This window comes from Amycolatopsis suaedae (assembly GCF_004214935.1).
Lineage (GTDB): Bacteria > Actinomycetota > Actinomycetes > Mycobacteriales > Pseudonocardiaceae > Amycolatopsis > Amycolatopsis suaedae.
Genome location: NZ_SFCC01000001.1, coordinates 227270 through 284197, shown reverse-complemented (window position 1 = coordinate 284197; position 56928 = coordinate 227270). Strand labels below are relative to the sequence as shown.

General features: G+C 71.1%; 55 protein-coding genes and 1 riboswitch (2 of these 56 only partly in view). Of the genes, 26 read left to right on the top strand and 29 right to left on the bottom strand.

Going from position 1 to position 56928, the window contains the following annotated elements; translation table 11 throughout:
* The 3 genes from EWH70_RS01355 to EWH70_RS01345 all read left to right on the top strand — a co-directional run.
* Positions 1-222 carry the 3' portion of a PGPGW domain-containing protein gene (locus tag EWH70_RS01355; protein ID WP_240686727.1) on the top strand. It extends 198 nt beyond the left edge of the window, so only the last 222 of its 420 coding nucleotides appear in the window; its start codon lies off the left edge, out of view; it ends in the stop codon at positions 220-222.
* A 34-nt stretch (positions 223-256) separates the two neighbouring features.
* Positions 257-877: a hypothetical protein gene (locus EWH70_RS01350; protein WP_130473329.1), complete on the top strand. Its 621-nt coding sequence runs from the start codon at positions 257-259 to the stop codon at positions 875-877.
* Between the two features lie 197 nt (positions 878-1074).
* Positions 1075-1617, top strand: a complete 543-nt coding sequence (locus tag EWH70_RS01345; protein WP_240686726.1) for a hypothetical protein — start codon at positions 1075-1077, stop codon at positions 1615-1617.
* A 50-nt stretch (positions 1618-1667) separates the two neighbouring features.
* On the opposite strand, the gene EWH70_RS01340 is transcribed toward EWH70_RS01345, so the two are convergent.
* A complete protein-coding gene (locus EWH70_RS01340; RefSeq protein ID WP_130473328.1) occupies positions 1668-2771 on the bottom strand; it encodes a calcium:cation antiporter in 1104 nt (367 codons plus the stop codon).
* Positions 2772-2891: 120 nt separating this feature from the next.
* Between EWH70_RS01340 and EWH70_RS01335 the strand changes: the two genes are divergently transcribed.
* Positions 2892-4040: a sensor histidine kinase gene (locus tag EWH70_RS01335; RefSeq protein WP_130473327.1), complete on the top strand. Its 1149-nt coding sequence runs from the start codon at positions 2892-2894 to the stop codon at positions 4038-4040.
* 3 nt (positions 4041-4043) lie between these two features.
* Here EWH70_RS01335 and EWH70_RS01330 read toward each other — a convergent pair whose 3' ends face one another.
* Positions 4044-4676, bottom strand: a complete 633-nt coding sequence (locus EWH70_RS01330) for a winged helix-turn-helix transcriptional regulator (RefSeq protein WP_130473326.1) — start codon at positions 4674-4676, stop codon at positions 4044-4046.
* A gap of 52 nt (positions 4677-4728) precedes the next feature.
* On the opposite strand from EWH70_RS01330, the gene EWH70_RS01325 reads away from it, so the two are divergent.
* Positions 4729-5148, top strand: a complete 420-nt coding sequence (locus EWH70_RS01325) for a DUF1761 domain-containing protein (RefSeq protein WP_130473325.1) — start codon at positions 4729-4731, stop codon at positions 5146-5148.
* Here the strand turns inward: EWH70_RS01325 and EWH70_RS01320 are convergent.
* Positions 5145-5789 carry a FadR/GntR family transcriptional regulator gene (locus EWH70_RS01320; protein WP_205668998.1) on the bottom strand — a complete coding sequence of 215 codons (645 nt, stop codon included), beginning with the start codon at positions 5787-5789 and terminating at the stop codon, positions 5145-5147. The two genes, EWH70_RS01325 and EWH70_RS01320, sit on opposite strands and share 4 nt — an antisense overlap.
* Positions 5790-5910: 121 nt before the next feature.
* On the opposite strand from EWH70_RS01320, the gene EWH70_RS01315 reads away from it, so the two are divergent.
* Positions 5911-7464 (top strand): FAD-binding oxidoreductase, encoded by a 1554-nt coding sequence (locus EWH70_RS01315; protein ID WP_130473323.1) that lies wholly within the window; start codon positions 5911-5913, stop codon positions 7462-7464.
* A gap of 74 nt (positions 7465-7538) precedes the next feature.
* Positions 7539-10169, top strand: coding sequence for a glycoside hydrolase family 2 protein (locus EWH70_RS01310; protein ID WP_130473322.1), 2631 nt, complete (start codon positions 7539-7541; stop codon positions 10167-10169).
* A 174-nt stretch (positions 10170-10343) separates the two neighbouring features.
* Here the strand turns inward: EWH70_RS01310 and EWH70_RS01305 are convergent, their stop codons facing one another.
* From EWH70_RS01305 to EWH70_RS01290, 4 genes are read right to left on the bottom strand one after another with little or no spacing between them, the layout of a single operon-like run.
* The gene (locus EWH70_RS01305; protein WP_130473321.1) at positions 10344-10736 is read right to left on the bottom strand and encodes a VOC family protein; all 393 of its coding nucleotides are present in this window, start codon (positions 10734-10736) and stop codon (positions 10344-10346) included.
* Between the two features lie 7 nt (positions 10737-10743).
* Positions 10744-11283, bottom strand: coding sequence for a Uma2 family endonuclease (locus EWH70_RS01300; protein WP_130473320.1), 540 nt, complete (start codon positions 11281-11283; stop codon positions 10744-10746).
* Positions 11284-11286: 3 nt separating this feature from the next.
* Positions 11287-12084: an amidohydrolase family protein gene (locus tag EWH70_RS01295; protein ID WP_165436105.1), complete on the bottom strand. Its 798-nt coding sequence runs from the start codon at positions 12082-12084 to the stop codon at positions 11287-11289.
* Positions 12081-12617 (bottom strand): TetR/AcrR family transcriptional regulator, encoded by a 537-nt coding sequence (locus EWH70_RS01290; protein WP_130473318.1) that lies wholly within the window; start codon positions 12615-12617, stop codon positions 12081-12083. Before EWH70_RS01290 ends, EWH70_RS01295 begins: the two co-directional genes overlap by 4 nt.
* A gap of 74 nt (positions 12618-12691) precedes the next feature.
* Here EWH70_RS01290 and EWH70_RS01285 point away from each other — a divergent pair, with 74 nt between their 5' ends.
* The 8 genes from EWH70_RS01285 (at position 12692) to EWH70_RS01250 (ending at position 20539) form a co-directional block, all read left to right on the top strand.
* Positions 12692-13900: an FAD-dependent monooxygenase gene (locus EWH70_RS01285; protein ID WP_130473317.1), complete on the top strand. Its 1209-nt coding sequence runs from the start codon at positions 12692-12694 to the stop codon at positions 13898-13900.
* 74 nt (positions 13901-13974) lie between these two features.
* Complete coding sequence (locus tag EWH70_RS01280; protein WP_130473316.1) at positions 13975-14679, top strand: DUF998 domain-containing protein; 705 nt, start codon at positions 13975-13977, stop codon at positions 14677-14679.
* Positions 14680-14750: 71 nt separating this feature from the next.
* The gene (fabG, locus tag EWH70_RS01275) at positions 14751-15506 is read left to right on the top strand and encodes a 3-oxoacyl-ACP reductase FabG (RefSeq protein ID WP_130473315.1); all 756 of its coding nucleotides are present in this window, start codon (positions 14751-14753) and stop codon (positions 15504-15506) included.
* A gap of 10 nt (positions 15507-15516) precedes the next feature.
* A complete protein-coding gene (locus EWH70_RS01270; RefSeq protein WP_130473314.1) occupies positions 15517-15969 on the top strand; it encodes a MaoC family dehydratase in 453 nt (150 codons plus the stop codon).
* Positions 15970-16057: 88 nt separating this feature from the next.
* Entirely contained in the window at positions 16058-17080 is a 1023-nt protein-coding gene (locus EWH70_RS01265) for a phosphotransferase family protein (protein ID WP_130473681.1), read from the top strand.
* Positions 17080-18291, top strand: coding sequence for an acyl-CoA dehydrogenase family protein (locus EWH70_RS01260; protein WP_130473313.1), 1212 nt, complete (start codon positions 17080-17082; stop codon positions 18289-18291). The genes EWH70_RS01265 and EWH70_RS01260 overlap by 1 nt, the downstream gene beginning before the upstream one ends.
* Positions 18288-19469 (top strand): acyl-CoA dehydrogenase family protein, encoded by a 1182-nt coding sequence (locus EWH70_RS01255; protein WP_130473312.1) that lies wholly within the window; start codon positions 18288-18290, stop codon positions 19467-19469. The genes EWH70_RS01260 and EWH70_RS01255 overlap by 4 nt, the downstream gene beginning before the upstream one ends.
* Positions 19466-20539, top strand: coding sequence for an acyl-CoA dehydrogenase family protein (locus EWH70_RS01250; RefSeq protein WP_130473680.1), 1074 nt, complete (start codon positions 19466-19468; stop codon positions 20537-20539). The genes EWH70_RS01255 and EWH70_RS01250 overlap by 4 nt, the downstream gene beginning before the upstream one ends.
* A gap of 354 nt (positions 20540-20893) precedes the next feature.
* Here the strand turns inward: EWH70_RS01250 and EWH70_RS01245 are convergent, their stop codons facing one another.
* From EWH70_RS01245 to EWH70_RS01230, 4 genes are read right to left on the bottom strand one after another with little or no spacing between them, the layout of a single operon-like run.
* Positions 20894-21517, bottom strand: a complete 624-nt coding sequence (locus EWH70_RS01245) for a TetR/AcrR family transcriptional regulator (protein ID WP_130473311.1) — start codon at positions 21515-21517, stop codon at positions 20894-20896.
* Positions 21518-21526: 9 nt separating this feature from the next.
* Positions 21527-22411: a class I SAM-dependent methyltransferase gene (locus EWH70_RS01240; protein WP_130473310.1), complete on the bottom strand. Its 885-nt coding sequence runs from the start codon at positions 22409-22411 to the stop codon at positions 21527-21529.
* 42 nt (positions 22412-22453) lie between these two features.
* Positions 22454-23251, bottom strand: coding sequence for an SDR family oxidoreductase (locus EWH70_RS01235; RefSeq protein WP_240686725.1), 798 nt, complete (start codon positions 23249-23251; stop codon positions 22454-22456).
* On the bottom strand, positions 23248-24000 hold the full coding sequence (locus EWH70_RS01230; RefSeq protein ID WP_130473309.1) for an SDR family oxidoreductase: 753 nt from the start codon (positions 23998-24000) through the stop codon (positions 23248-23250). Before EWH70_RS01230 ends, EWH70_RS01235 begins: the two co-directional genes overlap by 4 nt.
* Positions 24001-24051: 51 nt before the next feature.
* Here EWH70_RS01230 and EWH70_RS01225 point away from each other — a divergent pair, with 51 nt between their 5' ends.
* Both EWH70_RS01225 and EWH70_RS01220 read left to right on the top strand, forming a co-directional pair.
* The gene (locus EWH70_RS01225) at positions 24052-24666 is read left to right on the top strand and encodes a TetR/AcrR family transcriptional regulator (protein WP_130473308.1); all 615 of its coding nucleotides are present in this window, start codon (positions 24052-24054) and stop codon (positions 24664-24666) included.
* Positions 24667-24804: 138 nt separating this feature from the next.
* Positions 24805-26118, top strand: a complete 1314-nt coding sequence (locus EWH70_RS01220; RefSeq protein ID WP_130473307.1) for an MFS transporter — start codon at positions 24805-24807, stop codon at positions 26116-26118.
* On the opposite strand, the gene EWH70_RS01215 is transcribed toward EWH70_RS01220, so the two are convergent.
* The 5 genes from EWH70_RS01215 to EWH70_RS01195 form a co-directional block, all read right to left on the bottom strand.
* The gene (locus EWH70_RS01215) at positions 26119-26313 is read right to left on the bottom strand and encodes a ferredoxin (protein WP_130473306.1); all 195 of its coding nucleotides are present in this window, start codon (positions 26311-26313) and stop codon (positions 26119-26121) included.
* Between the two features lie 8 nt (positions 26314-26321).
* Positions 26322-27524 carry a cytochrome P450 gene (locus tag EWH70_RS01210; RefSeq protein WP_420809023.1) on the bottom strand — a complete coding sequence of 401 codons (1203 nt, stop codon included), beginning with the start codon at positions 27522-27524 and terminating at the stop codon, positions 26322-26324.
* 402 nt (positions 27525-27926) lie between these two features.
* Positions 27927-28943, bottom strand: coding sequence for a hypothetical protein (locus tag EWH70_RS01205; RefSeq protein ID WP_130473305.1), 1017 nt, complete (start codon positions 28941-28943; stop codon positions 27927-27929).
* Positions 28944-28947: 4 nt separating this feature from the next.
* Positions 28948-29271, bottom strand: a complete 324-nt coding sequence (locus EWH70_RS01200) for a hypothetical protein (protein ID WP_130473304.1) — start codon at positions 29269-29271, stop codon at positions 28948-28950.
* A 95-nt stretch (positions 29272-29366) separates the two neighbouring features.
* On the bottom strand, positions 29367-29714 hold the full coding sequence (locus tag EWH70_RS01195) for a hypothetical protein (RefSeq protein WP_130473303.1): 348 nt from the start codon (positions 29712-29714) through the stop codon (positions 29367-29369).
* 58 nt (positions 29715-29772) lie between these two features.
* Between EWH70_RS01195 and EWH70_RS01190 the strand changes: the two genes are divergently transcribed.
* Entirely contained in the window at positions 29773-30240 is a 468-nt protein-coding gene (locus EWH70_RS01190; protein ID WP_130473302.1) for a nucleoside deaminase, read from the top strand.
* A 4-nt stretch (positions 30241-30244) separates the two neighbouring features.
* Here the strand turns inward: EWH70_RS01190 and EWH70_RS36050 are convergent, their stop codons facing one another.
* Positions 30245-30994, bottom strand: a complete 750-nt coding sequence (locus EWH70_RS36050; RefSeq protein WP_240686724.1) for a GGDEF domain-containing protein — start codon at positions 30992-30994, stop codon at positions 30245-30247.
* Here EWH70_RS36050 and EWH70_RS36045 point away from each other — a divergent pair.
* Entirely contained in the window at positions 30962-31453 is a 492-nt protein-coding gene (locus EWH70_RS36045) for a hypothetical protein (protein ID WP_240686723.1), read from the top strand. The two genes, EWH70_RS36050 and EWH70_RS36045, sit on opposite strands and share 33 nt — an antisense overlap.
* Positions 31454-31758: 305 nt before the next feature.
* Here the strand turns inward: EWH70_RS36045 and EWH70_RS01180 are convergent, their stop codons facing one another.
* From EWH70_RS01180 to EWH70_RS01135, 10 genes are all read right to left on the bottom strand, one after another.
* Positions 31759-32973, bottom strand: coding sequence for an MFS transporter (locus EWH70_RS01180; RefSeq protein WP_130473301.1), 1215 nt, complete (start codon positions 32971-32973; stop codon positions 31759-31761).
* 655 nt (positions 32974-33628) lie between these two features.
* A complete protein-coding gene (locus tag EWH70_RS01175; RefSeq protein WP_420809022.1) occupies positions 33629-33895 on the bottom strand; it encodes a hypothetical protein in 267 nt (88 codons plus the stop codon).
* Positions 33896-33959: 64 nt separating this feature from the next.
* Positions 33960-34595 carry a TetR/AcrR family transcriptional regulator gene (locus EWH70_RS01170; RefSeq protein ID WP_420809021.1) on the bottom strand — a complete coding sequence of 212 codons (636 nt, stop codon included), beginning with the start codon at positions 34593-34595 and terminating at the stop codon, positions 33960-33962.
* Positions 34595-35428 carry an SDR family oxidoreductase gene (locus EWH70_RS01165; RefSeq protein WP_276320522.1) on the bottom strand — a complete coding sequence of 278 codons (834 nt, stop codon included), beginning with the start codon at positions 35426-35428 and terminating at the stop codon, positions 34595-34597. Before EWH70_RS01165 ends, EWH70_RS01170 begins: the two co-directional genes overlap by 1 nt.
* 11 nt (positions 35429-35439) lie before the next feature.
* Entirely contained in the window at positions 35440-36600 is a 1161-nt protein-coding gene (locus tag EWH70_RS01160) for an acyl-CoA dehydrogenase family protein (RefSeq protein WP_130473300.1), read from the bottom strand.
* Positions 36597-38552 carry an acetyl/propionyl/methylcrotonyl-CoA carboxylase subunit alpha gene (locus EWH70_RS01155; protein ID WP_130473299.1) on the bottom strand — a complete coding sequence of 652 codons (1956 nt, stop codon included), beginning with the start codon at positions 38550-38552 and terminating at the stop codon, positions 36597-36599. The genes EWH70_RS01160 and EWH70_RS01155 overlap by 4 nt, the downstream gene beginning before the upstream one ends.
* 5 nt (positions 38553-38557) lie before the next feature.
* A complete protein-coding gene (locus EWH70_RS01150; RefSeq protein WP_205668997.1) occupies positions 38558-40156 on the bottom strand; it encodes an acyl-CoA carboxylase subunit beta in 1599 nt (532 codons plus the stop codon).
* The gene (locus EWH70_RS01145) at positions 40153-41301 is read right to left on the bottom strand and encodes an acyl-CoA dehydrogenase family protein (protein ID WP_130473298.1); all 1149 of its coding nucleotides are present in this window, start codon (positions 41299-41301) and stop codon (positions 40153-40155) included. The genes EWH70_RS01150 and EWH70_RS01145 overlap by 4 nt, the downstream gene beginning before the upstream one ends.
* Positions 41298-42980, bottom strand: a complete 1683-nt coding sequence (locus EWH70_RS01140) for an acyclic terpene utilization AtuA family protein (RefSeq protein WP_130473297.1) — start codon at positions 42978-42980, stop codon at positions 41298-41300. The genes EWH70_RS01145 and EWH70_RS01140 overlap by 4 nt, the downstream gene beginning before the upstream one ends.
* On the bottom strand, positions 42977-43768 hold the full coding sequence (locus tag EWH70_RS01135; protein WP_130473296.1) for a TIGR03084 family metal-binding protein: 792 nt from the start codon (positions 43766-43768) through the stop codon (positions 42977-42979). The genes EWH70_RS01140 and EWH70_RS01135 overlap by 4 nt, the downstream gene beginning before the upstream one ends.
* A 158-nt stretch (positions 43769-43926) precedes the next feature.
* Here EWH70_RS01135 and EWH70_RS01130 point away from each other — a divergent pair, with 158 nt between their 5' ends.
* The 7 genes from EWH70_RS01130 (at position 43927) to EWH70_RS01100 (ending at position 55078) form a co-directional block, all read left to right on the top strand.
* Positions 43927-44766, top strand: a complete 840-nt coding sequence (locus tag EWH70_RS01130) for an enoyl-CoA hydratase-related protein (protein ID WP_130473295.1) — start codon at positions 43927-43929, stop codon at positions 44764-44766.
* On the top strand, positions 44763-45371 hold the full coding sequence (locus EWH70_RS01125; RefSeq protein ID WP_240686722.1) for an acetoacetate decarboxylase family protein: 609 nt from the start codon (positions 44763-44765) through the stop codon (positions 45369-45371). Before EWH70_RS01130 ends, EWH70_RS01125 begins: the two co-directional genes overlap by 4 nt.
* A 198-nt stretch (positions 45372-45569) precedes the next feature.
* Positions 45570-48467, top strand: a complete 2898-nt coding sequence (locus EWH70_RS01120; protein ID WP_130473294.1) for a ribonucleoside-diphosphate reductase subunit alpha — start codon at positions 45570-45572, stop codon at positions 48465-48467.
* A 13-nt stretch (positions 48468-48480) separates the two neighbouring features.
* The gene (locus EWH70_RS01115) at positions 48481-49560 is read left to right on the top strand and encodes a ribonucleotide-diphosphate reductase subunit beta (protein ID WP_130473293.1); all 1080 of its coding nucleotides are present in this window, start codon (positions 48481-48483) and stop codon (positions 49558-49560) included.
* Positions 49561-49831: 271 nt separating this feature from the next.
* Positions 49832-50084: riboswitch (cobalamin riboswitch) on the top strand.
* Between the two features lie 131 nt (positions 50085-50215).
* On the top strand, positions 50216-52513 hold the full coding sequence (gene metE, locus EWH70_RS01110; protein WP_130473292.1) for a 5-methyltetrahydropteroyltriglutamate--homocysteine S-methyltransferase: 2298 nt from the start codon (positions 50216-50218) through the stop codon (positions 52511-52513).
* Positions 52514-52871: 358 nt separating this feature from the next.
* The gene (locus EWH70_RS01105; protein ID WP_420809028.1) at positions 52872-54611 is read left to right on the top strand and encodes a putative bifunctional diguanylate cyclase/phosphodiesterase; all 1740 of its coding nucleotides are present in this window, start codon (positions 52872-52874) and stop codon (positions 54609-54611) included.
* 14 nt (positions 54612-54625) lie between these two features.
* On the top strand, positions 54626-55078 hold the full coding sequence (locus EWH70_RS01100) for a peroxiredoxin (protein WP_130473291.1): 453 nt from the start codon (positions 54626-54628) through the stop codon (positions 55076-55078).
* Between the two features lie 97 nt (positions 55079-55175).
* On the opposite strand, the gene EWH70_RS01095 is transcribed toward EWH70_RS01100, so the two are convergent.
* Together EWH70_RS01095 and EWH70_RS01090 are read right to left on the bottom strand one after the other, a co-directional pair.
* Entirely contained in the window at positions 55176-56345 is a 1170-nt protein-coding gene (locus EWH70_RS01095) for an LCP family protein (RefSeq protein ID WP_130473290.1), read from the bottom strand.
* A gap of 82 nt (positions 56346-56427) precedes the next feature.
* On the bottom strand, positions 56428-56928 hold the end of the coding sequence (locus EWH70_RS01090; protein WP_130473289.1) for an SAM-dependent methyltransferase. 756 nt of this gene lie beyond the right edge of the window; the window shows 501 of its 1257 coding nt (coding positions 757-1257); its start codon lies beyond the right edge, outside the window; the stop codon is at positions 56428-56430.

The following is a 56928-nucleotide window of genomic DNA, read 5'->3' as shown; positions in this document are numbered from 1 at the left end:
GAGGACAGCGTGTCCTCGCCGCTGCGCATCGCCGGCTCGGTCCTCGCCGGCCTCGCGCTCGTGGCGGCGGGCGTGGTGTGGGGTCTCGTGCCCGGGCTGCCGCTGGGCGGCTGGAGCGTCGGCTCCAGCCTCATCCTGTCCGGGATCGTGCTGTTCGTGCTGCTCGGCTACAGCCACCACCGGGTCCGGGAACGCCGCCGGGCCGCCGAGCGCAGCTCGTGACCGCGTGAGCGTACGACGGGCGGCGTAGGCGCGAGTGCCGCGCCGCGACGGACGCCGTGACGGCACCGCCGCGGCAACACTGATCGCCATGACTTCCACCGCCACGTTCCCCCGCATGTCCCCGCGGCTTCGCAAGGCCGTGCTGCTGGTGCACATCGTGTCGTCGGTCAGCTGGCTCGGCATCAACGTCGGCAACCTCGCGCTGGCACTGACCGGGCTGCTCGCCGACACCGCCGACGTGCAGCGCTCGGCGTTCGTGGCGATGGGCATCGTCGGCGACACCCTGCTGATCCCGGCGAGCCTGCTGTCGTTCGTCAGCGGACTGTGGCTCGGCCTCGGCACGCAATGGGGCCTGCTGAAATACCGCTGGGTTATCGCCAAATTCGTGCTCACCGTCATTCCGGTGATCCTGATTCCGCTGTCGCTGCTGCCCGGTATCCACGAAATGGTGGCCGTCGTGACGGCCGTGCCCGCCGGCACGCTCGCCGACATCGGGCCGTACGCGCCGAACCTCATCGTCGCCGGGTGCGTGTCGACGACCATGTACCTGACCAGTGTCGTCCTTTCGGTTTACAAGCCGTGGGGCCGCACCCGCCGCGGCCGCAAAGCGATTCCGCAGCGCCGCACCCGTACCACCGCGAACGCGGTGGGCTGACCGGCGCAGAAAAGACGGCTTTTCGCCCTACGACGAAAGTATGTTTCCGGAAGAAAATCCTTCTCCGCAAACTGTGGCATTTGGCCAATGATTGTTACGCTCCCAACCGGTTCGAAACCCCTGCGGCAGTTCTCGGCCATTTCTCCAGCCTGCACGGGCCGGTCGAGGCTGCCTCGAAACCGGTTTGGAGGAGTTACATGCGCAAGGTTCTGCTGCGCTCGGCGGCGGTGGGTGCGTTCGCCGCGCTGGGCCTACTGGCCTCCGGCGTGCCCGCGGGCGCGTCCGCGGAGAGCAAGGGCACCGACCCGGTCGGCGCGCCGGACGCCGGCACGCCGACCGTCCAGGTGACCAAGCTCAGCCACTCGCAGGCGACGTCGCGCCTGCGGTCGTCGGGCATCACCTGGTCGTCCAGCGGCGGCTGCAGCAACCGCAACAACCCGCGCTGCACGTCGTTCGAGCAGGTCAACCTGGCGACCATCCAGGGTGCCCAGACGCTCAAGTCCGCCTCCCGCTGCGCGCTGAACGTCACCGGGGGCACCGAGACGGGTCACGCCAGCGGGACGTACAGCCACTGGAACGGCTACAAGCTCGACTTCTCACTGAGCAACTGCCTCAACAGCTACATCCGCAACACGTTCACGTCGATCGGCGGGAACAAGTGGCGTTCCGGCTCGGGGAACATCTACTACCTCGAGTCGAACCACTGGGACGTCACCTACTACAACTGCGGCGGCTGCTGACCGCTCCGCACGTTCCCGCCACCCAGCGAGGGCGGGTGGCGGGAACCCGGTCACGGGTTGATGGCGAGGAAGAGGAACGCCGCCAGCAGCACCAGGTGGACACCGCCCTGCAGGCGGGTCGCCCGGCCGGGCACCACGGTCAGCACGCTGACCACGATCGTGAGCGCGAGCAGCACCATGTGCACCGGCCCCAGCCCCAGTTCCAGCGGTCCCTCCAGCCAGATGCTGGCGACCGCGATGGCCGGGATGGTGAGGCCGATGCTGGCCATCGCCGAGCCGTAGGCCAGGTTCAGGCTGATCTGCACCCGCTGCCGGGCGGCGGCCCGCACCGCGGCCAGGGTCTCCGGCAGCAGCACCAGCAACGCGATCACCACACCGACGAACGAGGGCGGGAACCCGGCGGCCTTCACCGCCGACTCGATGGCAGGCGACTCGACCTTCGCCAGGCCGACCACCGCCACCAGCGCCACCAGCAGCAGCCCGAGGCTCGCCGCGGCGGCCTTGTTGCTGGGCGGGTCGGCGTGGCCGTCGCCGTCGGCGTCCTTCGGCCCCTCGCCGTGTTCCACCGGAAGAAAGAAGTCGCGGTGGCGCACCGTCTGCGTCATCACGAACAGGCCGTAGAGCAGCAGTGAGGCGATCGCCGCGAACGCCAGCTGGGCGGCGGAGAAGCCCGGGCCCGGCGTGGTCGTGGTGAACGTCGGCACCACCAGGCACATGCCGGACAGGGTCGCCACCGTCGCCAGCGCGGCGCCGGTGCCCTCGGCGTTGAACAGGGCCAGCCCGTGCCGCAGCGAACCCACCATCAGCGCCAGCCCGACGATGCCGTTGGTGGTGATCATCACAGCCGCGAAGACCGTGTCCCGCGCCAGCGACGCCGACTCCGGGCCACCGGACACCATCAGGGTGACGATCAGCGCGACCTCGATGATCGTCACCGCGACCGCCAGCACCAGTGATCCGTACGGTTCCCCCACCCGGTGAGCGACCACCTCGGCGTGGTGCACCGCCGACAGCACGGCTCCTGCCAGCACGAACGCGACCAGGATCACCAGCACGGTCCCGAGTTCCCGGCCCCACGTCAGCGCCAGCGCCACCAGCGCCAGCAGCGGCACGACAACGGTCCAGGACAGCATGGAACTACGTACGGCGGCCATGGCTCCACCCTGACATGCCGCCCATGCGCCCGCGCGGGCGGGAGCGTGCGTCCCGCCCGACCGGGGTATGACGGCTCCAGGGCCGATCCGCCGGGCGGCATCGGGCGGTAGTTTCGGCCGGTGACCTCGACCGGCCGGTCAGCAGCCGTACCCCGCGCGCCGCATCTCTACCTGTTCGACGCGCTGCTGGCGGTGGCCGCGACCGCGGCGTACGTCAGCTTCTCCTACGCCCCGAGCACGCCTGCCCAGCCCGGGTTCACCGGCCCGGTGTGGCTGGGCTGGCTGGTGGCCGCGGCGGTCGGCGTCCCGCTCGCGGTCCGCAGGCGCTGGCCGTTGCCGGTGTTCGCCGTCGTGCTGAGCGGGACCGTCGCGGCCAGCCTGCTGCACATGGTGCTGGAGCCCCACCTCGCCCTCGGCTGCGCTGCCTACCTGGTCGGGCTGGCCGAGCGGTGGTGGCGTGCCGTGGTGACGCTGGCCGTCGCACTCGCCGCCGCCGCGACCGCGCTCGCCGTCAGCGAGCCGCTGCCCGGCGACACGGTCGGCACGACCGCGGCGGTGTGGCTGGTGATCGGCACGGCGTGGGTGCTGGGCAGGGGCATGCGGCAGGGCCGTCTCGCCCGGGCCGCCGAGGCCGAGCGGGCCGCCGCGCGGGCGCTGACCGACCAGCGCCTGCGCATCGCACGGGAACTGCACGACGTGGTGGCGCACAGCATGAGCCTCATCGCGGTGAAGGCGGGCGTCGCCAACCACGTCGCCGAACAGAACCCGGCCGAGGCCGTCCGCGCGCTGCGCACGATCGAGACCACCAGCAGGGCGGCGCTGGTGGAGATGCGTCACGTCCTCGGCGTGCTGCGCTCCGCCGAGGAACCCGGGATGGAACTCGCGCCCGTCCCCGGACTGGCCGGCCTGCGCGAGCTGGCCGAGCACGCGGAGCAGGCGGGCGTGCGGGTGACGCTTCAGGCCCCGGAGCGGGCGGACCTGCCCGACGGCGTGGCACTGTCGGCCTACCGGATCGTCCAGGAGGCGCTGACCAACGTGGTCAAGCACGCGGCCCCCGCCGAGTGCGTGGTGCGGGTGGAGGCGCTGCCCGGCGAGCTGCGGATCGAGGTGACCAGCGGTCCGCCCGGGACGGCGCGCCCGCGGGCCCCCGAGGGGCACGGGCTGATCGGGATGCGTGAGCGGGTGGCCGTCTACTCAGGACGGTTCGACGCCGGACCCCGTCCGGACGGCGGATTCCGGGTCACGGCGAGCCTGCCGTACGAGCCCTAGGGACTACCGGGCGAACACGGTGCGCAGGACGTGCGAGTCGCCCCGGAACGCACCCGCGGCGACGGCCTGCTCGACGCTGATCGCTCCGGATGCCAGTGCGACGACCACGTCCGGAGCGGCAGTGAGCACCGAGGCCGGCTCCCGTCGGGGCACGAACGCGCTCGGGCCGTCCTCGCCGACCCGCAGGGTCATCAGGAAGCCGTCGGTCTCGATGCCGAGTTCGACGGGCGGAGCGGCGGTCACGCCCCGGAGCAGGGCGGGGAGCGCCAGGGTCAGCCAGCGCGGCTGAAAGGCGTCCTCGCCCCGGCCGCTCGCCAGCAGCGGCGCACCCCACCGGCCGAGCGCCTCCATCGGCTCGCGCAGCCCCGCCCCCCACGGTGTGAGGGCGTAGACCACACCCGCGCCGTCGAGGCGGCGCTCGACGATCCCGTTCGCCTCCATGGTCTTCAGCCGTTCGGCCAGGAGGTTCGTGGCGATGCCGGTGAGCGAGGTCTTCAGCTCGGTGTAGCGCATCGGGCCCGGCAGCAGTTCCCGCACGATGAGCAGCGTCCACCGGTCACCGACGACGTCCAGCGAGCGCGCGAGAGCGCAGAACTGTCCGTAGGAACGCGGGCCGCTGCGGTTGACTTTTTCCATCGCGGTTGATTATCTCAACCACAGGCCTGGATGTCGAGAAGAGGGGATTCCCGTGGCACTGAGCATCAGCTGGCCGGCTGTCGTGGTCGCGATCGTCGCCGGAATGGCGGTCGCCTGGATCTGGTACAGCGACTGGGGGCTGCTCGGCGGCGTCTGGCGGAAGCTGACCGGCGTGACCAAGGAGGACTCGGTGCGAGCCGGTAAGGGACCGTTCGTGGTCCTGGTGGCGTCGATCGTCGTCACCGCACTGGCTCTCGCGGCCGCCAATTCCCTCGCGTCCGGCTTCTTCGGCACCGACTCGTTCTGGGTGGCCGTGGCGGTCGGGTTCGCGGCATGGCTCGGCTTCTCGCTGTCGACCCTGGCGCAGCACAACGGTTTCGAGCAGAAGCCCGGCAGGCTCACCGTGATCAACAGCGCCTACCAGCTCGTGCTGTTCGTCGGGATGGCGGTCCCGATCGGGTTACTGCGCTAGCTACCGCCGACGATCCCGGCCAGCGCCTGCTCGACCCTGGCCAGGTGCTCGCGCATGGCTTCCTCGGCCCGTTCGCTGTCGCGGGCCGCGATGGCCTCGACGATCGCCCGGTGCTCGGCGTTGGAGCACTCCCGCCGGTCGGCAAGCTGGTTGAGCACGAACGACTGCTGCCGCAGCGCCTCGCCGATCTCCTCGATCACCGTGGTGAAGACCGGGTTGCCGCACGCGGCGGCGATGCCGGTGTGGAACCGGGCGTCCAGCGCGACCCACTCCAGGTCGGACTCCTCCGCCTCCATGCCTGCCACCAGCCGCTGCAGCCGTTCCAGGTCGGGCGCCCGGTGCCGGGTCGCCGCGTAACCGGCGACCGGCACCTCGACGTGCCGACGGACCTCCCACAGGTCACGTGCCGTGTAGTCACCGAAGATCGGGTTCTCCACCGGCCCGGCCGCCTGGACGTAGGTTCCCTTGCCGGTGCGCGACACCGTCAGGCCGAGCGCCGCGGTGGCCCGCAGTGCCTCCCGGATGACCGACCGGCTGACCTCGAACTCCTGCGCCAGCGCGGATTCGGCGGGCAGCTTGTCGCCCACCGCGTACTCGCCACGCTCGATCGCGCCACGGATCTCGTCGAGAACGACCTCCATGGCACTGACCCGGCGAGCTGTCCGCCTGCCTGACAGGTTCATACCGCTCAAATTGGCATCGGGACCCCGTAGTGTCAAGAACCCGTTCCCCGCGCCCGGAGGGAGGACTACCGTTCTCACCATGCGCGAACGTTCCTGGTGGGGCTGGGGCTGGGCGGACAACGCCCTCGCCGACAGCGAATGCGTCCAGCTCGCCCGCGGCCTGCCGGGAATGCCCAGCAAGCCCAAGCGGATCCCCGACCCGGCCGCACTGGAACTGCCCGCGATCCGGCTGCGGCCGCCCGCCGCCGTGGCCGAGTTCTGCACCACCACTCCCCTGGCCAGAGCAGCCCACACCTACGGCAAGGCCTACCGCGATGTCGTCCGCGCACTGGCCGGCCGGTTCGAACGCTGCCCCGACCTCGTCGCCTACCCGCGTACCGAGGGCGAGATCGTCGCCGTACTGGACTGGGCAGGCGGCGTGGGTGCCGCGGTCGTTCCCTACGGCGGCGGCAGTTCCGTCGTCGGCGGTGTGGAGTACCGCGGCGAGCTGCCCTGGGTGTGCGTCGACCTGTCCCGGCTCAACCAGGTGCTGGAGATCGACCGCACCAGCCGCGCCGCCCGTGTCCACTGTGGAATCCTCGGGCCCGCACTGGAGGACCGGCTGCGGCCGCACGGCCTGACCCTGCGGCACTTTCCGCAGAGCTTCGAGTTCTCCAGCCTCGGCGGCTGGCTCGCGACCAGGGCCGGTGGGCACTACTCGACCACGACCACGCACATCGACGACTTCGTCGAGTCGCTGCGGGTGGTCACCCCGCGCGGCATCAGCGAGTCCCGGCGCCTGCCCGGCTCCGGCGCGGGCCCGTCGCCGGACCGGCTGCTGCTCGGCTCGGAGGGGATCCTCGGCATCCTCACCGAGGCGTGGATGCGGCTGCAGGACCGGCCGGCCCACCGGGCGTCGGCCGCCGTGACGTTCCCGGACTTCGCCGACGGTATCGCCGCCGTCCGCGCCATAGTCCAGAGTGGACTCTCACCGGCCGGGTGCAGGCTGCTCGACGCGGGCGAGGCGGCACTGGCCGGGGCCGCCCGCTGCGGCGAGAGCGTGCTCATCCTGGGCTTCGAGTCGCCCGCGCACCCGGTGCTCGCCCCGCGGGACGCGGCCGTGGAGATCGCCCGCATGCACGGCGGCACCGTCCGGCCCAACCAGGACGGCGCGGACATCGTCGAGACGTGGCGCTCGGGCTTCCTGCGCATGCCCTACCTGCGTGACGCGCTGGCCAGGACCGGGACGGTGGTCGAGACCTTCGAGACGGCCACCACCTGGGACCGCCTGCTCAAGCTGTACTCCGAGGTGCACACCGAGGTCGCCGCCGCGGTCGAGCGGGTGTGCGGTGCGCCCGGCATCGTGAACTGCCGGCTCACGCACGTCTACGCCGACGGCGCCGCGCCGTACTTCACCGTGCTGGCCCCCGGCAGGCCCGGGTCGGAGCTGGCCATGTGGGACGACATCAAGGCCGCCGCGAGCGAGGTGCTGGACCGCCACCGGGCCACGATCACCCACCACCACGCCGTCGGCCGGGATCACCGGCCCGGCTACGACCGGCAGCGGCCGGACCTGTTCGCCGAGGCGCTGCGGGCGGTCAAGAAGACCGTGGATCCGCAGGGCATCCTGAATCCGGGCGTGCTGTTGGACTGACCGGGTGACGGGTTTGACGGAAATAGGAAACCTTCCTATTACTGGGATTCCCGCCCCAGCCGAGGAGACCCCGCATGCTCCGGTCCCGTCTCGCCCTGCTGCTCGCGCTTCTGCTCGGCATCGCGCTCGCACCCGCCGCGCTCGCCCAGCAGGCACCGCCGGAAACCGGTGCCGTGCTACCCGAGGCCTCCGGCGGCACGACCCGCCTCGGCGGGTGGCGCATCCAGTCCTCGGCTGCGGTTCCCGCGGGCGGCGAGGAGGTGTCGCGGCCCGGCTTCGGCAGCGCGGGCTGGTACCCGGTGGCGCCGAGGACGACGATCATGGCCGGCCTGGTCGCCAACGGCCGTTACCCCGACCTGTTCCACTCGACGAACATGCGGGACAAGGTCGACCGCGCCGACTTCGCGGTGCCGTGGTGGTACCGCTCGGAGTTCCTCGCCCGCGGCCCGGAGCGGCACGCGTTCCTCCGGGTTCCCGGCGCGACGTCGCGGGCCGACGTCTGGCTCAACGGCGTGCGGATCGGCGAGGTCACCGGCACCTACAACGCCAGGGAGTTCGACATCGGCCCGCTGCTCAAACCGGGCCGCAACGCCGTGGCACTGCGGGTGCACCCGGCCGACCCGCAGAAGCACTTCACGATCAGCTGGATCGACTGGGCACAGCCGGCGCCGGACAACAACATGGGCATCTTCCGCGACGTCGAGCTGGTGCGCAGCGGGCCGGTGACGCTGCTGGGCTCGTACGTGCACACCAGGCTCGCGCTGCCGGGCATGGCCTCCGCGGAACTGAAGCCGTTCGCCGAGCTGCGTAACAACCTGCCCGCCGCCCAGCAGGTGACGCTCGGCGGCACCGTCGGCGACCTGCCCGTCCGGCACACGGTGACGCTCGCGGCGGGCGAGACCCGCACCGTCGCGCTGCCGCCGGTCACCCTGCAGCGGCCGAACGTGTGGTGGCCCGCACAGCTGGGCGCCCAGCCGCTGTACCGGTTCGCGCTGTCGGTGTCGGCAGGCGGCCGGGTGTCCGACGCCGTGACGACCACGTTCGGTGTCCGCGACGTCCAGGCGCCGCTGAATGCCAGCGGCGACAGGGAGTTCGTGATCAACGGCAGGCAGGTCCAGATCCGGGGTGGCGGCTGGGCGTCGGACCTGCTGCTGCGCAGCCAGCCGGGCAGACTCGAGGCCCAGCTGCGGTACGTGCGTGACCTCGGGCTCAACGCCATCCGGCTGGAGGGCAAGCTGGACACGCCCGAGCTGTACGACCTGGCCGACCGCTACGGCATCCTGCTGCTGCCCGGCTGGGAGTGCTGCGACAAGTGGGAACCGTGGTCGGGCTGGGGCGGCGAGGCGTGGACCGAGTCCGACTACCCGATCGCGGGCGGGTCGATGGCCGCGCAGGCGCGGTTGCTGCGCAACCATCCCAGCGTCATCGCGTTCATGATCTCCAGCGACATCGCGCCACCGGAGGACGTGCAGCGGATGTACCTGGCCGCGCTGGCGGGCGCGGGCTGGCCGAACCCGGTCATCCCGGCCGCCGCCATGCGCAACGCCCCGCCGCCGCTGGGATCGTCGGGCATCAAGATGGAGGGCCCGTACGACTGGGTGCCGCCGGACTACTGGTACGGCGACAAGGTCGGCGCCGCGTTCGGCTTCGCCGGTGAGCTGAGTGCAGGACATTCCATCCCGACCGAGGACAGCCTGCGCGAGATGCTCTCACCCGCCGAGCGGGAGGCGCTGTGGAAGGATCCGGCCGCGCCGCAGTACCACACCGGCCGCGGCACCGAGCCGTTCAACAACCTCAAGCTGTTCAGCACCGCGCTCGCGCAGCGCTACGGGCAGCCGACCGGGCTGACCGACTACGTCGAGAAGGCGCAGCTGGCCAACTACGAGATGACCAGGGCGCAGTTCGAGGCCTACGGCCGCCAGCAGACGGCGCCGCGCAAGGCGACCGGGCTGGTGTACTGGATGCTCAACAACGCCTGGCCGTCGCTGAACTGGCACCTCTACGACCACTACCTCAACCCCGGCGGTGCCTACTTCGGTGCGAAGAAGGGCAACGAGCCGCTGCACGTCCAGTACAGCTACGACGACCGTTCGGTGGTGGTCGTCGGCCGCGGTCCCGGGCAGGCGGCGGGGCTCACGGTGCGGGCCGAGATGTACCGGCTGGACGGCACGCTGCTGCACCGGCAGGAGCAGTCCGGCCTGACGGTGCCGGCGCTGGGTGTCACGAAGGCGTTCACGCTGCCGCCGCCCGCGGGCGTGACCGGTGCGTACTTCGTGCGCCTGTGGCTCGACGACGGCACGGGCACGACGGTCAGCCGCAACACGTACTGGCTGTCGGCGCGGCCGGACGTCGTCGACTGGGACAATTCGCAGTGGTACTACACGCCGGTGAGCAGCTACGCCGACCTGAGCGGGCTGGCCGCCCTGCCACGCGCGGACATCGAGGTGAGCACGCGCACGGCCGGCGCGTCGACCGAGGTGACGCTGCGGAACACGTCCGGCAGCATCGCGCCCGCGGTGCGGGTCACGCTGCGCAAGGCCGACGGCAGCCGGGTGCTGCCGGTGACGTGGACCGACAACTACGTCGCGCTGTGGCCGGGCGAGTCGATCACCCTGCGGGCGGACTACCAGCCCGCCGACGCCGGTCCCCGGCCGGTGGTCGAGGTGGGCGGCTGGAACGCCGCGCCCCGGCGGGTGACGTCGTAAGGCACGTCAGGTGCCAGGGCCCCGGCAAAGTCGGGTGGTCGGGCTTCCGGGGTGCTGCCAAGGGCACCTTGGTTGCGCGTTGCGCTACCACGGTGCCGTTCGTAGCGGTGGCATTGACCCGATGTCGTCTCGTTCGGGGTGACTGGTGGGGCTACCGGGCGTGCGGAGTCCCGGTCAGCGCGGGCCGAGCAGGTCCCACCTGTTGCCCGCGATGTCGAGGAACACCGCGAGACGGCCGTAGGGTTCGGTCCGCGGCTCGGTCACGAACGTGACACCGGCGTCGAGCATGCGGCGGTGGGTGGCGTCGAAGTCGTCCACCCGCAGGAAGAACCCGACCCGGCCGGCGGTCTGGTTGCCGACGGCTCCGCGCTGGTGCTCACCGTCGGCGCGCGCGAGCAGGATGCCGGTCTGCGCGCCGGGCGGCCGCACGACGACCCAGCGCTTGGGCCTGCCGTCGTTGGTCAGCGAAGGCGAGTCGTCCGCCAGCTCGAAACCGAGGACCTCGGTGAAGAAGGTGATCGCGGGGTCGTACTCGTCGACGACGAGGGTCACCAGTTCCAGCCGCACGGAAGCATCAAAGCAAACGGTCGAGGTCCAGTGACACGGAGATCGGGTCGGCGGTGGTGAACGTGCCGGTCACCGCACCGCTGTCCTGATAGCCGAACTCACCGGCGAGGTGGCAGGCGGTCAGCGACACCGGCTCGTCGAGGTCCACGATCCAGTAGTGCGGGATACCGGCGTCGGCGTACTCGGCCCGCTTGGCGACGTAATCGGTGCGCCGCGACCCCTCCGCCGCGACTTCGATCACGACGACGACCTCGCCGGACCTCACCAGCCCACCCGCGGCGTCCCGGACCAGCATCAGATCAGGCCGACGGGAGTAGCCGGGCTCCCCGGCGGCAGCCAGGCGCAGGTCCAGGTCGGCCCGCACCAGCAACTCGACGCCATCGGGCAACTGCCGCTCCAGCGTCTTGGCCAACGTGTCGGTGACGGAGTCGTGATCACGCCCGTCATCCGGTACCAGCAGCAGGCGTCCTTCGACGAGCTCGGTGTAGCCGGACTCCAGCGCACCGAGTGCGGCGTACTCGTCGACGGTCAACAGGCCCGGTGTCATCCCTCACCCCCAGTCGTAGAGTACCGCCGGGTTGTCCTGCAGCACCCGCTCCCGCACCCGCGGGTCGGGCAGCCACGCGTCCAGGACGGCACGGTGGTCGGCCGCGGCCGGGACCGGGCCCGGCGGGGCGACGTAGGGCCAGTCCGAACCCCACACCACCCGGTCCGGCGCCGCGTCCAGCACCGCGGCCACCCGGTCGGCCAGCCGCGCCGCGGCCCCGGCCTCCGCCAGGCCGGGGGCGAGCCGGTACGCGCCGGACAACGTCACCCAGCACGGCCCCGCGTCCAGCAGCCGCAGCAGCGTCGCCGTCCCCTCGTCGCCGGGCGGGAGGTTGCCCAGGTGGTCCAGCAGGACCGGCACCCGCGCCGACTCGACGGCCGCCAGCACGGTGTCGCCGTGCTCGGCCAGGTCGGTCCACACCTCGGCGTGCCAGCCCAGTTCGGCCAGGCGCGGCAGCCACGCCGGCAACTCCGCGACCGGCAGCCCGCCTGCCAGCCGGTCCTGGACCCGCACCGCGCGTACCCCGGCGGCGTGCAGCTCCTCCACAGTGGACGATTCCACAGTGGACGGCAGGACGGCCACGCCGCGCAGCCGGTCCGGATGGGCACGCAGCGCGGCCAGCAGCACCGTGTGGTCCTGGCCGTAGGCACTCGGGTTGACCAGCACGCCCCTGGACAGGCCCACCGCGCCGAGGTGGCGCAGGTAGTCGCCGACCGGGGCGGCGAACGGCCGGTACCCGGCGCCGGTCACCGCCACGGTGTCCTCGGCGAGCACGTGGGCGTGCACGTCGACGCCGGTCACGACAGTCCCAGCGCGGCCATGGCCGCGTCCACCGCGGCCGGCCGCAACTCGTCCGCGGGAACATGAGCGAACTGGATGGCGCAGTCCTGCAGCCCGCCGAAGGCCATCACACCCCGGGTCGCCTGCGCCAGCGTGGGGTCCGGGCCGACCACCATCTCCGACAGCCGTGCCCGCCAGGCCACGACCAGGTCGATCAGCCCGAGGTCGGCGAGCGTGGTCATCTCCGCCAGGACCAGCATCAGCACGTCCCGGCGCTCGTAGTGGAAGTCGAAGTAGCCCTCCAGCAACGCCCTCGGGTCGATCCGGTCCCGCTTCTCGTACGCCCGCAGGAACGCCTCGCCCTCGTCGATCAGCGGCTGGACGATGCTGCGCACCAGTTCGTCCCGCGACGAGAAGTGGTAGTAGAGCGCGGGCTTGGTGATGCCGAGCCGGTCGGCGATCTCCTGCAGGCTCGTCTTCTGCACGCCCTTCTGGCTGAAGAGCTCACGGGCGGCGTCCTGGATGCGCTGCTTGGTGTTCGACTCACGGGGCACCGGTCAAGCGTACTTGACTTAACGGTAGGTAAGGAACGCTGGTATCCTGACCTTCCGTTAAGTAAGGAGGCTTCATGCGCGTCCTGATCTCCGGCGCCAGCGTCGCGGGTCCCGCCCTCGCGTACTGGCTCACCAGGTACGGCTTCGACGTCACCGTCGTCGAGCGGGCGCCCACCCTGCGCAAGACCGGCGGGCACGCCGTCGACCTGTTCCGCCCCGGCATGGACATCGTCGAGAAGATGGGCGTGCTCCCCCAGGTCGAGGCGCTGGCGACCGGAATGAGCCGGATGCTGATGTACCGCCAGGGCGTCGCGCGCCCGGTTCGCGTCAACCTCGACAACATCCTCGGCGGCACCGCGGAACGCCACGTCGAGATCATGCGCGACGACCTCAGCGAGGTCCTCTACGACGCGACCCGCGCGGACGTCGAGTACGTCTTCGCCGACTCCGTCGCGGCCATCGACGACGGCGAGGTCACCTTCGACAGCGGCACCCGGCGCCGGTTCGACCTCGTGGTGGGCGCCGACGGGCTGCACTCCACCGTGCGACGGCTGGTGTTCGGCGAGGAGCACCTGTTCAGCAACTTCATCGGTGCCCACCTGGGCGTGCTGTCGGTACCCCAGGACCTGGCGACCAACGGCGAGTACCACGCGCACCTCGACGTCGGCAGGATCGCCGCGCTCTACGGAACCCGCGACGGGGTGGCCGCGCGGGCGGTGTTCCTGTTCCACAGCGAGGAACTGGACTACCACCACCGCGACACCGAGCGGCAGAAGGAGCTGCTGCGCGAGGCGTACACCGGCATGCACCCCGACGTCGACCGCTGGCTGGGCGAGCTGGACACCACGCAGGCGTTCTACTTCGACGCCATCACCCAGCTCCGCCTGGACAGCTGGTCGAAGGGCCGGGTCACGCTGGTCGGCGACGCGGGTTACTGCCCGGGCCCGGCCGTCGGCGGCAGCACGACGCTGGCGATGCTCGGCGCCTACGTCCTGGCCGGCGAGCTGGCCGCGGCACGCGGCGACCACGAGCGCGCCTTCGCCGCCTACGAGCGGGAAATGGCCGAGCCGGTACGCGGCAGCCGCGCACTCGCGCTGCGCGCGGCCAGGACGCTGATCCCCGCGTCCCGCTCCGGCATGTGGGGGCTGGTCCAAGCCGCCCGGCTGCTGTCGGTCCTGCCGTCGAAGGCCGGCCGGGCCCTGGTGCGCCTCCAGTCGCAGGGGCTGCGGCTCTACGACTCGATCGAGCTGAAGGACTACCCGGCCCCGGCCACGGCGACGTGAAACCGGACAAGCCGACAGGTTTTCGACAGGTTGCTCTCAGCGTGAGCACACACCGGCGTCGATAACCTCGCAGCATGTCCCCCTCCGCCGACACCCTCGCCGCTCCGGCGCCCGCGGGCCCCGGCGACGCCCGCGCCCTCCCCTTCGCGGGCGTCGCCGCTCTGCTCGCCGGGTCGGCGCTGCTCCTGCTGCTGCACGTGCTGCCGCCGACCGACGCCATCAGCCCGGTGTACTCCACGATCAGCCAGTACGCGCTGACCGACAGCCGGTGGCTGTTCGACCTCGGGATCGCGGTGGTGGCCGCCGGTTCGGCGGCGGTGTTCGCGACCCTGATCCGCCGCCGGATCGTCGCCACCCTGAGCTTCACCAGCTTCCTCGGGTTTCTCTGGGTGGCCAGCCTGATCGTGCTGATCTTCTTCCAGAAGACCAACTGGGCGATCGGGCCGAGCGTGGGCGGCACCATCCACCGGTGGGCCAGCGTCGTCGCGTTCGTCAGCCTGCCGCTCGCGGTGATCGCGGCGGCCCGCCGGGTCTACCCCGACTCCCCCGTCCCGCGCAGGCTCACCGTCGCACTCGGCGTCACCTCGCTGATGTGGTTCGGCGTCATCCTCACCGGCGTCGTCGTGATGCTGACGGGCGGCGGCCCGTGGTGGACGTTCGTCCCGCTCGGTCTGGTGGAACGGTTCATGGCCGTCAACGAGGTGCTCGCGCTCGGCGCGCTGACCGCCGGTCTGCTGCGGCCCCAGCCGTCGAGGTCCGACGCGCTCCAGCTCACCTAGTCAGCTCCGGGACGGCTGCGGTACGGTCCTAAGCGCTTGCTTAGTCACCCAGCCGTTCAAGGAGGAACAACGTGACCGAGTCCCAGACCCGCGTCGCCATCGTCACCGGTGCCGGCCGGGGAATCGGTGCCGCGGTCGCCGCCCGGCTGGCCGCCGACGGAATGGCCGTCGCGCTGCTGGACCTCGACGAGTCCGCCGCGAAGCAGGGCGCCGAGGCGATCGGCGCGGGCAAAGCCATCGGCGTCGGGCTCGACGTCAGCGACGCCGGCCAGGTCGAGGCCGCGGTCACCAAGGTCGCCGACGAGCTCGGCCCGCCGACCGTCCTGATCAACAACGCCGGCATCACCAGGGACAACCTGCTGTTCAAGATGTCCGAGGAGGACTGGGACTCGGTCATCAACGTGCACCTGCGGGGCTCGTTCCTGATGACCAGGGCGGCGCAGAAGTACATGACCGAGCAGCGCTTCGGCCGCATCGTCAACCTGTCCTCGACCTCGGCGCTGGGCAACCGTGGTCAGGTCAACTACTCCGCGGCCAAGGCCGGCATGCAGGGCTTCACCAAGACGCTGGCCATCGAGCTGGGCAAGTTCGGGGTGACCGCCAATGCGATCGCGCCCGGGTTCATCGCCACCGACATGACCGCCGCGACCGCCGAGCGGCTCGGGGTGGGGTTCGAGGAGTTCAAGGCCGCCGCGGCGCAGCAGATCCCGGTGGCCCGCGTCGGCACCCCCGACGACATCGCCCACACCGTGTCGTTCCTGGTCAGCGAGGGCGCCGGATTCGTGTCCGGCCAGGTCATCTACGTGGCCGGCGGGCCGAAGGACTGAGGAGGGCGGCATGCGGGTCTTCACCGACGTCGACGAGTTCGCCGCCGCGGCGGGCGAGCACTTCGGCTACACCGGCTGGACCACGATCACCCAGGAGCAGGTCCAGCTGTTCGCCGACGCCACCGGCGACCACCAGTGGATCCACCTGGACACCGAGCGTGCCGCGGCGGGCCCGTTCGGCGGAACCATCGCGCACGGCTACCTCACCCTGTCGCTGATCCCCCGGTTCGGCCAGGAGCTCTACCAGGTCACCAACCTGACCATGGGCATCAACTACGGCCTCAACAAGGTCCGGTTCCCGCAGCCGGTGAAGGTCGGCGCCCGGGTACGCGCCGGGGCGGAACTGCTCGAGGTGAGCGACGTCCCGGGTGGCAAGCAGGCGGTGGTCCGGTGGACGATCGAGATCGACGGCGAGAGCAAGCCCGCCTGCGTGGCTGAGATGGTCAGCCGGCTGATCGCCTGACCGGTGTGCGCCGTGCCCGGTGGCCGGCGCGCACCGGCGACTGTACGACATACCGACCAGTCGGTATCGTGACCGGATGGAGAAAGCGATGCCCAACTCCGACCCGCCCGGCCTGGACCTCGCCGGCCTGCGAACCCAGCTGGACCGGGAGCTGCCCGGCCTGCTGAGCGGGCCGCTGACCGCCGAAGTGATCCAGGGCGGCCGGTCCAACCTCACCTACGTGGTGAGCGACGGCACCGGCCGCTGGGTGGTCCGCCGCCCGCCGCTGGGCCACGTCCTGCCGACCGCCCACGACATGGCCCGCGAGTACCGGGTCATCACCGGGCTGCACCCGACCGTGGTGCCGGTGCCGGAAACGCTGCTGCTGTGCCAGGACACCGAGGTGCTGGGCGCGCCGTTCTACGTCATGGAGTTCGTGCCGGGCACGCCCTACCGCACCCAGGCGGAGATGGAGGCGCTCGGCGCCGAGCGCACCGCGACGATCGCGCACCGGCTGATCGACACGCTGGTCGACCTGCACGCCGTCGACCCGGGCGAGGTCGGCCTGGGCGACTTCGGGCGGCCGGAGGGTTTCCTGGAACGGCAGCTGCGGCGGTGGAAGAAGCAGCTGGACGCCTCGCGCAGCCGCGACGTGCCCGGCATCGACCGGCTGCACGACCGCCTGGCCGCGTCGGTGCCGGTGTCCGGCCCGGCCACCGTGGTCCACGGTGACTACCGGCTGGACAACGTGCTGGTCGACGAGCGGGACCGGATCACCGCGGTGCTGGACTGGGAGATGTCCACCCTCGGCGACCCGCTCACCGACCTCGCGCTGATGATCGCCTACGCCGAACGCGACTCCGCCAACCTGCACTTCGTCGCCACGGCGACGCTGGCACCCGGCTACCCCAGCAGGGACGAGGTGATCGCCCGCTACGCCGAACGGTCCGGCCGCGATGTGTCCACATTGGACTGGTACGTCGGGTTCGCGTTCTTCAAGCTGGCCGTGATCCTGGAGGGCATCTACTTCCGCTTCACCCAGGGCAAGACCGTCGGTACCGGCTTCGAGCTGGCCGGCAAGGGCGTCGCGCCGCTGGTCGCCCACGGCAACGAGATTCTCAAGGAGAAGTGATGGATTTCGGCTACGACGAGCGGACCGAGAAACTACGGACCGAGCTGCTCGCGTTCATGGACGAGCACGTCTACCCGGCCGAGCCGGTGTTCGAACGGCAGCTGGCCGAGCGCGACGACGAGTGGAGCAGCGTGCCCGTCGTCGAGGAGCTGAAGGCCGAGGCCCGCCGCCGCGGCCTGTGGAACTTCTTCCTGCCCGGCGAGCACGGCGCGGGGCTGACCAACCTGCAGTACGCGCCGCTGGCCGAGATCACCGGCCGCAGCCCCCGGCTGGCACCGACAGCGCTGAACTGCGCCGCGCCGGACACCGGCAACATGGAGGTGCTGGCCATGTTCGGCACCGAGCAGCAGCGTAAGCAGTGGCTGCGGCCGCTGCTCGACGGTGAGATCCGCTCCGGGTTCGCGATGACCGAGCCGGACGTGGCCTCGTCGGACGCGCGCAACATCAGCACCCGCATCGTGCGCGACGGCGACGACTACGTCATCAACGGCCGCAAGTGGTTCATCTCCGGGGCGATGAACCCGAACTGCCGCATCTTCATCGTGATGGGCAAGACCGACCCGGACGCCGCCCCGCACAAGCAGCAGAGCATGATCCTGGTCCCCCGGGACACCCCGGGACTGGAGATCGTGCGCGGGATGCACGTGTTCGGCTACACCGACGGCGACCACGGCGGTCACGCCGAGATGGTGTTCACCGACGTCCGGGTGCCCGCGGAGAACCTGATCGACGCCGAGGGCGCCGGGTTCGCCATCGCCCAGGCCCGGCTGGGCGCCGGCCGGATCCACCACTGCATGCGGCTGATCGGCATGGCCGAGCGGGCCATCGAGCTGATGTGCCGCCGCGCGCTGAGCCGCTCGACGTTCGGCAAGCCCATCGCCGAGCAGGGCGTCGTGCAGGACTGGATCGCCGAGGCGCGGGTGACCGTCGAACAGCTGCGGCTGCTGGTGCTCAAGACCGCCTGGCTGATGGACACCGTCGGCAACCAAGGCGCGCACACCGAGATCCAGTCGATCAAGATCGCCACGCCGGTCGCCGTCGAGCGGATCCTGGACAAGGCCATCCAGGCACACGGCGCCGGCGGAGTCAGCCAGGACTTCCCGCTGGCCGAGCTGTGGGCGGGCGCGCGCACGCTGCGGCTGGCCGACGGCCCGGACGAGGTGCACAAGCGGTCGCTGGCCCGCCGCGAGCTGAAGAAGTACCTGCCGTGACCGGGGCCGATCGCCTGCGCGAGCTGGTCGCCGAACTGCTCGCCGCACACGACCCCGCCACCACGCCCCGCCTGGAGTTCCTGCGGGCCCGCTTCGACGCGGGGCTGGCCTGGGTCCACTTCCCCGCCGGGCTCGGCGGGCTGGACGCGCCGCGGTCGCTGCAGGCGGTGGTGGACGCCGAACTCGCCGCGGCGGGCGCGCCGGACAACGACCCGCGCCGGATCGGCATCGGCCTGGGCATGGCGGCGCCGACCATCCTGCGGTTCGGTTCCGAGGAGAACAAGCGCCGCTTCCTGCGTCCACTGTGGACCGGCGAGGAGGTGTGGTGCCAGCTGTTCAGCGAACCGGGCGCGGGTTCGGACCTGGCCGCGCTGGGCACCAGGGCGGTGCGCGACGGTGACGACTGGGTGGTCACCGGGCAGAAGGTGTGGACGTCGAGCGCGCACACCGCGCGGTGGGCGATCCTGGTCGCCCGCACCGACCCGGACGTGCCCAAGCACCAGGGCATGACCTACTTCGTCTGCGACATGACCGCGCCGGGCGTCGAGGTGCGGCCGCTGCGGCAGATCACCGGCGAGGCCGAGTTCAACGAGGTGTTCCTCACCGAGGTGTGCATTCCCGACGCCCACCGGCTCGGCGAGGTCGGCGAGGGCTGGAAGGTCGCCCAGACCACGCTGATGAACGAGCGGGTGGCCATCGGCGGCAGCGCCGTTCCCCGGGAGGGCGGCATGGTGGGCGTGGTCGCGTCGGCCTGGCGGGACCGCCCGGAGCTGCGCACGCCCGAGCTGCACGACCGGCTGCTGCGGCTGTGGGTGGAGGCCGAGTCCGTGCGGCTGGCCGGTGTCCGGCTGCGCCAGCAGCTCGCTGCCGGGCAGCCGGGGCCGGAGGGTTCGGCGATGAAGCTGGCCTTCGCGGAGCTGAGCCAGAAACTCGCCGGGCTCGAGGTGGAGTTCCTCGGCGAGGACGGCCTGCGCTACGACGACTGGACGATGCGGCGGCCGGAGATCGTCGACTTCACCGGCCGCGAGGCCGGGTACCGCTACCTGCGGGCGAAGGGCAACTCGATCGAGGGCGGCACGTCGGAGATCCTGCGCAACATCATCGCCGAACGGGTCCTCGGCCTGCCCGCCGAACCGAGGGTGGACAAGGACGTCGCGTGGAAGGACCTGCCCCGATGACCGACCTGCGCTACAGCGACGTCGAGGAGGACCTGCGGGCCAGCGTGCGTGACCTGCTCACCGACCGGTGCGCGCCGGACACGCTGCTGGGCCGGATCGAGGGTGACGAGCCCTACGACCGCAAGCTCTGGCGGACGCTGGCGGTCGACCTGGGCGTGGCCGGCCTGCCGGTGGCCGAGGCCTGCGGCGGTCAGGGCGCGTCGGTGCGGGAGACCGCGCTGGTGCTCGAAGAGCTGGGCCGTGCGCTCGCGCCGGTGCCGTTCCTGGGCAGCGCCGTGCTGGCCACCCTGGCGCTGCCCGAGGGTGACCTGCTGCGCAGGCTGGCCACCGGGGAGGCGATCGGCACGCTGGCCGTTCCGCTGTCGACCGCGCCGGGCGGTTTTCCCGCCACGGTGCGGGCCGAGGGTGACCGGCTGACCGGCCGGGTGAGCACGGTCGCCGACGCGACGGTGGCCGACGTGCTGCTGGTGCCGGTGGAGGGTCCGGCGCTGTACGCGGTGGAGGCGTCGGCGGTCACGGTCACCGAGGTGACCCCGCTGGACCTGACCCGCAGGCTGGCGGACGTGACGTTCGACGGTGCGGCGGCGACCCCGGTGCTCTCCGGCGAAGCCGCGGTGTCCGCTGTGGACGGTGCGCTGACCGCCGGTGCCGCGCTGCTGGCGTCGGAGCAGCTGGGGATCGCGCAGTGGTGCCTGGAGGAGACGGTGCGCTACGTCAAGCAGCGCTACCAGTTCGGACGGCCGGTCGGGTCGTTCCAGGCGCTCAAGCACCGGCTGGCCGACGTCTGGCTGGACGTCGTGGCGGCGCGGGCGACGGCCCGCTACGCGGCCGACGCCGTGGCCACCGGCAGCGACGACGTCGCGGTGGCGGCGGCGCTGGCCCAGGCCAGGTGTTCCGACGTGGCCGTGCACGCGGCCGAGGAATGCGTGCAGCTGCACGGCGGCATCGGCATGACCTGGGAGCACCCGGCGCACCTGTACCTGAAGCGGGCGAAGAGCGACCAGATCGCCCTGGGCACCCCCGGCGCGCACCGCCGCCGCCTGGCCACCCTGGTGGACCTCCCGGCCTAGCGCTCGTCCGCCGGTCCCGCGCCAAGCACGCGAAGGCCACCTTCAGCACGTGAGACGTCAGGGTCCCGCAAAGTCGGGAGTCGTGGTGCGGGACGGTGGAGTTCGCGTGCTGGAACGTGGAACTCGCGTGCATGACGGTGGGACTCGCGTGCCCGCGTGGTGAGGCGGCTGTCTCACCTGGTGAACTCCACCCTCGCGCACGCGAACTCCACCTTCCGGCACGCGAGTCCCACGCTCGCGCGCACCTCCCGCCGGGACCAGCGGCCGTCCAAGCACGTGAAGGCCACCTTCAGCACGTGAGACGTAATGAAGGTGGCCTTCACGAGCTTTGGGCCGTCCGGTGCGGCGACAAGTTCAGGGACGTAAGGCGGACAGCAGCAGGTCGGCGTAGTGGTCGCCGACCTGCTGCGCCGACAGGCTGCCGCTCGGGCGGTACCACGAGCCGAGGTGGTGCACGGCGCCGAAGAAGAAGTCCATGATCACGTCGGCGGGCTTGTCGGCGCGAAACTCCCCGGACGCCTGCCCCTCCTCGATCATCGAACGGAACCGCTCGTGGTAGCGGCGCCGCTCGGCGCGCACACTGCGCTGCTTCTCCGGGCTGAGGTGGTGCATCGACTGCATGAAGATCGTCGCGTCGTCGAGGTTGGCGATCGTGCTCACCACGACGTCGGACGCGGCCGCGCTGAGCCGTTCCCGCAGCGGCGCCTCGGTGGCCAGCAGGCGCTCCAGCTGCTCGGTCTGCTCCCGCAGCACCCGGCCGTAGATCTCGTACAGCAGGTCGTCCTTGGAGCCGAAGTAGTGGTACATCGCGCCCTTGGTGACGCCGGCGGCCTCGACGATCTCCTGCACCGACGTCCGGTCGAACCCCTGCTTCGCGAACAGCTTCGTGGCGACCGAGAGCAGGCGCAGCGGAACAGCCGCCTGACCCTCGTCGCCGTCGCGCTCCGCGCCTGCCTTGCGGGTGCTCGCCCTGGTCATGACCAGAGCCTACTCGCGCAGCTGAAACTGCCAGATGACGGTGACCGGCGACCCGCTGGTGGCGGCCGCGGCCGCCTCCGGGACCACCGCTGCCAGCGACCACGGCCAGGCCTCCCACGGCCCGAGCGTGTCCGCCGCCGGCGGCAGCGGGTCCGGCACGGGCAGCACCGGTTCCTCGCACCGCAGCAGCCGCAGGTCCGCCGCCAGCGCGGCCCGCAGGTAGTCGCCCATCCGGTGCCGGTGGCAGGCCACCCGGCCCGGCCGCCCGGTGTCGTCGCGCACGGTGGGGACCGAGCCCCGCGCGATGCTCTCCGGGTGCATGTCGGCGATCACCAGGTGCCCGCCGGGGCGCAGCACCCTGGCGAACTCGGCCATCGGCGGGCCCAGGTCCGGCACGTGCGCCAGCGCCAGCCCGCACACCACCAGGTCCACCTCGCCGTCGCCGACCGGCAGCCGGTGCAGGTCACCGGCCCGGAACCGGCCCGACGGCACCCGGCGCTCCGCCCGCTCCAGCATGTCCGGTGAGCTGTCGACGCCGATGACGTCGTGCCCGCGCTCGGCCAGCAGCGCGGCGTACCGGCCGGTGCCGCACGCCGCGTCCAGTGCCACCCCGGCGGGCAGGGTGTCCAGGATCGCGGTCACCGCGGGCTGGTCGAAGTCGAACGCGCCGTTGTCCTCGTCGTCGTAGGTCCGCGACCACACGCGGTACCCGTCGACCGTGCCGACCCGTTCGACGTCGACGGCGGCACCGGCGAAGCGCTCGTCGTCGAGCAGGGCGCGGATCTCGGCGATCCGGGCTTCGGTGAACGCCCGGTCGTACTCCCCGGTGAAGGCGCGGAGCAGGGCGGCGCCCTGCATGCCCAGTACGTAGGCCAGTGGATTCTCGTGGATCACGCGGCGCACGGTAACCGGCCGGATTCCTTTCCGGCCAACGATTTACCGCTCGCCGAGCAGATCCTCGACCTTGCGCTGCAGCTTGTTCATCCCGCCGAGCCAGCGTTCGTTCTCGCCCGCCCGCGCGGCGTAGAACCCGGCGACCTCCTCGTGCGGCAGCACGAGGAACCGGCCCTGTGCCATCGCCTCGAACACCGCGTCGGCGACCTGCTCGGGCTCGATCGCGGACGGGCCCATGATCAGCTCGCCACCGGGGCCGCTGTCGGCGAGCATCCTGGTGCGCACACCCTGCGGGCACACCGCGTACACCGAGATGCCGCGGTGCCGGTAGGTCACGTCCAGCCACTCGGCGAACGCCAGCGCGCCGTGCTTGGTCACCGAGTACGGCGCCGCGCCGAGACTGGTCAGCAGGCCCGCGGCGGACACCGTAGCGACGAAGTGGCCGCGCCCGCGCTCCAGCCAGGCCGGCAGCAGCAGCCGTGCCGCGCGGACGTGGGCCATCACGTTGACCTCCCACGAGCGCGCCCAGTCCTCTTCGGACACCTCGGCACCGCCGTGGACGGCGATGCCGGCGTTGGCACAGAAGACGTCGATCTCGCCGAGCACGCCGAGCGCCTCGGCGTGCAGCCGGCGCAGTCCGTCCTCGCCGGCGACGTCCCCGGCGAACGCCGTGCCGCCGACCTCCCGCGCGACCGCGGCGGCGGCCTCACCGTCGAGGTCGGCGACGACGACCCGCGCTCCCCCGGCGGCGAACCGCCTGGCCAGCGCGGCGCCGATGCCGCCGCCACCGCCGGTGATCACCACACCGGCGTTGTCCGGGACGTCGGCCCGGGTGATCACAGGCCACCGACCAGGGTGACCCCGCCGTCGATGACGAGGGTCTGGCCGGTGATCCACCCGGCGTCGTCGGAGAGCAGGAACGCCACGGCACCCGCGATGTCGGACGGCACGCCGAGCCGCTTGAGCGGGTAGGCCGAGGCCACCTCCTCCTCGCGGCCCTCGTACAGCGCGGTCGCGAAGTTCGTCTTCACCACGGCCGGGGCCACGGCGTTCACCCGGATGTCCGGGCCCAGCTCCGCGCCCAGCTCCACGGTGAGGCGGATCAGCGCGGCCTTGCTGACCCCGTACATGCCGATGCCCGGCGAGGCGTGCAGCCCGGCGATGGAGGCGACGTTGACGATCGACCCGCCGTGCTCGCCCATCCACGCCTCGCGCACGCGCGCCGTCCACCCCAGCGGGGCCAGCACGTTGACGCCCAGGATCTTGGCGGCCGCGCCGGCCTCGATGTCGATCAGCGGGCCGTAGACGGGGTTGATACCGGTGTTGTTGACCAGCATGTCCACCCTGCCGAAGGTCTCCATCACGGTGGCGACCGCGTCCCGCTGGTGCTCGGGGTCGTCGGCCTTGCCGGCCACCGAGATCGCGTGGTCCGGTCCGCCCAGCTCGGTGACGGCCTCGGCCAGCGGCTCCGGCTTGCGGGCGGTGATGCACACCTTCGCGCCACGCTCGACGAGCGCCTTGGCGATGCCCAGGCCGATACCCCGGCTGGCGCCGGTCACGATCGCTACGCGATCCTTGAGCGAGTTCACGGCTGTGGCTCTCCCGTCTGCTTCGACTAAGCGCTTGCTTACAATGATGTCATGACGTCGACGCTGTCCGCGGAACTGTGGCCGGACGTGCAACCCGAAGCCGCCCGCCGCCTCATGCTCGCGGCCGTCGAATCCTTCGCCCGGCGCGGATTCCACGCCACCACCACGCGCGACATCGCCAGCGGCGCCGGGATGAGCCCGGCGGCACTGTACGTGCACTTCCCCTCCAAGGCGGCCCTGCTGTTCGCCATCAGCAAGAGCGGCCACGAACAGACGCTGGCCCTCGTCGAGGCCGTTGTCGCCACGCAGGCGTCGCCGAAGGAGAAGATCCGCGAACTCGTCGAGGGCTTCGTCGCCTGGCACGCCAGGCGGCACACGGTGGCCCGGGTCGTGCAGTACGAACTGCAGGCCCTGCCCGAGCGGGAGTACGAGGTCGTCGCCGAGCTGCGCAGGCGCATCGAGCATCTGGTCCGCACCCTGGTCGCCGACGGCGTCGCCGCGGGCGAGTTCGTCGTCACCGAGCCGCGGACGGCCGCCCGCGCGGTGCTGTCGCTGGGCGTCGACGTGGCCCGCTGGTACAGCGAGCGGATGCGGAAGTCGCCCGCCGCGCTGGGGCGTGAGTACGCCGAACTGGTGCTGCGCATGCTGGGTGCGTCGACCTCCTGATCCCGGTTCCGCGTCACCATACCGGCCGGTCGGTATCCAATCGTGGCACTGAGACGTTGACCACATACTAAGCAGTTGGTAACTTGCGGTGGCTCTCCGTTCTGCCCGATGTCCCCCCTTTCCCGGAGGCCGGCACTCATGGACGCGCACCCCGCCACTGGCACTTCCCCGGCATCGACGACCCAGCGCCGCCGCGCGGCCACCGCCGCGGCCATGGCGGCCGCGGTCGAGTGGTACGACTACTTCGTCTTCGGCATCGCCGCCGCGCTGGTGTTCGGCAAGACGTTCTTTCCAGCCGCCAGCCCGGTGGCCGGGGTGCTCGCGTCATTCGCGACGTTCGCCGTCGGCTTCCTCGCCCGCCCGCTCGGCGGCATCGTGGCCGGCACGCTCGGCGACCGCCGCGGCCGCAAACCCGTGCTGGTCATGGCGATCGCGCTGATGGGCGTGGCCACCACGGGCATCGGCCTGCTGCCGACGTACGAGTCGATCGGCATCGCGGCACCGCTGATCCTGGTCGTGCTGCGGCTGCTGCAGGGCATCGCCGTCGGCGCCCAGTGGGGCGGCGCCATGCTGCTGGCCACCGAGTACGCACCACCCGGCAAACGCGGCCTCTACGGCAGCGTGGTGCAGCTCGGCGTGCCGATCGGCGTGGTGCTGGCGTACGCGGTGTTCCTGCTGTCCGAGCACCTCGCGCCGCCGGAGGCGTTCCTCAGCTGGGCGTGGCGGGTGCCGTTCCTGGTCGGCGTGCTGGTGCTGGTACTGGCCTGGTACATCCACGCCCGCGTCGAGGAGACGCCGGAGTACCGGCAGGCGGAGGCCCGCTTCGCGGCCGAGCAGCGGTCCCGGCCCGCGTCACCGCTGCGGCACGTGCTGCGCCACCACCTGGGCACCGTGCTGCTGGCCGGGGCGTCGTTCGCGGTGAACACCGCGACGTTCTACATCCTGCTCACCGGGACGCTGGACTACACCACGCGCACGCTGGGCATGGAACGCGGACCGGTACTCACCGCGACCCTGCTGGTCAGCCTCACCCAGCTGGCCATCATCCCGTTCGCCGCGGCACTGTCGGACCGGATCGGACGGCTGCGGATCTACGCCGCCGGGGCGATCGGGCTGCTGGTCTGGGCGGTGCCGATGTTCCTGCTGATCGACACCGCGTCGATGGTGAACCTGGTGATCGCCTCGTTCGTCGGCAGCGTGTTCCTCAGCATCATGTACGGCCCGCAGGCAGCGCTGTTCGCCGAGTTGTTCACGCCGGAGATGCGCTACACCGGGGCGTCGCTGGGCTACCAGATCGCCGCCGTGGTCGGCGGCGGTCTGGCGCCGTTCATCATGGTGCTGCTGCTGGACAGCACCGGCACGTCGATGTCGGTGTCGGCCTACATCATCCTGCTCGCGGCGGCCGCGCTGGCGTCGATCACCGTGCTCGCCCGCCGCGCCAAGGCAGGCTGATCACTCACCGACCGACAGGGCCTGGGCGGGGCAGAGCTGGACGGCCTCCTCGACCCGCACCAGCACCTCGCCCTCGGCCTGGTCGGCGAGCAGTACGACGGTGCCGTCCTCGTCGTTCTGGTCGAAGACGTCCGGCTCGGTGAGCACGCACTGGCCGGCACCGACACAGCGGTCGGCGTCCGCATGGATTCGCATGGGTCCTCCTACCAGGTCACCGGAAGCTCGTGCAGGCCGTAGACGGTGGAGTCGTCCTTGAACGGCAACTCCTCCAGCGTCGCGGCCAGCCGCAGCCCCGGCACCCGATCGAACAGGGTGTCGAACACGATCTGCAACTCCAACCTTGCCAGATTCTGGCCAAGACATTGATGAGCCCCGAAGCCGAATGCCACGTGGTGCCGTGCCGAGCGGGTGATGTCGAGCCGGTCGGCGTCCGGGAACGCCGCGGGGTCGCGGTTGGCGGCGTTGCCGAGCCCGAGGACACCCTCGCCCGCCCTGATCGTGACGCCACCCAGTTCGGTGTCGGCCACGGCCACCCGTGACACGGCGGTCTCGGCGATCGTGAAGTACCGCAGCAGTTCCTCGACCGCGCCCAGGGTGCGGCCGCGGTCCTCCCGCAGCAGCGCCAGCTGGTCGGGGTGCTCCAGCAGGGCCAGCGTGCCCAGCGAGATCATGTTCGCCGTCGTCTCGTGGCCGGCGATCAGCAGCAGGAACGCCATGCCGACCAGGCCACGATGGTCCCGGGTACCCTCCTCGCGCTGCTTGCGCACCTGCCTGCCGATCAGGTTGTCACCCGGCTCGGCCTCGGCGGCGGTGACCAGCTCGTCGAGGTAGTTCATCAGGCCGCGCACGGCCTCGTCGCGTTCCTCGGCGCTCTCCCCGCGGTCCAGCAGCCTGGAACTGCTGGCCTGGAAGAACTCGTGGTCGCCGTAGGGAACGCCGAGCAGCTCGCAGATCACCAGCGACGGCACCGGCAGCGACAGCGCCCGCACCAGGTCGGCGGGCTTCGGGCCGGCCAGCATGGCGTCCAGGTGCTCGTCGACGATCTGCTGGATCCTCGGCCGCAGCGCCTCCATCCGGCGCACGGTGAACTCCCCGACGACGGCCCGCCGCGCCGCGGTGTGCTCGGGCGCGTCCATGGAGATCATGGTCGGCGGGAACCTGTTGTCGTTCTTGGGCCTCTCCTTGACCAGATAAGGGAAGTCCGGGTTGGTGCGGTCGGAGCTGAACCGCGTGTCGGTGAGCATGGCCCGTAGCTCGTCGTGGCGCGTCACCGCCCAGGCCTGCCTGCCCGACGGCAGGCTCACCTTCGACACCGGCGCCCGCTCGCGCAGGCCGGCGTACTGCGCGGGCGGCGAGAACGGGCACGAACGGGCCATGGGGAACTGGGGATCGGCGACCTCGGTCACGGCTGCTCCCGTCGATGTGGAGGAAACTGTTCCGGTTCCACCGTAGCGAAACGGAACCTGCCCATCCACATCGACGGGCAGCTTTCTGCCGTCAGCGCGGCCCCGGACCGCCGGGCTGGTCTCGAGCGCAGAACTCGTGTACCGGAACGTAGAACTCGCGGTCCTGAGCGCAGAACTCACGATGTGGACCGGGTTATCACGTGGCGCTGGTCGCCCGCGTGAACGGCCCGTTCGCGCGAGTCGTAGGTTCTGACGCGCGAGTCGTACGTTCTGGGGCGCGAGTTGTCCGTTCCGGACCCGCGAGTTGCACGTTCCCGTCCACCCGGTCCCACTGTCCGGCACACCGATTCCAGATTGCGGGACCAGCGGACACGTGGGCGGCCGTCGTTCGGGTGAAGGCCGTCAGCGCGGCCCCGGGCCGCCGGGCGGGCCGGCGGGCTCCTCCTTCTCCCTGGGCATCGGCGGCGCCTTCTCCTCGGCGGCGCGGTCGTTGATCTCCGGGACCTCCAGGGTCTCGCCGAGCGAGAGCAGGTCCTTGAGCGACTTGCCCTCGTGGTCGGGCCACTTGGGGACGACGTCGCTGAGCGACAGCTCCGACAGCTTCGCGTCGTCGACGAACTCCAGCACGTCGTCGAGGTGCTTGTGCAGGGCGGCCAGGCTCGCCTGGTAGCCCTCGACCACCTGCGTCAGAGCCTGGTAGAAGGACCGCATGACGTCGATGATCAGGCGGCCGGTGATCTCGACGCGCTCCCCGGGGCCGTTCGGCGTTCCGGCCTCCAGCGACGGCATGTCCGCCGTCTCCCACATCAACTGGGCCACCTCGATCACCAGGTCGGCCTTCGGGATCTGCTTGGCGACGATCAGCGCCAGCTTGCCGCAGAAGATCAGCGCGGGCCGGTAGTCGACGGCGACGTCGTCCATCCGCTCGACGGCCTTCTCGGCGGAGAGCACCAGCTCCCGGAGGTCGTTCTTGAACGCCACCTCCACCGCGAAGATCATGTCCAGCACGGCCGAGGCCTGCGGAAGGTAGCCGACGGGGTTGGACGCCGACGTCCCGTCGCCGATGAAGTGGTCGAGGTGCGTCTCCACCAGGCTGAGGTACTTGTCGAACTGATCGGACGCCTCCCCCGCCCAGTGCGAGGTGACCTTCGTCCGGATCGTCTGCAGGGTGGCCCTGGCGTCGGTGAACGCCTTGCGCTTGTGGAACAGCGCCCCGTCCGGGTCGGTGGCACCGGGTGCGGCGAACAGCTCCACGTCACCGTCGAGCGCGTACTTGAGCCACTCGTTCATCGGGATCAGGATCCCGATCTCCTCGTTGGAGATGCTGTCGTTGTCGTGCGGGAACTCCGCCCGGATCTTCGGCGCCACCCGGTCGTAGAGCGCCTGCATGTCCTTCGGCCCGAGGTCGGTCAGTGCCATGGTGTCACTTCTCCCCGGTGACCTGGCGCTCGATGCGCTCGTAGGCGTCGGCGATGACGTCCAGCCGCTCGGCCGTCTGCTCGATGGACTCGGTGATCGCGAGACCGCCGGAGATGATGGCGGCGATCAGCCGGTTGCGTTTCTGACCGAGGTCGATGCCGGACCCGTCGGCTCCGAACGCACCCGCCGGCTGCACGTACAGGTCCCGCATCGACTCCGATGCCGTGCGCAGCGTGCCCGCGGCGGCAGGCAGCCCCACGCCCTCGGTGTTGGACGCGACCCGTCGCAGCGCGGCGACCTGCACGCTGTATCCACCTGGCGGTGTCATTTCACCCCTCCATGTCACAGTTAGCTGGTGGAGAGGGGACGCTACCGGACGCGCGACGGTTCCCACGGCCGCCGCACCGGTCGCGATGGCGAAGGTCAGCGCCAGGTGTTGCGCTTCGGCGGGTCCATCGCGTCGTGCAGGTAGGTGTGCTCGCTGAAGTCCTCGTCGGGCACGGGCAGCCGCCGCGGCCGGGGTTCGGGCTGCGGCTCCGGCGGGCCGTCCAGCTCCGCCTCGATCCGCTCCAGCACCGGCCACAGCGACTGCCTGGCCTTGGCGGTGAACAGCGAGGCGGCGATGGGGTGGGTACACGTGCCGGCGGCCACGTCCTCCCAGGTGAACTTGCCCTCGCGGACGGCGTCGGCGGCCAGCGCCAGACGCGGCGGGACGTCCGGCCGCCCGGCGGCCACCCGGAACACCTCGGCCGAGAACACCGGCTCGAACACCTGACACCTCCGCGGTCAAGCGTAGCCATCGCCCGCCCGGATGCGAGACCCTGTGCGGATGACCACCACCGACGCCGCCGGCCTGCTCGCCGTCGCCCGCGAGGAGGCGTTGCTCGGCCAGTCCGAGGGCGGGATCCCGATCGGCGCCGCGTTGTTCACCACGGACGGGGAACTGCTCGGGCGCGGGCACAACCGGCGCGTCCAGGACGGTGACCCGTCACTGCACGCGGAGACCGCGGCGTTCCGCGCGGCTGGCAGGCGGCCGCACTACCGCGACACGGTGATGGTGACGACGCTGTCGCCGTGCTGGTACTGCAGCGGCCTGGTGCGCCAGTTCGCCATCCCGCGGGTGGTGATCGGCGAGGCGACGACGTTCTCCGGCGGGCACGCCTGGCTGGCCCGCGCGGGCGTCGACATCACCATCGTCAACGACCCGCACTGCGCCGCCCTGATGGCGCGGTTCATCGACGAGCATCCCGAGCTCTGGTACGAGGACATCGGCGTCGATCCGTCCACAGTGGACTAGTGGACTAGCCGACCGCCCGCAAGCCACCTTCGTCCGGTGCGACGTAGAGCAGCGTCCGGTTCCGGCCCGCGGCCTTCGCCTGGTACAGCGCCGTGTCCGCGGCCTGCATCAGGGCTTCCAGCGAGCTGGCGTCCTTGGGGTGCGAGGCCACGCCGATCGACACGGTGACCGTGATGTCGGCCGGGCCGTCACCGCCCTGGGTCAGCGGGACCGCCGTGGCGCCGACCCGCCTGCGGATCCGCTCGGCGATCGCCACGGCCTCGGCCTGACCGATGTTGGGCAGCAGGACGACGAACTCCTCGCCGCCGAACCGGCCGACCAGGTCACCCGCGCGGACCTCGGCCTGCAGCGTCGCGGCGGTGGCCCGCAGCACGTCGTCGCCGGCGAGGTGGCCGTGGGTGTCGTTGACCTTCTTGAAGAAGTCCAGGTCGAGCACCAGCAGCCCGCTGCTGTGCTTGAGCTGCTCGCCCCGGGCCAGCTCGGCGCGGGCGGCGTCGGCCCACGCCTCGGCGTTGAGCAGCCCGGTCTTGCGGTCCGACCGCGCCTGCTCGCGCAGCTGGCGCACCAGCACACTGCGATGCAGCACCAGCGTGATCCCGACGATCAGCAGCAACGCGACCGGCCATTCGTCCAGCGCCCAGCCGAGCAGAATGCCGAGGCCGATCGTCGCGGCCTCGAGGCTGTAGTCGGAGAACGACCCGAGCGCGGTACGCAGGCTGACGTGCGGGCTGCCGAAGTACACCGCGACAGTCAACGTCACAGTATTGACGATCAGGAAAAGCAGACCGGCACCGACGAGCGCGAGAAAACCGGGAACGTCGCGGGTCGTCTCCGCGAGTGGCAAACCGGTGACAAGCGAGAGGAAGCCGACCGCCAGATACCCACAGACGATCGTGGCGGCGGTGCTGAACGTCCTCCTGTAGAGCGGATTGCGCTGCACGCGCAGCCAACGGTAGAAGTACGATGCCGTGATGACCCCGGCCGCCAAGGCGGGGTGAATGGTCACCACCGCAGCGAACATCCACACCGACTGGAGGTCGATGTGAGGTGTCACCGAATAACGTTCTCGCAGCTTTTCGATCGGGCGGGACATCTCGGTATAGAGGACACTGCAGATGACCAGGACGATGAATGGAAAGAGATTTCCAGCTTCGACCGGAACCTCGACAAGCGCCCACACCGCCCCCGCCAGGGCCGCGAGATCGATGACTAGGACGTATGCGATGAGCCCCCACCGCAGCCGCCACAGACCCCACCCGGACACGGCACGCAGGCCGAATAGCCCGGGGGCACGTTGGCCACCAGCACCCTTCATGTCCGCTCCCCCGTCCATTGTGGCAACGTAACCGAATGTTCACGTCCTGTCACGCGGCCATCTGGAGCAGTCGCGTTGCGGTTTAACTCGTTTGCCGACCTTATCGAAGGGAGGTGATCACCATGCGTGGACAGAACTGGACGCTTCGTGGGCAGAACTGGTGATCTTTTCATCATAGGACGACGGACCGACAAAATCCGTCGCTACAGTGGGTGATGGCGGAGCGCGTTCCGCCAGGAGGCTGCAGCCGGCACCGCCGCGAGCACACCGGCAGCAGCCACCACCCCCACCGTCACCGCGGGTGACTCGAGCACCGCGGCCAGCCCTCCCCCCACCAGCAGACCGATGCCCTGCACCGCGATCAGGCCGGATCCGGCCAGGCCGAACGCCTGCCCGCGTTCCGCGTCGGGTACCAGCCGCATGAACGTCGCGCTTGCCGTGACCTGGTACGACGCACACATGCCGGAGAGCAGCAGCAGGGCACAGGTCACCGCCACACCGGGCCGGAAGAAGTACGCCAGCAGTGGCACGACCGCGCCGACGGCGAGGATGCCGACCAGCCGCAGGCGCAGCTCGGGAGGCACGAACCGGCCCAGCACGAAGGCACCGATGACGATGCCGGCCGGATGCGCGGCCAGCAGCAGGCCCGCAGTCACCGGCCCCCCGCCGATCTCGTCGGCGTAGGGAACGGCCAGCCCCTCGGGCACGATCACGAATCCGGCCAGCCAGGCCAGCGACACCAGCGAACGCAGGCGCGGATCGCGCCAGATGGTCCGCGCGCCCGCGGCCAGCCTGCGCAGCGTGGTGGTCTCGCCCTGTGCCGCCGAGCCGGCGGCGGGCCGGTCCCGCAGGCCCAGCCGGATCACCAGCGCCGACACCGCGAACGTCAGCGCGTCGACGGCGAGCGCCCGGTTCGGCCCGATGAGGGCGACCACCACCCCGCCCGCGGCGAACCCGGCCAGCTGCCCGGCCTGGCTGGTCACCTGACGTACCGACTGGCCGAGCAGGTAGCGGTCGCCGTCGAGGATGTTGGGCAGCACGGCCGCCTGCGCCGCGTTGAACGGGGCGTTGAGCAGCCGGACCAGGATCAGCACCCCGGCCAGCACCGGCAGCGGCAGGTTCGGCACCGCCATCAGGCCGACCAGGAGGGCCCGCAGCACGTCGGTGGTCACCATGACCTGGCGGCGTGGCAGCCGGTCGGCCAGCCCGCCCAGCAGCGGGCCGCCGAAGAGGTCGGGAAGGTAGGTCAGGGCGTAGGTCAGCGCGGGCCAGGTGGCCGAGGACGTCCGCTCGAACACCAGCACCGACAGCGCGACCCTGGCGAGCTGATCGCCGAAGACCGACTGCAGCTCGGCGAACCAGAGTGCGCGGAACTCGCCCACGGCGAACGTCTCCCGGAAGGTCGCCGTGCGCCGCACACCATCCCCCACCAAGACCTCACATCCGTTCGTGTGCCCACGAACAGTACGGCACCGGATGCACGCGGTGAACAGGACGATCGTATACCGCTTAACCTTGCGGACAACGACTTGCTAACGGCAGGACGCTCCCGTGACACCCCGCCGCCGCCCGGTCCGCACAAAGCACGTGAAGGCCACCTTCACCACGTCTCACATCAGGGCCCCGGCAAAGTCGGGAGCGTGGAGTTCGCGTGCCGGAGCGTGGGACTCGCGTGCACGACGGTGGGACTCGCGGGTCCGGATGGTGAGTGTCGTGTTCGGGAACGCGAATGACGTGTTCAGGAACGCGAAACCCGCGTTCCGGCCCGGCAAGACAGCGCGAACGGCCCGTTCACGCGGGCGACCGGCACGAGGTGAGAACCGGCGTCCACATGGTGAGTTCTGCGCTCACGCACGCGAGTTCTGCATTCCGGCACGTGAGTTCTACGTTCCGGCACGCGAGTTCCACGCTCGAGACCAGCCACCTCGCCTGCCCGCGACCGGACTTTGCCGGGGCCCTGACGCCTCACGTGATGAAGGTGGCCTTCACGTGCTTGCCCGGCACCTGCGGAACGTACAACTCGCGTGTCAGAACGTACGACTCGCGCGGGAGAACGTACGACTCGCGCGAGGCTCAGGCGGCGCGGGTGGACTGCGCGGCCGCGGCGAGGGCGGCCCGGCCGGCCTCGGTGATCTCGGCCCGCACCCGCGGGCCGGCGCCCTCGCCGGGGCGGATGAAGCCGTGGCGGGCGAGGTCGTGCGCGGTCACCTGGTCGCAGCACGAGAAGCCGTCGATGAAGAGATCGGGCTCGCAGCTCAGCGACATCGTGGCCCGCTGGGCAGCGACCGCGCGCAGCATGGCCAGCGCGCGGTAGGACAGAGATTCACCTGGTTCGGACACTGTTCTTTCCTTTCCCCCAGATCACTGTGCGTTAACTCCACTATCGCAGGTTGCTCCATAGGTGTTAACTAGTTTTTGAGACGAAAGCCACACCACTTCGGTTCCCGCCTGGTACGGGCAGGGCCTGCTCCAGCATCCGCGCCCACTGCCGGGCGATCCGCCGCCGTCGCCGGGTGTCGTCACTGAGCAGGTTCGCCAGCCCCAGTCCCCTGGCCAGGTCCAGCGTCGCCTGCACGGTCTCCCGCACCCCCGGCTCGCTCTCATCGACGCCGAGCAGCTCCAGCGCCACCCGGTGGGCCTCCCTGCCCACCCGCGCCTCCAGCGGCCCCAGCGTCGCCAGCAGGGTGGCGTCCGTGGACGCCGCGACCCACAGGTGCAGTGCCGCGCGGAACATCGGGCCGGTGTACAGATCGAGCAGCATCCGGGCCACGTACTCGGTCCGCGACGCCCCGGACGGCAGCTTGCGGACCTGGCCGCGCAGCTGCTCGATCTGCGCCTCGCCGACCTGCACGACGGCGGCCACCACCAGGTCCTCCCTGGTCGGGAAGTGATGCTGGGCCGCGCCGCGGGACACCCCGGCCCGTTCGGCGATCACGGCCACCGTCGTGCCGCTCCAGCCGTGCTCGGCCAGGCACTCGACGGCCGCCTCCACCAGCCGTCTGCGGGTGGTGCGGCTGCGTTCCTGTTGCGGTTGCGCCATCAGCCCGCCGGTTCCACCCAGAAGTCGGGCACGAGGTCCTCTTCCCGCTCGCACAACCGGTACCGCGCGAAGTCGGTGACGCCCTCGGCGGCCAGCACCTCGTCGTCGATGAAGAAGTTCCCGGTCACCTCGCGGCTGGGCTTGGTGAGGATGGCGTACGCGGCGTCGGCCATGATCTCCGGCGTCCGGGAGAAGTTGGCCATCTCGGCGCCGACGACGTTGCGGATGGCGGCGGTGTCGATGGTGGTGCGCGGCCACAGCGAGTTGGCGGCGATGCCGTCCTCGCGCAGTTCGGCGGCGAGCCCGACGGTCACCAGGCTCATGCCGTACTTGGCCATGCTGTAGGCGAGATGCCCGCCGCGGAACCACTTCTCGTCCAGGCTGATCGGCGGCGACAGCGTGAGCACGTGGGCGTTGGCCGACTTGCGCAGGTGCGGGATGGAGAGCTTCGACAGCAGGAACGACCCGCGCGCGTTGATGTCCTGCATCAGGTCGTAGCGCTTCATGCTGACCTGCTCGGTCGGCGTGAGGTCGATGGCGCTGGCGTTGTTCACCACGATGTCGATGCCGCCGAACCGCTCGACGGTCTGCGCCACCGCCGCCTCCACCGACGCGTCGTCGCGGACGTCGCCGACGATCGGCAGCGCCTGGCCACCGGCCTCCTCGATGGCCTTCGCCGCGGTGTACAGCGTGCCGGGCAGCTTCGGGTGCGGTTCGGCGGTCTTGGCGATCAACGCGACGTTGGCGCCGTCGCGGGCGGCCCGCACGGCGATGGCCTCGCCGATGCCCCGGCTGCCGCCGGACATGATCAGTGTCTTTCCTGCCAGGCTCACTGGTGTTCCTCTCAGTAGGACTTCGGCAGCCCGAGGCTGTGCTGCGCGACGAAGTTCAGGACCATTTCCCTGCTGACCGGCGCGATCCGGCCGACCCGGGTCGCGGCGATCAGCGCGCCGAGACCGTACTCGCTGGCCAGGCCGTTGCCGCCGTGGGTCTGCACGGCCTGGTCGACGGCGTGGATGGCGACCTCGGCGGCGGCGTACTTGGCCATGTTGGCCGCCTCGCCCGCGCCGAAGTCGTCGCCCGAGTCGTAGAGCGCCGCGGCCTTCTGGGTCATCAGCTTGGCCAGTTCCAGCTCGATCTTGACCTGCGCCAGTGGGTGCGCGAGCCCCTGGTGGGCGCCGATCGGCGTGCCCCACACGCTGCGTTGTTTGGCGTAGCCGACCGCCTTGTCCAGTGCGAACCTGGCCACCCCCAGCGAGAACGACGCGCCCATGATCCGCTCCGGGTTGAGCCCGGCGAACAGCTGCGCGATGGCGGCGTCCTCGGAGCCGACCAGCGCGTCGGCCGGCAGCTCGACGTCGTCGAGGAACAGCCCGAACTGGCTGTCCGCCGAGACCAGGTCCATGTCGATGCGGTTGTACTCGAACCCGGGCGCGTCGGTGGGCACGATGTAGAGCGCCGGCTTGAGCTTGCCGGTCTTCGCGTCCTCGGTGCGGCCGACGACCAGCACGGCGTCGGCCTCGTCGACCCCGGAGATGAACACCTTGCGGCCGGACAGCACCCAGCCGCCACCGGGCTTGCGCCGCGCGGTGGTGGTCAGCCGGTGCGAGTTGGATCCGGCGTCGGGCTCGGTGATGGCGAACGCCATCCGCACCTCGCCGCTGGCGAACCCGGGCAGCCACCGCTTCTTCTGCTCGTCGGTGCCGAACCGGGCGATGACCGTGGCGCAGATGGCCGGGGACACCACCATCAGCAGCATCGGCGTCCCGGCTGCGCAGAACTCCTCGCAGACCGCGGCCAGGTCGCCGATGCCGGCGCCGCCGCCACCGAACTCCTCCGGTACGGCCACACCCAGGTAACCCAGGCGGCCCGCCTCGTCCCACAACTCGGCGGTATGTCCACCGGACCGGGCGATCTTGGCGTACCACTCGTAGCCGTAGCTGCGGCCCAGCTCGCCGACGGCCTTGCGCAGCGCGGCGCGCTCCTCGGACTCGGTGAAGTTCATCCCTGCTCCTCCACTACTGCCAGCACGGCACCGACCTCGACCTGCTGGCCGACGGTCACGGGCAACTGGGTAACCACGCCGTCGGCCGGCGCGGCGATGCGGTGTTCCATTTTCATGGCCTCCAGCCACAGCAGCGGGTCGCCGGAGCGGACTGTCTCGCCGGGCGAGACGGCGATCCGGGTGACGCTGCCCGGCATCGGCGCGACCAGCGACCCGGCGGCCAGTGCCGCCTCCGGGTCGGCGAACCGGGGCGCCCGGACCAGGCCGACCGGCCCCAGCGGGGAGTCCACCCACACCTCGGCTCCGTAGCGGGCCACCCGGAACGTCCTGCGCAGGCCGGACACGGTCAGCACCACCTCGTCCGGGGTGGCGCCGACCAGTTCGACGTCCGGGTGACCGCTCAGCCCGTCCCTGCCGAGCGTGTAGGTCACCTCGTATTCGTCGTCACCGTGGCGGTACACCTTGCGCTGCGGCACCGAGGCGACGTTGCGCCAGCCGCTGGGCAGCCTGCCCTGGACCCGCGCCGACGCGCGGTTGGCGGCGGCCTCGGCCAGCGCGGCCGCCAGGGCCGACAGCCGGACCGCGTCCGGGTTCGCCAGCGGCTCGGCCAGCTCGGTGAGGCCGTGCCGGTCGAAGAACGCCGTGTCGGTGTCACCGGCCAGGAACGCCGGGTGCCGCAGCACGTTGACCAGCAGGTCCCGGTTGGTGCCCAGGCCGTGGATCCGCGCCCCGGCCAGCGCGGCGGCGAGCCGCCGGACGGCGGCGGTGCGGTCGGGTGCCCAGGCGATGACCTTGGCCAGCATCGGGTCGTAGAAAACGCCGACCGTCGACCCCGACTCCACGCCGCTGTCCAGCCGCACCCCGGCACTGCCGCCGGTGGTGAACTCGACGTCCACCCCGGGCAGTTCGAACCGGTGCAGCGGCCCGCTCTGCGGGCGCCAGCCGGAGTCCACGACGGTCTCGGCGTACAGCCGCACCTCGATGGCGTGGCCGGTCCACTGTGGAGGGTCGGCGGGCAGCCGGTGCCCCTCGGCGATGCGCAGCTGCAGGTCGACCAGGTCCAGGCCGGTGACGCACTCGGTGACCGGGTGCTCCACCTGCAGGCGGGTGTTCATCTCCAGGAAGAAGAACTTCCCGTCGTTGGTGGCCAGGAACTCCACCGTCCCGGCACCGACGTAGTCGATGGCCTTGGCCGCCGCGCGGGCCGCGGTGAACAGTTCCTCCCGCATCGCCGGGCCGACCAGCGGCGAGGGCGCCTCCTCGACGACCTTCTGGTGCCGCCGCTGGATGGAGCACTCGCGCTCCCCCACCGCCCACACCGTGCCGTGCCGGTCGGCCAGCACCTGGACCTCGATGTGCCTGCCAGTCTCGACGTAGGGTTCGCAGAACACCGTCGCGTCGCCGAACGCGGACTCGGCCTCCGCCGAGGCCCCGGCGACGGCCTCGGCCAGTTCGGCGAGTTCGCGGACGACCCGCATGCCCCGGCCACCGCCGCCGGCGGACGCCTTCACCAGCACCGGGAGGTCGGCCTCGGTGATCTTGTCCGGGTCCAGTTCGCCGAGCACCGGCACGCCGGCCCGCTCCATCAGCCGTTTGGACTCCACTTTGGACCCCATCGACTCGATGGCGTCCGGGTCGGGGCCGACCCAGGTCAGCCCGGCTTCGGTGACGGCGCGGGCGAACGCGGCGTTCTCGGACAGGAAACCGTAGCCGGGGTGGACGGCGTCGGCACCGGCGTCCAGTGCCGCCCGCACGACCAGGTCGGCCCGCAGGTAGGTCTCGGCGGGCGTGTTGCCGGGCAGCCGGACGGCCGCGTCGGCGGCCCGGGCGTGCGGGGCGTCCGCGTCGGCGTCGGAGTACACGGCCACGGTGCCGATCCCGGCGTCGCGGCAGCTGCGGAACACCCGCAGCGCGATCTCGCCGCGGTTGGCGACCAGGAGTTTCGTGATCATCGCCCTCACATCCTGAAGACGCCGAAGCCGTCGGTGCCGCGCACCGGGCCGTTGGCGATCGCCGAGAGGCTCAGGCCGAGCACCGTCCGGGTGTCGCGCGGGTCGATGATCCCGTCGTCGTAGAGCATCCCGGACAGGAACATCGGCAGCGACTCCGCCTCGATCTGTCCTTCCACCATGGCCCGCATGGCCGCGTCGTTCTCCTCGCTGTAGTCCTGCCCGCGTGCGGCGGCGGCCTGCCGGGCCACGATCGACAGCACGCCGGCCAGCTGCTGCGGTCCCATCACCGCGGACTTGGCGCTGGGCCAGGCGAACAGGAACCGTGGCCCGTAGGCCCGGCCGCACATGCCGTAGTGACCGGCGCCGTAGGAGGCGCCCATGAGCACCGACAGGTGCGGCACCCGGGAGTTGGACACGGCGTTGATCATCATCGCGCCGTGCTTGATGATGCCGCCCTGCTCGTACTCCCTGCCCACCATGTAGCCGGTGGTGTTGTGCAGGAAGATCAGCGGCGTGTCGGTCTGGTTGGCCAGCTGGATGAACTGGGTGGCCTTCTGCGACTCCTCGCTGAACAGCACGCCACGGGCGTTGGCGAGGATGCCGACCGGGTAGCCGTGCAGGCTCGCCCAGCCGGTGACCAGGCTGGGGCCGTAGAGCGGCTTGAACTCGTCGAAGTCGGAGTCGTCGACGATGCGGGCGATCACCTCGCGCGGGTCGAACGGCACCTTGAGGTCCTCGGGCACGATGCCGAGCAGGTCCTCCGGGTCGTGGACCGGCTCGCCGTAGCCGGTCCGGGGCGCCGGGCCCTGCTTGCGCCAGTTCAGCCTGCGCACGATCCGCCTGCCGATGCGGATGGCGTCCTCCTCGTCGGCGGCGAGGTAGTCGGCCAGACCGGACACCCGGGCGTGCATCTCGGCGCCGCCGAGCGACTCGTCGTCGGACTCCTCGCCGGTGGCCATCTTCACCAGCGGCGGCCCGCCGAGGAACACCTTGGCCCGCTCCTTGACCATGACCACGTAGTCGGACATGCCCGGCAGGTAGGCGCCGCCCGCGGTGGAGTTGCCGAACACCAGCGCCACGGTGGGCAACCGGTCGGCGCTGGCCTGGGTGAGGTTGCGGAAGGTGGCGCCACCGGGGATGAAGATCTCCTTCTGCGCGGGCAGATCCGCGCCGCCGGACTCGACCAGGTTGACCGTCGGCAGCCGGTTCTGCGCGGCGATCTCCGCCGCCCGCAGCCCCTTCTTCAGGCTGGACGGGTTGCTGGCACCGCCCTTCACCGTCGGGTCGTTGGCGACCACCATGCACTCGACGCCCTCGACGACGCCGATGCCGGTGACGACGCTGCCGCCCACCTGGTAGTCGGTGCCCCAGGCGGCCAGCGGGGACAGTTCCAGGAACGGTGAGTCCTCGTCGAGCAGCAGCTCGACCCGTTCGCGGGCCATCAGCTTGCCGCGTTCGCGATGGCGCTGCACGTACTTCTCGCCGCCACCGGCGACGGCCTTCGCGTGCTCGGCCTCCAGTGCGGCGAGCTTGGCCAGCATCGCGTCGCGGTTGGCGCCGAACTCCGGCGCGTTCGCGTCCACAGTGGACTTCAGTGTCGTCATGAGGTGTATCCCAGTACTTTCGCTGCCAGTCCGGCGAGGATCTCGTTGGTACCGCCGCCGATGCCGAGGATGCGCATGTCGCGGTAGGCACGTTCCACCTCGACCTCGCGCAGGTACCCGGCCCCGCCGTGCAGCTGGACGGCCTCGTTGACCACCCACTCCCCCGCCTCGACGGCGGTGTTCTTGGCGAAGCAGGCCTCGGCCACCACCGACTCGCCCGCCACGTGCCGCAGGGCGACCTGCCGGGTGTAGCCGCGCGCCACGTCGATCCGCCGGGCCATGTCGACGAGCTTGTGCTGCACCAGCTGCCGGGAGATCAGCGGGCGGCCGAACGTCTCCCGCAGCCTGCACCACTCCAGCGTGACGTCGAGTGCCCGCTGCGCCGTGGCGTAGGCCTGCACGGCCAGCGCCAGCCGTTCGGTGACGAACTGGGTGGCGACCTGGGCGAACCCGCTGTTCTCAGCGCCGACCAGGTTGGCCGCGGGCACCCGCGCGTCGATGAAGGACAGCTCGGCGGTGTCGGAGCAGTGCCAGCCCATCTTGCGCAGCTTGCGGTTGGCCAGGAATCCCGGCGTCCCGCGCTCGACGACCAGCAGCGACAACCCGTGCGCGCCCGGTTCGCCGGTGCGGACCACGGTGGTGACGAAGTCGGCCCGCCAGCCCGAGGTGATGAACGACTTCATGCCGTTGACGACGTAGTGGTCACCCTCGCGGCGGGCGGTGGTGCGCACCGAGGCGACGTCGGACCCACCCTCCGGTTCGGTGACGGCGAGCGAGCCGATCAGCTCACCGGCCAGCACCGGCCGGACCCAGCGGTCGATCTGCGTGGCGTCACCGGCCTCGACGATGTGCGGCAGCGCGATGCCGCCGGTGAACAACGACGCCAGCACACCGCCGGAGGCTCCGGCGTAGAGCATCTCCTCGGCGACGGTCAGCGAGTCGACGAGGTTGCCGCCACCACCGCCGGCGGACTCGGGGAACCCGGCGCCGAGCAGGCCCAGCTCCCCGGCCTTGCGGTGCAGGTCGCGGGGCAGTTCCCCGTCGTCCTCCCAGTCGTCGAGGTTCGGGGCGATCTCCTTCTCGACGAACGTGCGTACCGTCTGGCGCAGTGCCCGTCGTTCGGGGGTGTCGAAGGGGTCGGTCACAGCAGTTCCTCCGGTACGTCGACGTGCCGGGCCCGCAGCCACTCGCCGAGTGCCTTGGCCTGCGGGTCGAATCGGGCCTGCGAGGACACTCCCTGCCCGAGGATGCCCTCGACGACGAAGTTGAGTGCCAGCAGGTTGGGCAGCCGGTGCCTGTGCACGGTCAGGTCCGCGGTCTCCGGCAGCAGCCGCCGGAACTCCTCGACGGTGAGCGTCGCGTCCAGCCACCGCCAGGCCTCCGCGGAACGCACCCACACGCCGACGTTGGCGTCGCCGCCCTTGTCGCCGCTGCGGGCTCCGGCGATCGTGCCCAGCGGTACCCGGCGTACCGGCCCGGCCGGCGGTTCCGGCACCTCGGCCGAGTCCACTTCGGCCAGTTCGCGGGTGTCTGCGGCGGGGGCGATGTCGATCCGGCTGCCGTCGGGCAGGACGGCGACGTGCGGCACGGCGTCGTTGCCGACGTAGGCCGGGGTGTACACGCCGTAGGGCGCGCCGTCCGAGGGCGGCGCGGTGACGTGGAAGCCGGGGTAGCTGGCCAGCGCCAGCTCGATGGCCGCGCCGCTGAACGCCCTGCCGACCACCTTCGGGTCCGGGTCCTTGACCACGCAGCGCAGCAGGGCGCTGGCCTGCTGTTCGCTCGCGGCGTCGGGCTGGTCGGTGCGGGCCAGCGTCCAGCGGATCTCCTTGGGAGGACTGGGTTTCAGCGCCGTGGTGACCTGCTCGCGCACCAGCGCGGCCTTGGCCTCGATGTCCAGTCCGGTGAGAACGAACGTGGTCTCGTTGCGGAAGCCGCCGACGGTGTTGACGCACACCTTCGTCGTCGGCGGGGGCGGCTCGCCGGTGGCGCCGGAGATCCGCACCCGGTCGGGTCCCTGCTGGTCCAGTGTCAGCGTGTCGAACCGGGTGGTGACGTCCGGGCCGGCGTAGCGGGGGCCGCCGATCTCGTACAGCAGCTGCGCGGTAACGGTGCCGACGGTGACCGCGCCGCCGGTGCCCTCGTGCTTGGTGATCACGCTGGACCCGTCGGCGTCGATCTCGGCGAGCGGGAAGCCGGGCCGGGTGACGTCGTGCTCGGTGAAGAAGGCGTAGTTGCCGCCGGTGGCCTGCGCGCCGCACTCCAGGACGTGCCCGGCGGCGACGGCTCCGGCGAGCCGGTCGTAGTCGGTGCGGGCCCAGCCGAACTGCGCCGCGGCCGGCCCGACGACCAGCGACGCGTCGGTGACCCTGCCGGTCACGACGACGTCGGCACCGGCGTCGAGGCATTCGACGATGCCCCAGGCGCCGAGGTAGGCGTTGGCGGTCAGCGGGGTGCCCAGGCCCAGCTCGTCCGCGCGGCCGAGCAGGTCGTCGCCCTCGACGTGGGCGATGGCCACGTCGACGCCGAGCCGTGTGGCCAGGTCCCGCAACGCGGCGGCCAGTCCCGCGGGGTTGAGCCCGCCAGCGTTGGTGACGACCCGGACACCGTGCGCCTTGGCCAGTCCCAGGTTCTGTTCCATCTGGCGCAGGAACGTCTTGGCGTAGCCGCGGCCGGGGTCCTTCATCCGGTCGCGGCCGAGGATGAGCATGGTCAGCTCGGCGAGGTAGTCGCCGGTGAGGACGTCCAGGTCCCCGCCGGTGAGCATCTCCTCCACCGCCGAGAAGCGGTCGCCGTAGAAGCCGGAGGCGTTGCCGATGCGGATCACGCTTGACCTCCCGGCTCGCGTCCCCCGCCGGGCGGGCCGGCGAACGCCTGCGCGATCGTCAGCCACTCCGCCGCCTGCTCGCCGACGGCCACGACGTCGGTGTCGTCGCGGTGACGGCGCTGGGTGACCAGCAGGCAGAAGTCCAGTGCGCTGCCGGTGACCCGCTGGGCGGCGTCGGGCGGCCCCCAGTCCCAGACGGCGCCGTCCGGCGCGGTCAGCTCGACCCGGAACTCCTCCGCCGGCGGTGTGCGCTGGTTGACGGCGTAGGCGAAGTCGCGGGTACGCACGCCGAGACGGGCGATGTGCCACAGCCGGGCCGTCGGCTCGCGGACGACGCTGAACGTGTCGGCGACGTCCTGACCGTGCGCCCAGGTCTCCATCATCCGCGCGCTGGCCATCGACGCCGCGCTCATCGGCGGGCCGTACCAGGGGATCTTGTACCCCTCGGGGACGCCGGCCAGCGCGTCGGCGAGCGCCGCCCTGCCCTCGCGCCAGCGGGTCAGCAGCACCGGCGGCGGGTCGGCGGCGCCCTCCTCGGCGCCCTTGTCGACGAACGTCGCGGCCTCGGCGAGCACCGAGGCCAGCTCGGCCTGGAACGCCTCGGGGTCCCGGACGGCCAGCAGCGACTTCGCGTCGGTCCACGCGAGATGGGCGATCTGGTGGGCGATCGTCCAGCCGGGCGCCGGGGTGGGCCGCGCCCAGCCGCTGTCCGGCAGGCCGGCCACCAGATCGTCCACGACCTGCGACTCGTCGGCGAGATCACGCAGGATCGGGGTCAGGTCCGCCACGCGGGGCACCTCCTCTGCTCATCCGCAGCGTGGCACCCGCCGCCGAACAAATCAAGCGCGCTTGATTGTTTTTGCAGCACCCGTTGTTGACGGACTGCCAATGCGGGCCAGGGTGCGCTACCGTCGGGTGGACGCAGCCGACACCCCGGGGAGCAGGCGTGGCCGAGTACGAGGACATCACCTACCGAGTCGCGGACCGGATCGCCACCATCACGCTCAACCGGCCACAGGCCCGTAACGGCTACACCGTGCGGATGTCCGACGAGCTGGGCCACGCGATGGACCGCGCCGACAACGACGAGGACGTCCGCGTCGTGGTGCTCGCGGCGGCGGGGCCGGACTTCAGCGTCGGCGCGGACCTGTCCCAGGGCGGGTTCGACTTCGACGCCGAGACCGGCCCGGACGACGCCTGGCAGGAACCGGCCGGCCGGTGCTCGAAACGCGTGTTCGCGATGAACAAGCCGGTGATCGCCGCCATCCAGGGCGCGGCCGTCGGCGGGGGCATCACCATCACGCTGTCCGCCGACTACCGGCTCGCCGCCGACGACGCGCGGTTCGGGTTCGTGTTCGTCCGCAGGGGGATCTATCCCGAGGGCGCCTCGGCGTGGTTCCTCCCCCGGCTGGTCGGCATGGGCCGGGCGATGGACTGGATGATCAGCGGCCGGGTGTTCGACGCGCGGGAGGCGCTGGAAGCGGGCCTGGTGCACCGGCTGTACCCGGCCACGGAACTGCTGGACCGCGCCTACGAGCTGGCGGCCGAGCTGATCCGGACCACGGCACCGGTCTCGGTGGCGGTCACCCGGCAGCTGCTGTACCGGATGTCCGGCCTGGACTCGCCACTGCCGGTCCACCAGCTCGACTCCAAGCTCATCGGCAGCCTGCCGGCCAACCCGGACGCGGTCGAGGGCGTCCTGTCCTTCCTGCAGAAACGGCCACCGGAGTTCGGCCTGCGGGTCGACAAGGACCTGCCCGGCTTCCTGCCCTGGCGGCAGCCGTGAGCTACCCACCGCAGCCCTGGCACCTGGCCGGCCACGCCTACGCCTCGGTCTGGCGCGTCCCCGAGGCCGAGCTGCCCCCGCTGCCCGAGGGCACCCGCCCGGCCGTCGTCGGCGGCAGCGCCACCGTGGTCACCGCGTGGATCGACTACCAGCCGCCCGGCCAGCTCAGCTACTCCGAGCTGCTGGCCACCGTCACGCTGGCCGCCGCCAAGCCCACCGCCACGATCACCGACATCTGGGTGGACAGCGAGGTGTCGCTGGCGGGCGGGCGCGAGCTGTGGGGAATCCCCAAGGACCTGGCGGTGTTCGACTTCTCCCCCGGCCGCACGTTCACCGCCACGGCGGCCACCGGCAGTGACTGGATCGCCACCGCCGCGTTCTCCGACCGGTTCGGCCTGCCGCTGCGGGTCCCGGCCGCCTTCGAGATCGTCCAGACCCTCGGCGGCGCGCTGTGCCGGACCCCGGTCCGGGCCCGCAGCGCCGCCCGGCTGGCGTCCGCCAGGTGGAACCTCAACCCGTCCGGGGCACTCGGATTCCTGGCCTCCCGGACCCCCGTTCTGAGCCTCCACCTGCCCGGATTCGAGCTCCACTTCGGACAGGTCTAACCCGGCTGAGGGACGCCCCGACACGCCACCCATTGGGGCACGTGCACGGCCACACCCCAACATGTAGTCTCTGGGCACCGGCAGCGCCCCAGCGGCGGGAGACGCGAGCGAGTGGTGCCGGACTCGACCTGCAGTGCCACCAGCACGCCGTCCGTGGGGGACGGCGTGGCGATCCGACGCGCCCTCTTGGAGTTGTGCATGTCCCTCGAAACCACCCAGCGGCCGCCCGCGGACCCGGACTCCGTTCCGGGCACCGTCCGGGTCATCCGCCGGGACGGCAGCGTGTCCCCGTTCGACGCCAGCAAGATCTCGGTCGCGATGACCAAGGCCTTCCTCGCCGTCGAGGGTGACGACGCCGCGGCGTCCTCGCGTATCCACCACCTGGTCAGCGAGCTGACCAAGCAGGTCGAGGCGTCGCTGCTGCGGCATGCCGGTCCCGAGACGGCCCTGCACATCGAGCAGATCCAGGACCTCGTCGAGCTGGCCCTGATGCGCGGCGAGCACCACAAGGTGGCCCGCGCCTACGTGCTCTACCGCGAGGAGCGGGCCAAGGCCCGCGCGGCCGCCACCCCGGCCCGCACCGAGTCCGCGATCAACGTCCGGGCGGCCGACGGCTCGCTGCGCCCGCTCGACTGGGACCGCGTCGCGCACGTCGTCGGCGAGGCCGTCGCCGGTCTGGAGGACGTGTCGGCCGAGCCGGTGCTGGCCGAGACCCGGCGCAACCTCTACGACGGCATCAGCGCCGACGAGCTGGCGCTGGCGCAGATCATGGCCGCGCGCACGCTGGTCGAGCAGGAGCCCAACTACTCCTACGTGTCCGCCCGGCTGCTGGCCGACAAGCTGCGGGCCGAGGCGCTGAGCTACCTGGCCGGCGCGCCGCGGCAGGCCAGCCAGGACCAGATGGCCGAGCTCTACCCCGGCTACTTCCGCGACTACCTGCGCCGGGCCATCGAGCTGGAGCTGGTCGACGGCGAGCTGGCCACGTTCGACCTGGACCGGATCACCGCCGCGCTGCGTGCCGAGCGTGACCTCGACTTCGGCTTCCTCGGCCTGCAGACCCTCTACGACCGGTACTTCCAGCACCACGACGGCACCCGGTTCGAGCTGCCGCAGGCGTTCTTCATGCGGGTGGCCATGGGTCTGGCCATCCGGGAGAACGACCGCGAGGCCAGGGCCATCGAGTTCTACGAGCTGCTCTCGTCGTTCCACTTCATGGCCTCGACGCCGACGCTGTTCAACTCCGGCACCACCCGCCCGCAGCTGTCCTCGTGCTTCCTCACCACCGTCGACGACGACCTGGACTCGATCTTCCAGGCGTACAAGAACAACGCGCTGCTGGCGAAGTACTCGGGCGGGCTGGGCAACGACTGGACCCCGGTGCGCGGCCTCGGCGCCCACATCAAGGGCACCAACGGCCAGTCGCAGGGTGTCGTGCCGTTCCTGAAGATCGCCAACGACACCGCCGTCGCGGTCAACCAGGGCGGCAAGCGCAAGGGTGCGGCCTGTGCCTACCTGGAGACCTGGCACGTCGACATCGAGGAGTTCCTCGACCTGCGCAAGAACACCGGTGACGACCGGCGGCGCACGCACGACATGAACACCGCGAACTGGGTGCCCGACGAGTTCCTGCGCCGCGTCGAGGCCGGTGGCACCTGGACGCTGTTCTCCCCCAACGAGGTCCCCGACCTGCACGACCTCTACGGCAACGCGTTCGCCCAGCGCTACCGCGAGTACGAGGCCGCCGCCGAGCGTGGCGAGATCAAGGTGTTCCGCCAGGTGCGCGCGGTCGACCTGTGGCGGCGCATGCTGACCATGCTGTTCGAGACCGGGCACCCGTGGATCACGTTCAAGGACCCGTGCAACCTGCGTTCGCCGCAGCAGCACGTCGGCGTCGTGCACTCGTCCAACCTGTGCACCGAGATCACGCTGAACACCAACAGCGACGAGGTCGCGGTCTGCAACCTCGGCTCGGTCAACCTGCTCAAGCACGTCACCCCGGACGGGCTGGACACGCAGCGGCTGGAGAAGACCGTCCGCACGGCGGTCCGGATGCTCGACAACGTGATCGACATCAACTTCTACACGATCCCGGAGGCCCGCCGGTCCAACCTGCGGCACCGGCCGGTCGGGCTGGGGCTGATGGGCTTCCAGGACGCGCTGTTCGAGCTGGGCCTGCCGCTGTCGTCGGAGGCCGCCGTCGAGTTCGCCGACCGCAGCATGGAGCACATCAGCTACTACGCGATCTCGGCGTCGACCGACCTCGCCGAGGAGCGTGGCCAGTACCAGACGTTCGAGGGCTCGCTGTGGAGCAAGGGAATCCTGCCGATCGACTCGCTGCGCCTGCTCGCCGAGGCACGCCAGGGTGACGCGCTCGACATCGACATGACGTCCACACTGGACTGGAACTCGCTGCGGCAGCGGGTGATGACGGTCGGCATGCGCAACTCCAACGTCATGGCGATCGCGCCGACGGCCACCATCTCCAACATCTGCGGGGTCGGCCAGTCGATCGAGCCGCTGTTCCGGAACCTGTTCGTGAAGTCGAACATGTCCGGCGACTTCACCGTGGTCAACCCGCACCTGGTCCGCAGCCTCAAGGAGCGCGACCTGTGGGACGAGGTCATGGTGTCGGACCTGAAGTACTTCGACGGCAGCCTCGGCCAGATCGACCGCGTGCCCGACGACCTCAAGGACCTCTACGCCACCGCGTTCGAGGTGGAGAGCAAGTGGCTGGTCGACGCCGCCTCGCGCAGGCAGAAGTGGATCGACCAGGCGCAGTCGCTGAACCTGTACATCGCGGCGCCCAGCGGCCGCAAGCTGGACGAGCTGTACCGCTACGCCTGGCACAAGGGTCTCAAGACCACCTACTACCTGCGGGCCCAGTCGGCCACGCACGTGGAGAAGAGCACCCTGCGGGGCACCGACGGCAAGCTGAACGCGGTGTCGGCCACCCCGGCTCCCGCGCCGTCGCCGTCGCCCGCGCCCGCTCCGTCGCCCTCCCCCAGCCCGTCGCCGTCGGCGGCCGACGTGGACTTCACCGCGACCGACGGTGCCGCCTGCCGGATCGACGACCCCGACTGCGAAGCCTGCCAGTAAAGGAACCCAGGGAATGACCAACACCGAAGCACCGCTGACCGACGCCACCGGCCTCGGCGAGATCGAGCGTGGCGCCGAGCGGATCAACGTCGACGACAAGCGGATGATCAACGCCCGCGCCGACGTCAACCAGCTCCTGCCGCTGAAGTACCGGTGGGCGTGGGAGAAGTACCTCGCCGGCTGCAACAACCACTGGATGCCGACCGAGGTCGCCATGCAGGCCGACATCGCGCTGTGGAAGTCCCCGGACGGGCTGACCGACGACGAGCGGCAGATGCTCAAGCGCAACCTGGGCTTCTTCGCCACGGCGGAGTCGCTGGTGGCCAACAACATCGTGCTCGCGGTGTACCGGCAGATCACCAACCCGGAGTGCCGGCAGTACCTGTTGCGGCAGGCGTTCGAGGAGGCCGTGCACACGCACACCTTCCAGTACATCTGCGAGAGCCTCGGCCTGGTCGAGGGCGAGCTGTTCAACATGTACCGCGAGGTCCCGTCCATTTCGGACAAGGACGCGTGGGCGCTGAAGTACACGCAGAACCTGGAGAACCCGGACTTCGAGACCGGCACGCCGGAGGCCGACCAGGCGTTCCTGCGCGACCTGGTGGCGTTCTACGTCATCTTCGAGGGAATGTGGTTCTACACCGGGTTCGCGCAGATCCTGTCGCTGGGCAGGCGCAACAAGATGGTCGGCATCGCCGAGCAGTACCAGTACATCCTGCGGGACGAGTCGATCCACCTGAACTTCGGCATCGACTGCATCAACCAGATCAAGATCGAGAACCCGCACCTGTGGACTCCGGAGTTCCAGGAGGAGGTGCGCGGGATGCTGACCGAGGCGTGTGAGCTGGAGGTCGCCTACGCCCGCGACACCATGCCGCGCGGCATGCTCGGGCTGTCGGCGGAGCTGTGCGAGCAGTACATGCACTTCATCACCGACCGCAGGGCGCAGCAGATCGGCCTGGCCCCGATCTTCGGCGAGAACGAGAACCCGTTCCCGTGGATGTCGGAGGCGATGGACCTGAAGAAGGAGAAGAACTTCTTCGAGACCCGCGTCATCGAGTACCAGTCCGGCGGCGCGCTCGACTGGGACTGACGGCTCACAGGGTGGGGTCTCGCCAGCGGGACCCCGCCTCCCGTCCCGGTCAAAGCACGTGAAGGCCACCTTCATTACGTCAGACGTGATGAAGGTGGCCTTCACGCCGACCCGCAGCCAACGGCACCATCCTTGCGAGTTTCGCAATCATGGTGCCCTTCGTAGCAGCGCCGCAGGCGCGGGCCACCCGGCTTCGCCAGCCCCGCACCCCGCACACCCCAGCGCCGATTCCAGCACACGAGAGGATCGGCTCCGGGGGCGTTTCGCTGCTACCCTCGGGCACGCCACTGGTTTCCCGGCGCGGCCACGTGCCGGGAAGGCAACAGGGAACCCGGTGCGAATCCGGGACTGCCCCGCAGCGGTATGTGGGAACGAACGCCGTCACCGTCGGCCACCAGGCCGGCGGTCCAGCACTGGGCCAGCTGCCCGGGAAGCGACGGCCATTAGGCCCGGCTCGGCGAGCCCGCCGATTCCGTCGAGTCCTGCCCACGAGTCCGAAGACCTGCCCGTGGTGCGCGTGCCGCCGGCACGCGCGGGTCCGGGCCACGCGGGCAGGCTCGTCCGAACCAGGCGGTGGCCGGTGCCCTCGCCCGGTTCGCATGCGCTCTCTCGCCTGACCCGGGCTCGTTCGAACGAGCTCGCGAGGAGAGAGCTAGTGACAGACCACAACCGCGTTGGCACGACCGTTCTGGGGTATCCCCGGATCGGGCCCGACCGGGAGCTGAAGAAGGCCGTCGAACGCTACTGGGCGGGCCGGATCGACGAGGCCGAGCTGAACGAGGTGGCCCGCGGCCTGCGCGTGGACACCTGGCGCAGGCTGGCCGGCGCCGGCCTGAACTCCGTGCCCTCCAACACCTTCTCCTTCTACGACCAGGTGCTCGACGCGAGCGTGCTGTTCGGCGCGCTGCCGTCGCGGTTCACCGGCCTGGGCCTGTCGCCTGTCGACACCTACTTCGCCGCCGCCCGCGGGGTGCAGGAGGCGCCTGCGCTCGAGATGACCAAGTGGTTCGACACCAACTACCACTACCTGGTGCCCGAGCTGGGCCCGGACACGGCCTTCACGCTGGCGGGCAGCAAGCCGCTGGACGAGTTCCGCGAAGCTCGCGCGGCCGGCGTCGTCACCCGGCCGGTGCTGGTCGGCCCGGTCACCTACCTGCTGCTGGCCAAGGCGGCCTCCGGCGCTCCGGAGGACTTCCGCCCGCTGGACCTGCTGGAGTCGCTGCTGGGCGCCTACACCGAGCTGCTGGCCCAGCTGCACGCCGAGGGCGTGCCGTGGGTGCAGCTGGACGAGCCTGCCTTCGCGGCCGACCGCACCCAGGACGAGCTGGACGCCCTGGCAACCGCCTACCGCGTGCTCGGCGGGCTCACCGACCGGCCGAGGCTGCTGGTCGCCGGGTACTTCGGCGCGCTCGGCGACGGGCTGGGCGTGCTGGCCCGCTCCCCCATCGACGCGCTGGCCGTCGACCTGGTCACCGACCCCGCCGCGGTACGGGCCGTGGCCGCCGAGGGCGCGCTGCGGGACAAGGAGGTCGTGGCCGGGGTGGTCGACGGCCGCAACATCTGGCGGGTCGACGTCGACGCGGCGCTGGCCAAGGCGGCGACCCTGCTCGGCACCGCCGGGTCGGTGAGCGTGTCGACGTCCTGCTCGCTGCTGCACGTTCCCTACACGGTCGACGTCGAGACCGGCATCGACCCGAGGGTGCGCGGCTGGCTGGCGTTCGCCGAGCAGAAGGTCGACGAGGTGGTGCTGCTGGGCGCGGCGCTGGCCGAGGGCACCGAGGCGGTCGCCGACCGGCTCGCCGCCGCACGGGCGGCCACGGCCGACCGGGCGGGCGCCGCCGACCTGCGCGACGACCGGGTGCGTGCCCGGCTGGACTCGCTGCGGCCGGAGCACAGCGTCCGCGGCGACTACGCCCGCCGGGCGCAGGCCCAGCGGCAGACGCTGGGCCTGCCGCCGCTGCCCACCACGACCATCGGGTCGTTCCCGCAGACCGCCGAGGTCCGCAAGGCGCGGGCGGCGTTCCGCGCGGGCACCATCGACGGCGACACGTACCAGACCGCGATGCGGGCGGAGATCGAGAAGGTCATCCGGCTGCAGGAGGAGCTGGGGCTGGACGTCCTGGTGCACGGTGAGCCCGAGCGCAACGACATGGTGCAGTACTTCGCCGAGCAGCTGAACGGGTTCGCGGCCACCGAGCACGGCTGGGTGCAGTCCTACGGCTCGCGCTGTGTGCGCCCGCCGATCCTGTACGGCGACGTGTCCCGGCCGGAGCCGATGACCGTGCGGTGGGCCTCCTACGCCCAGTCGCTGACCAGCAAGCCGGTCAAGGGCATGCTGACCGCGCCGGTGACGATCCTGGCCTGGTCGTTCGTCCGCGACGACCAGCCGCTGGGCGACACCGCGCGGCAGGTGGCGCTGGCCATCCGCGACGAGGTGCACGACCTGGAGTCGGCCGGAATCCGGATCATCCAGGTCGACGAGCCGGCGCTGCGGGAGCTGCTGCCGCTGCGCGCGGCCGAGCACGCGGCCTACTTCGACTGGGCCGTCGCGTCGTTCCGGCTGGCGACGTCGGGCATCGCCGACTCGACGCAGATCCACACGCACATGTGCTACTCGGAGTTCGGTGACATCCTCCCGGCTATCGACGCCATCGACGCCGACGTCACCAGCATCGAGGCGGCCCGTTCGCGGATGGAGGTGCTGGAGGACCTCGCCGCCGGCGGTTTCGGCCGCGGGGTGGGCCCCGGCGTGTACGACATCCACTCGCCGAGGGTCCCGGACACCGACGAGGTGTCGGCGCTGCTGCGCAAGGCACTCGACGCCGTGCCCGCGGACCGTCTGTGGGTCAACCCGGACTGCGGCCTGAAGACCCGGGGTTACGCGGAGGTGGAACCTTCGCTGAGTAACCTTGTCACTGCGACGGGTCAGGTCCGGGCGGAATTGACCGACTGACAACATCCCCTGGTGAGTGGCCTGTTTTCGAGGAAGCGGGCCACTCACCACGGGGGTAGCCACGATCGTGAACAAGTGGTACACAGAGTAATGAAATGGGCACTGATCATCACTCCTTCAGCCGGTAGACACTCCACTCGCACCATGATGACGTGGCAGGGCTCTCGGCCAACTCGTACCTGGCGTGTGCCTGGATCCGCACCCGGGGCGTTGAGCTGGCCTTCCTTCGGGCATGAAGAGGTGGAGTGTGCCGAGACCTGGTGACGCACCAGGATTGGTGGAGATCGTCCGCCGGTGGGCCACAACCCTGGCCGACACGGACGGAGTAAGCCTGCCGAGCGAACAGATCGAGGAACGGCTGTTCCGCTTCGCCGGTGAGGTCCGCGCTCAGGAGGAACAGGCGCGGCAGGCCGCCGTGCTGCGGTTCGCCGGGCTCTACGCGGCGTCACCGCTGGGCATCGCGCTGGCCGACCGGGCCGGCGAGATCGTCGAGGCCAATCCGGCGCTGGGCAAGATGCTCGGCCGCACCCCGGAATCGTTGCGCGGCACCATGATCGCCGATCTCGCCACCGACACCGGCGCCGCCGCCATGCTCGCCGACGGGCTGTCCGAGCTGGCGACGCAGGACATGTCGCTGTACCGCCAGCTGATCGAGCTGACCAACGCCGACGACGAGCCGCTGTGGGTCAACGTCACGCTGGCGCACCTGCCGGGCGACGCACCGGGTTCGGCGTACCCGGTGATGATGGTCGAGGACGTGAACGACCTGCACCTGCTGCAGGAGAAGCTGCGGTACCAGACGTTGCACGACAGCCTCACCGGGCTGCCGAACTCAACCAGCTTCGCCGCCCAGCTGGAGACGGCGATCGGCTCGGGCCGTCCCGGCCAGCTCGCGCTGGTCTACCTCGACGTCGACGGGTTCAAGGTCGTCAACGACGGGCTGGGCGCCGGAGTCGGCGACCAGGTGCTGCGGGGTGTCGCCCGCAAGCTGGCCGCGGTGTTCGGCGAGCACGAGGCGGTGCTGGCCCGGCTGTCCGGCGACGGTTTCGCCGTGCTGCTGCAAGGAGAACTCAACGCCACCGAGGTCATCGCGCTGGTGCAGCGGGCGCTGGAGGAACTCGGCGAGCCGACCTATCTGGAGGGCATCGGGATCGGCGTGAGCGCCAGCGCGGGCATCGTCGTGCGGGCCGCGGCCGGTGCCGACCCGTCGGAGCTGCAGCGGGCGGCGGAGATCGCACTGCACCGCGCCAAGGAGGCAGGCAAGGCGCAGTGGATGCTGTTCGACCCGGAGCTGGACGCCAAGGACCGCAGCCGGTACCGGCTCGGCGCGGCCATCGCCGGTGCGCTGGAGAACGGCGAGTTCTCGCTGATCTACCAGCCGACGGTGAAACTGGCCGATCCCGCCCAGCTCGCGGCGGTCAACGCCGGTGTTCGCTGGCACCACACGGAATTCGGGCTGCTCGAGTCCGACGAGTTCTTCCCGCTGGCCGAGGAGACCGGGATGATGATCCCGCTGGGCCGGTGGCTGCTGAAGGAGGCGCTCGCGGCGACCGCCCGCTGGCAGGAACGCTTCGGCGCCGCCGCTCCGGACGTCTGCCTGCGGCTGCCGTACCGGCTGGCGACCGATCCGGACCTGGTGCTGATGGTCAAGGAGGAGCTGGACCGCAACAACCTGCCGGCGCGGGCACTGCGGCTGTGCACGGACGGGCCGTCGGTGCTCGACCCGAACGGCGAGGTGATCGACTCGCTGGCGGTCCTCGCCGACCTCGGCGCGCACCTGGTGCTGGCCGTGTCGGGCACGGCGGATCTGGAGCTGATCCGCAAGCACCAGCTGCCGGTCCGGCACATCATCCTGTCCGGTGACGTGGTGGACGCCGTGGCCGAGACCGCCGACGAGGCCGCGACGCGGCACCTGTCGCACCTGGTCACCCGCGGCCGGGAGATGAACCTGCGGATCGGCGCGGAAGGCGTACGCAGCCTGGAGCAGGCCGGGCGGCTCAGGGAAGTCGGCGTGATCGCCGCCCGCGGGCCGTTCGTCACCGAGTCCGCCACGGCCGACGACGTCGAGGAGATGATCGCGCGGCACGCCGCCGGGTAGGGCATGATCGGCGCATGAAGCAGGGAGACCTCGCGCCGGACTTCACCCTCCCCGACGACACCGGCACGCCCCGGTCACTGTCCGATCTGCTCGCCGACGGGCCGGTGGTGCTGTTCTTCTACCCCGCGGCCATGACGTCGGGCTGCACGGCGGAGAGCTGCCATTTCCGTGATCTGGCCGCGGAGTTCGCCGAGGCGGGCGCGCAGCGCGTCGGGATCAGCCCGGACACCGTGGACCGGCAGGCCGAGTTCTCGGCGGCACACGGGTTCGACTACCCGCTGCTGTCCGACCCGGACGGCACGGTGGCGCGGCTGTTCGACGTGCGCCGCCGGTTCGGCCCGCTGCTCACCCGGCGGCAGACGTTCGTCATCGACACCGACCGCACCGTGCTCGCGGTGATCAAGAGCGAGCTGCGCATGTCCGTGCACGCCGACGAGGCCCTCAAAGCTCTCCGAGCCCGCGCCTGACCGCGAGTCGTACGTTCTCACGCGCGAGTCGTAGGTTCCGAATCGCGAACTCGCGCGTGGGAACCTACGACTCGCGCGGCTGTGCGTACGACTCGCGCTAATTCACGATCACGCTGTCCGGGATCGGGGTGTCGTTGCGCAGCGCGTCGAAGAGCTGACCGGACTTCTTCTTGTCCCAGGTCTCCGCCGACGCCGACGTCACCGGCACCGTCGTCGTGACCACGCCACCGGAGGAGATGCCCCGCATCGCCCAGGCCAGCCCGACCAGGTTGTGCACGTGGTCGCCGGTGTCCATGGTCAGCGCCTCGGGTGCCTCCGACAGCAGCGGGATCACGTCGAACGGGTTCAGCAGGGTCGCCGGGCTGGACATCTCGTTGACCAGCGCGCCGATGAACTTGCGCTGGTTGGCCACCCGGTCGAGGTCCGACCGCGGTGTCGCCGCGCTGTAGCGCATGCGGACGAAGCTCAGCGCCTGCGCGCCGTCGAGTTCCTGGCACCCCGCGGCCAGCTTCGCGCCGGTCTTGGTGTCGTTCATCTCCTGGTCCAGGCACATCTCGACACCACCGATGGCGTCGACGATGCCGGCGAACCCGCCGAACCCGATCTCCGCGTAGTGGTCGATCCGCAGGCCGGTGGCCTGCTCGACGGTCTTCGCCAGCAGCGCCGGGCCGCCGAACGAGAACGCGGCGTTGATCTTGTTGGTCCCGTGGCCGGGGATCTTCACCTGGGAGTCCCGCGGCAGGCTGAGCAGCGTCGGCGGGGTGTCGTTGTCCGGGATGTGCGCCAGCATGATCGAGTCGGTGCGCTGACCTGCCGTGTCACCGGTCGACAGCCTGGCCTCGTCCTCCGGGTCGAGCCCGGCCCGCGAGTCCGATCCGACGATCAGCCAGTTGGTGCCCGACGCGGCGGCGGGCCTGCCGTCGTAGTCGGCCAGCGCGTCCACCCGGTTGATGGAGAACTCCAGGTAGATCCACACACCGGCGAGCAGCACCACGAACACCATCAGCAGGCTGAGCAGTACCTTGCCCACGCTCCAGCGCCGCCGCCTGCGCGGCGGGCGCATCGGCGGCCTGCGCTGGTCCTGGGGCGGCGGGGGCGGCACGTCACGACGCGGCGGCTCCGCACGCACGGTGCTCGGCGGCACGTAGGGCGGCGGCTCGCCCTCCCGTCCCGGCAGCGGCATCATCCGCGTGTGCTGGTGCTGGCGGGGGCCTCGTGGACGGCGAGGCTGCGGGGGCGGCCCGCCGTAGTCTCCGCCGTAGGTCATCGCCCATCTCCCGTTCCGCGTTCGGCTGCCCTGTCGGTCACAAGTGAACCGCAGGCCGTCGAACTAGGGACGCCCGACACCCCTAAGTGGTTGTTTCGGCCGGTTTGGCGAAGCCGAACTGGTGAACCTTGAGGTAGCCGGACCGGAAGCCCGCCTCGGAATAGGCCAGGTAGAACTCCCACATCCGGCGGAACACCTCGTCGAAGCCGAGCGCGGCCACGTCGTTCCAGCGCTGGGTGAACCGGTCCCGCCACATGCGCAGCGTGCGGGCGTAGTCCTGGCCGAACTCCCGCACCGCCTGCAGCCGCAGCCCGCCGTGCTCGGCGACGCCGCGCTGGACCGACTCCACCGAAGGGATGAGCCCGCCGGGGAAGATGTACTTGTGGACCCAGGTGTAGGTGTCGGCCGCGGCCAGCATCCGGTCGTGGGCCATGGTGATGGCCTGGATGCCGAACTTCCCGCCCGGCCGTAGCCGCCTGCCGACGGTGTCGAAGAACGTCGGCCAGTACGCCGCGCCGACCGCCTCGATCATCTCCACGCTGACCACGGCGTCGTACTCGCCCTCGGCGTGCCGGTAGTCGCG

Coding starts and splice junctions, on each gene's coding strand:
- EWH70_RS01270 (WP_130473314.1), top strand. CDS start 15,517: ATGCGGGTCTTCACCGACGTCGACGAGTTCGCCGCCGCGGCGGGCGAG.
- EWH70_RS01200 (WP_130473304.1), bottom strand. CDS start 29,271: ATGACACCGCCAGGTGGATACAGCGTGCAGGTCGCCGCGCTGCGACGG.
- EWH70_RS01225 (WP_130473308.1), top strand. CDS start 24,052: ATGACGTCGACGCTGTCCGCGGAACTGTGGCCGGACGTGCAACCCGAA.
- EWH70_RS01250 (WP_130473680.1), top strand. CDS start 19,466: ATGACCGACCTGCGCTACAGCGACGTCGAGGAGGACCTGCGGGCCAGC.
- EWH70_RS01265 (WP_130473681.1), top strand. CDS start 16,058: ATGCCCAACTCCGACCCGCCCGGCCTGGACCTCGCCGGCCTGCGAACC.
- EWH70_RS01345 (WP_240686726.1), top strand. CDS start 1,075: ATGCGCAAGGTTCTGCTGCGCTCGGCGGCGGTGGGTGCGTTCGCCGCG.
- EWH70_RS01320 (WP_205668998.1), bottom strand. CDS start 5,789: ATGGAGGTCGTTCTCGACGAGATCCGTGGCGCGATCGAGCGTGGCGAG.
- EWH70_RS01205 (WP_130473305.1), bottom strand. CDS start 28,943: ATGGCACTGACCGACCTCGGGCCGAAGGACATGCAGGCGCTCTACGAC.
- EWH70_RS01330 (WP_130473326.1), bottom strand. CDS start 4,676: ATGGAAAAAGTCAACCGCAGCGGCCCGCGTTCCTACGGACAGTTCTGC.
- EWH70_RS01315 (WP_130473323.1), top strand. CDS start 5,911: ATGCGCGAACGTTCCTGGTGGGGCTGGGGCTGGGCGGACAACGCCCTC.
- EWH70_RS01095 (WP_130473290.1), bottom strand. CDS start 56,345: ATGACCTACGGCGGAGACTACGGCGGGCCGCCCCCGCAGCCTCGCCGT.
- EWH70_RS01245 (WP_130473311.1), bottom strand. CDS start 21,517: ATGACCAGGGCGAGCACCCGCAAGGCAGGCGCGGAGCGCGACGGCGAC.
- EWH70_RS01155 (WP_130473299.1), bottom strand. CDS start 38,552: ATGATCACGAAACTCCTGGTCGCCAACCGCGGCGAGATCGCGCTGCGG.
- EWH70_RS01170 (WP_420809021.1), bottom strand. CDS start 34,595: ATGGCGCAACCGCAACAGGAACGCAGCCGCACCACCCGCAGACGGCTG.
- EWH70_RS01150 (WP_205668997.1), bottom strand. CDS start 40,156: ATGACGACACTGAAGTCCACTGTGGACGCGAACGCGCCGGAGTTCGGC.
- EWH70_RS01310 (WP_130473322.1), top strand. CDS start 7,539: ATGCTCCGGTCCCGTCTCGCCCTGCTGCTCGCGCTTCTGCTCGGCATC.
- EWH70_RS01285 (WP_130473317.1), top strand. CDS start 12,692: ATGCGCGTCCTGATCTCCGGCGCCAGCGTCGCGGGTCCCGCCCTCGCG.
- EWH70_RS01190 (WP_130473302.1), top strand. CDS start 29,773: ATGACCACCACCGACGCCGCCGGCCTGCTCGCCGTCGCCCGCGAGGAG.
- EWH70_RS01220 (WP_130473307.1), top strand. CDS start 24,805: ATGGACGCGCACCCCGCCACTGGCACTTCCCCGGCATCGACGACCCAG.
- EWH70_RS01100 (WP_130473291.1), top strand. CDS start 54,626: ATGAAGCAGGGAGACCTCGCGCCGGACTTCACCCTCCCCGACGACACC.
- EWH70_RS01115 (WP_130473293.1), top strand. CDS start 48,481: ATGACCAACACCGAAGCACCGCTGACCGACGCCACCGGCCTCGGCGAG.
- EWH70_RS01340 (WP_130473328.1), bottom strand. CDS start 2,771: ATGGCCGCCGTACGTAGTTCCATGCTGTCCTGGACCGTTGTCGTGCCG.
- EWH70_RS01160 (WP_130473300.1), bottom strand. CDS start 36,600: ATGAACTTCACCGAGTCCGAGGAGCGCGCCGCGCTGCGCAAGGCCGTC.
- EWH70_RS01215 (WP_130473306.1), bottom strand. CDS start 26,313: ATGCGAATCCATGCGGACGCCGACCGCTGTGTCGGTGCCGGCCAGTGC.
- EWH70_RS01280 (WP_130473316.1), top strand. CDS start 13,975: ATGTCCCCCTCCGCCGACACCCTCGCCGCTCCGGCGCCCGCGGGCCCC.
- EWH70_RS01300 (WP_130473320.1), bottom strand. CDS start 11,283: ATGACACCGGGCCTGTTGACCGTCGACGAGTACGCCGCACTCGGTGCG.
- EWH70_RS01260 (WP_130473313.1), top strand. CDS start 17,080: ATGGATTTCGGCTACGACGAGCGGACCGAGAAACTACGGACCGAGCTG.
- EWH70_RS01120 (WP_130473294.1), top strand. CDS start 45,570: ATGTCCCTCGAAACCACCCAGCGGCCGCCCGCGGACCCGGACTCCGTT.